At 55.1% G+C, this 57,671-nt stretch carries 49 protein-coding genes, 2 tRNA genes and 2 pseudogenes (2 of these 53 only partly in view); 34 read left to right on the top strand and 19 right to left on the bottom strand.

The genetic code is table 11. The features are described from left to right. From V3C20_RS03545 to V3C20_RS03560, 4 genes and pseudogenes are all read left to right on the top strand, one after another. Positions 1-191 carry the 3' portion of a FeoA family protein gene (locus V3C20_RS03545; protein WP_130083631.1) on the top strand. Its footprint begins 40 nt before the window's first position, so 191 of the gene's 231 nt are visible here — the last part of the coding sequence; the start codon falls outside the window, past its left edge; it ends in the stop codon at positions 189-191. Between the two features lie 79 nt (positions 192-270). Continuing rightward, positions 271-1,035 (top strand): annotated as a pseudogene (locus V3C20_RS13425) (FeoB small GTPase domain-containing protein); the annotation flags it as partial. 954 nt (positions 1,036-1,989) lie between these two features. After that, a pseudogene (locus V3C20_RS13430) lies at positions 1,990-3,367 on the top strand (ferrous iron transporter B); the annotation flags it as partial. A gap of 12 nt (positions 3,368-3,379) precedes the next feature. Next, positions 3,380-3,571, top strand: a complete 192-nt coding sequence (locus V3C20_RS03560) for a FeoB-associated Cys-rich membrane protein (protein WP_130083632.1) — start codon at positions 3,380-3,382, stop codon at positions 3,569-3,571. A 177-nt stretch (positions 3,572-3,748) separates the two neighbouring features. Here V3C20_RS03560 and V3C20_RS03565 read toward each other — a convergent pair whose 3' ends face one another. The 4 genes from V3C20_RS03565 to V3C20_RS03580 form a co-directional block, all read right to left on the bottom strand. After that, positions 3,749-4,153, bottom strand: a complete 405-nt coding sequence (locus tag V3C20_RS03565) for a hypothetical protein (protein WP_149873344.1) — start codon at positions 4,151-4,153, stop codon at positions 3,749-3,751. A gap of 249 nt (positions 4,154-4,402) precedes the next feature. Then, positions 4,403-4,558: a hypothetical protein gene (locus V3C20_RS03570; RefSeq protein ID WP_153813915.1), complete on the bottom strand. Its 156-nt coding sequence runs from the start codon at positions 4,556-4,558 to the stop codon at positions 4,403-4,405. Positions 4,559-4,762: 204 nt separating this feature from the next. Beyond that, on the bottom strand, positions 4,763-6,082 hold the full coding sequence (locus V3C20_RS03575) for a carbohydrate porin (protein WP_130083634.1): 1,320 nt from the start codon (positions 6,080-6,082) through the stop codon (positions 4,763-4,765). A gap of 42 nt (positions 6,083-6,124) precedes the next feature. After that, entirely contained in the window at positions 6,125-6,331 is a 207-nt protein-coding gene (locus tag V3C20_RS03580; RefSeq protein WP_130083635.1) for a hypothetical protein, read from the bottom strand. 952 nt (positions 6,332-7,283) lie between these two features. Here V3C20_RS03580 and V3C20_RS03585 point away from each other — a divergent pair. Together V3C20_RS03585 and V3C20_RS03590 are read left to right on the top strand one after the other, a co-directional pair. After that, positions 7,284-8,009, top strand: a complete 726-nt coding sequence (locus tag V3C20_RS03585; RefSeq protein ID WP_192907203.1) for a hypothetical protein — start codon at positions 7,284-7,286, stop codon at positions 8,007-8,009. Between the two features lie 379 nt (positions 8,010-8,388). Next, positions 8,389-8,634: a hypothetical protein gene (locus V3C20_RS03590; RefSeq protein WP_130083636.1), complete on the top strand. Its 246-nt coding sequence runs from the start codon at positions 8,389-8,391 to the stop codon at positions 8,632-8,634. Between the two features lie 873 nt (positions 8,635-9,507). On the opposite strand, the gene V3C20_RS03595 is transcribed toward V3C20_RS03590, so the two are convergent. The 3 genes from V3C20_RS03595 to rlmB form a co-directional block, all read right to left on the bottom strand. Continuing rightward, complete coding sequence (locus tag V3C20_RS03595) at positions 9,508-9,909, bottom strand: metal-dependent transcriptional regulator (RefSeq protein WP_130083637.1); 402 nt, start codon at positions 9,907-9,909, stop codon at positions 9,508-9,510. Positions 9,910-10,339: 430 nt separating this feature from the next. Then, on the bottom strand, positions 10,340-11,161 hold the full coding sequence (locus V3C20_RS03600) for a metallophosphoesterase (protein WP_130083638.1): 822 nt from the start codon (positions 11,159-11,161) through the stop codon (positions 10,340-10,342). Positions 11,162-11,188: 27 nt separating this feature from the next. After that, a complete protein-coding gene (gene rlmB / locus V3C20_RS03605; RefSeq protein WP_130083639.1) occupies positions 11,189-11,776 on the bottom strand; it encodes a 23S rRNA (guanosine(2251)-2'-O)-methyltransferase RlmB in 588 nt (195 codons plus the stop codon). 107 nt (positions 11,777-11,883) lie between these two features. Here rlmB and nadB point away from each other — a divergent pair, with 107 nt between their 5' ends. From nadB to V3C20_RS03625, 4 genes are read left to right on the top strand one after another with little or no spacing between them, the layout of a single operon-like run. Further along, positions 11,884-13,488: an L-aspartate oxidase gene (gene nadB / locus V3C20_RS03610; RefSeq protein WP_130083640.1), complete on the top strand. Its 1,605-nt coding sequence runs from the start codon at positions 11,884-11,886 to the stop codon at positions 13,486-13,488. Further along, complete coding sequence (locus tag V3C20_RS03615; RefSeq protein WP_130083641.1) at positions 13,482-14,510, top strand: hypothetical protein; 1,029 nt, start codon at positions 13,482-13,484, stop codon at positions 14,508-14,510. Before nadB ends, V3C20_RS03615 begins: the two co-directional genes overlap by 7 nt. Positions 14,511-14,528: 18 nt before the next feature. Further along, a complete protein-coding gene (locus V3C20_RS03620; RefSeq protein ID WP_130083642.1) occupies positions 14,529-15,737 on the top strand; it encodes a glycosyltransferase family 4 protein in 1,209 nt (402 codons plus the stop codon). Further along, a complete protein-coding gene (locus V3C20_RS03625) occupies positions 15,734-16,927 on the top strand; it encodes a glycosyltransferase (RefSeq protein ID WP_130083643.1) in 1,194 nt (397 codons plus the stop codon). Before V3C20_RS03620 ends, V3C20_RS03625 begins: the two co-directional genes overlap by 4 nt. A gap of 3 nt (positions 16,928-16,930) precedes the next feature. Here V3C20_RS03625 and V3C20_RS03630 read toward each other — a convergent pair whose 3' ends face one another. Continuing rightward, entirely contained in the window at positions 16,931-18,829 is a 1,899-nt protein-coding gene (locus V3C20_RS03630; RefSeq protein ID WP_130083644.1) for a RecQ family ATP-dependent DNA helicase, read from the bottom strand. 87 nt (positions 18,830-18,916) lie between these two features. Between V3C20_RS03630 and V3C20_RS03635 the strand changes: the two genes are divergently transcribed. Together V3C20_RS03635 and V3C20_RS03640 are read left to right on the top strand one after the other, a co-directional pair. Beyond that, on the top strand, positions 18,917-20,578 hold the full coding sequence (locus V3C20_RS03635) for a sulfatase (RefSeq protein WP_130083645.1): 1,662 nt from the start codon (positions 18,917-18,919) through the stop codon (positions 20,576-20,578). 112 nt (positions 20,579-20,690) lie between these two features. After that, positions 20,691-23,885: a hypothetical protein gene (locus V3C20_RS03640; RefSeq protein WP_130083646.1), complete on the top strand. Its 3,195-nt coding sequence runs from the start codon at positions 20,691-20,693 to the stop codon at positions 23,883-23,885. 253 nt (positions 23,886-24,138) lie between these two features. Here the strand turns inward: V3C20_RS03640 and ahcY are convergent, their stop codons facing one another. Both ahcY and metK read right to left on the bottom strand, forming a co-directional pair. Next, positions 24,139-25,554, bottom strand: coding sequence for an adenosylhomocysteinase (ahcY, locus tag V3C20_RS03645; protein ID WP_130083647.1), 1,416 nt, complete (start codon positions 25,552-25,554; stop codon positions 24,139-24,141). A gap of 20 nt (positions 25,555-25,574) precedes the next feature. Then, positions 25,575-26,759 carry a methionine adenosyltransferase gene (gene metK / locus V3C20_RS03650; RefSeq protein ID WP_130083648.1) on the bottom strand — a complete coding sequence of 395 codons (1,185 nt, stop codon included), beginning with the start codon at positions 26,757-26,759 and terminating at the stop codon, positions 25,575-25,577. Between the two features lie 37 nt (positions 26,760-26,796). On the opposite strand from metK, the gene V3C20_RS03655 reads away from it, so the two are divergent. From V3C20_RS03655 to V3C20_RS03665, 3 genes are all read left to right on the top strand, one after another. After that, complete coding sequence (locus tag V3C20_RS03655; RefSeq protein WP_130083649.1) at positions 26,797-27,714, top strand: metalloregulator ArsR/SmtB family transcription factor; 918 nt, start codon at positions 26,797-26,799, stop codon at positions 27,712-27,714. Positions 27,715-27,779: 65 nt separating this feature from the next. Further along, on the top strand, positions 27,780-28,610 hold the full coding sequence (locus tag V3C20_RS03660; RefSeq protein WP_130083650.1) for an SEL1-like repeat protein: 831 nt from the start codon (positions 27,780-27,782) through the stop codon (positions 28,608-28,610). 47 nt (positions 28,611-28,657) lie between these two features. Continuing rightward, positions 28,658-29,437 (top strand): sel1 repeat family protein, encoded by a 780-nt coding sequence (locus tag V3C20_RS03665; protein ID WP_130083651.1) that lies wholly within the window; start codon positions 28,658-28,660, stop codon positions 29,435-29,437. Positions 29,438-29,467: 30 nt separating this feature from the next. Here the strand turns inward: V3C20_RS03665 and V3C20_RS03670 are convergent, their stop codons facing one another. Continuing rightward, positions 29,468-30,100, bottom strand: coding sequence for a hypothetical protein (locus V3C20_RS03670; RefSeq protein ID WP_149873745.1), 633 nt, complete (start codon positions 30,098-30,100; stop codon positions 29,468-29,470). A gap of 120 nt (positions 30,101-30,220) precedes the next feature. On the opposite strand from V3C20_RS03670, the gene V3C20_RS03675 reads away from it, so the two are divergent. From V3C20_RS03675 to V3C20_RS03685, 3 genes are all read left to right on the top strand, one after another. Further along, positions 30,221-30,865, top strand: a complete 645-nt coding sequence (locus V3C20_RS03675; RefSeq protein WP_130083653.1) for a hypothetical protein — start codon at positions 30,221-30,223, stop codon at positions 30,863-30,865. 132 nt (positions 30,866-30,997) lie between these two features. Continuing rightward, entirely contained in the window at positions 30,998-32,479 is a 1,482-nt protein-coding gene (locus V3C20_RS03680; protein ID WP_130083654.1) for an MFS transporter, read from the top strand. A gap of 12 nt (positions 32,480-32,491) precedes the next feature. Beyond that, entirely contained in the window at positions 32,492-33,517 is a 1,026-nt protein-coding gene (locus V3C20_RS03685; RefSeq protein ID WP_130083655.1) for an ankyrin repeat domain-containing protein, read from the top strand. A 296-nt stretch (positions 33,518-33,813) separates the two neighbouring features. On the opposite strand, the gene V3C20_RS03690 is transcribed toward V3C20_RS03685, so the two are convergent. The 3 genes from V3C20_RS03690 to V3C20_RS03700 form a co-directional block, all read right to left on the bottom strand. Further along, complete coding sequence (locus V3C20_RS03690; protein WP_130083656.1) at positions 33,814-35,007, bottom strand: hypothetical protein; 1,194 nt, start codon at positions 35,005-35,007, stop codon at positions 33,814-33,816. A gap of 63 nt (positions 35,008-35,070) precedes the next feature. After that, the gene (locus V3C20_RS03695) at positions 35,071-35,688 is read right to left on the bottom strand and encodes a hypothetical protein (protein ID WP_149873345.1); all 618 of its coding nucleotides are present in this window, start codon (positions 35,686-35,688) and stop codon (positions 35,071-35,073) included. A gap of 31 nt (positions 35,689-35,719) precedes the next feature. Continuing rightward, on the bottom strand, positions 35,720-36,256 hold the full coding sequence (locus V3C20_RS03700) for a hypothetical protein (RefSeq protein ID WP_149873346.1): 537 nt from the start codon (positions 36,254-36,256) through the stop codon (positions 35,720-35,722). Positions 36,257-36,696: 440 nt separating this feature from the next. Between V3C20_RS03700 and V3C20_RS03705 the strand changes: the two genes are divergently transcribed. The 5 genes from V3C20_RS03705 to V3C20_RS03725 all read left to right on the top strand — a co-directional run bounded on the left by V3C20_RS03705 (position 36,697) and on the right by V3C20_RS03725 (position 44,048). Beyond that, positions 36,697-37,122, top strand: a complete 426-nt coding sequence (locus V3C20_RS03705; protein ID WP_130083658.1) for a hypothetical protein — start codon at positions 36,697-36,699, stop codon at positions 37,120-37,122. 149 nt (positions 37,123-37,271) lie between these two features. After that, positions 37,272-38,564, top strand: coding sequence for a TolC family protein (locus V3C20_RS03710; protein ID WP_130083659.1), 1,293 nt, complete (start codon positions 37,272-37,274; stop codon positions 38,562-38,564). Between the two features lie 32 nt (positions 38,565-38,596). Continuing rightward, complete coding sequence (locus V3C20_RS03715) at positions 38,597-40,015, top strand: hypothetical protein (protein ID WP_130083660.1); 1,419 nt, start codon at positions 38,597-38,599, stop codon at positions 40,013-40,015. A gap of 106 nt (positions 40,016-40,121) precedes the next feature. Continuing rightward, positions 40,122-43,280 carry an efflux RND transporter permease subunit gene (locus V3C20_RS03720; RefSeq protein WP_130083661.1) on the top strand — a complete coding sequence of 1,053 codons (3,159 nt, stop codon included), beginning with the start codon at positions 40,122-40,124 and terminating at the stop codon, positions 43,278-43,280. Between the two features lie 132 nt (positions 43,281-43,412). Next, positions 43,413-44,048, top strand: a complete 636-nt coding sequence (locus tag V3C20_RS03725) for a TetR/AcrR family transcriptional regulator (protein WP_130083662.1) — start codon at positions 43,413-43,415, stop codon at positions 44,046-44,048. A gap of 188 nt (positions 44,049-44,236) precedes the next feature. On the opposite strand, the gene V3C20_RS03730 is transcribed toward V3C20_RS03725, so the two are convergent. The 5 genes from V3C20_RS03730 to bamA form a co-directional block, all read right to left on the bottom strand. Next, positions 44,237-44,509, bottom strand: coding sequence for a hypothetical protein (locus tag V3C20_RS03730; RefSeq protein WP_149873347.1), 273 nt, complete (start codon positions 44,507-44,509; stop codon positions 44,237-44,239). Between the two features lie 196 nt (positions 44,510-44,705). Then, a complete protein-coding gene (locus tag V3C20_RS03735; RefSeq protein WP_130083664.1) occupies positions 44,706-45,449 on the bottom strand; it encodes a tetratricopeptide repeat protein in 744 nt (247 codons plus the stop codon). Positions 45,450-45,501: 52 nt separating this feature from the next. Further along, the gene (gene metF, locus V3C20_RS03740; RefSeq protein ID WP_130083665.1) at positions 45,502-46,437 is read right to left on the bottom strand and encodes a methylenetetrahydrofolate reductase [NAD(P)H]; all 936 of its coding nucleotides are present in this window, start codon (positions 46,435-46,437) and stop codon (positions 45,502-45,504) included. Positions 46,438-46,476: 39 nt separating this feature from the next. Further along, entirely contained in the window at positions 46,477-47,247 is a 771-nt protein-coding gene (locus V3C20_RS03745) for a hypothetical protein (RefSeq protein ID WP_130083666.1), read from the bottom strand. Between the two features lie 22 nt (positions 47,248-47,269). Further along, positions 47,270-49,693: an outer membrane protein assembly factor BamA gene (gene bamA / locus V3C20_RS03750; RefSeq protein WP_161981421.1), complete on the bottom strand. Its 2,424-nt coding sequence runs from the start codon at positions 49,691-49,693 to the stop codon at positions 47,270-47,272. A gap of 259 nt (positions 49,694-49,952) precedes the next feature. Between bamA and tig the strand changes: the two genes are divergently transcribed. The 11 genes from tig to rplA all read left to right on the top strand — a co-directional run. Continuing rightward, a complete protein-coding gene (gene tig, locus V3C20_RS03755) occupies positions 49,953-51,263 on the top strand; it encodes a trigger factor (RefSeq protein WP_130083668.1) in 1,311 nt (436 codons plus the stop codon). 120 nt (positions 51,264-51,383) lie between these two features. Then, positions 51,384-52,040: an ATP-dependent Clp protease proteolytic subunit gene (locus V3C20_RS03760; RefSeq protein ID WP_067570709.1), complete on the top strand. Its 657-nt coding sequence runs from the start codon at positions 51,384-51,386 to the stop codon at positions 52,038-52,040. A gap of 38 nt (positions 52,041-52,078) precedes the next feature. Further along, on the top strand, positions 52,079-53,449 hold the full coding sequence (gene clpX, locus V3C20_RS03765) for an ATP-dependent Clp protease ATP-binding subunit ClpX (protein ID WP_130083669.1): 1,371 nt from the start codon (positions 52,079-52,081) through the stop codon (positions 53,447-53,449). A gap of 22 nt (positions 53,450-53,471) precedes the next feature. Continuing rightward, the gene (tsaD, locus tag V3C20_RS03770; protein ID WP_130083670.1) at positions 53,472-54,554 is read left to right on the top strand and encodes a tRNA (adenosine(37)-N6)-threonylcarbamoyltransferase complex transferase subunit TsaD; all 1,083 of its coding nucleotides are present in this window, start codon (positions 53,472-53,474) and stop codon (positions 54,552-54,554) included. 205 nt (positions 54,555-54,759) lie between these two features. Next, positions 54,760-54,834 (top strand) — tRNA-Thr (locus tag V3C20_RS03775). A 44-nt stretch (positions 54,835-54,878) separates the two neighbouring features. After that, positions 54,879-56,063 (top strand): elongation factor Tu, encoded by a 1,185-nt coding sequence (gene tuf, locus V3C20_RS03780; RefSeq protein WP_067570716.1) that lies wholly within the window; start codon positions 54,879-54,881, stop codon positions 56,061-56,063. Positions 56,064-56,161: 98 nt separating this feature from the next. Further along, positions 56,162-56,237, top strand: a tRNA-Trp gene (locus V3C20_RS03785). A gap of 33 nt (positions 56,238-56,270) precedes the next feature. Beyond that, the gene (locus tag V3C20_RS03790) at positions 56,271-56,498 is read left to right on the top strand and encodes a preprotein translocase subunit SecE (protein WP_067570718.1); all 228 of its coding nucleotides are present in this window, start codon (positions 56,271-56,273) and stop codon (positions 56,496-56,498) included. Between the two features lie 28 nt (positions 56,499-56,526). Further along, positions 56,527-57,096, top strand: a complete 570-nt coding sequence (gene nusG / locus V3C20_RS03795; protein ID WP_067570720.1) for a transcription termination/antitermination protein NusG — start codon at positions 56,527-56,529, stop codon at positions 57,094-57,096. A 54-nt stretch (positions 57,097-57,150) separates the two neighbouring features. After that, on the top strand, positions 57,151-57,579 hold the full coding sequence (gene rplK / locus V3C20_RS03800; protein ID WP_067570722.1) for a 50S ribosomal protein L11: 429 nt from the start codon (positions 57,151-57,153) through the stop codon (positions 57,577-57,579). Positions 57,580-57,629: 50 nt separating this feature from the next. After that, positions 57,630-57,671, top strand: the 5' portion of a protein-coding gene (gene rplA / locus V3C20_RS03805; protein WP_067570723.1) for a 50S ribosomal protein L1. The gene runs 660 nt beyond the window's last position; 42 of the gene's 702 nt are visible here — the first part of the coding sequence; its start codon is at positions 57,630-57,632; its stop codon lies off the right edge, out of view.

The following is a 57,671-nucleotide window of genomic DNA, read 5'->3' on the forward strand; positions in this document are numbered from 1 at the left end:
ATACGGTCACCGTCAGCAAGCTGTCAGGGGCAGGCCCCATCAAAAGACGCATCATGGATATGGGAGTAACCAAAGGCACGCAACTCTTTATCCGCAAAGTGGCGCCTCTGGGAGACCCCATTGAAGTCACCGTCCGAGGCTACGAACTTTCCATCCGCAAATCGGAAGCCGAAAACATCCACATCAGCTAATACCCTTCTTCCGCCGCACGTTTCCTGACCTGACAGCAAGACGTCGGATATTCCCATCTCAAGATACAAGGAAACATCCATGACCAACATAACTATCGCTCTTGCCGGCAACCCCAATTGCGGCAAAACCACGCTTTTCAACGCGCTGACAGGCGCCAGCCAATACGTGGGCAATTGGCCCGGCGTGACGGTCGAACGCAAAGCCGGAAAACTCAATGAATACCCGGAAATTGAAGTTCAGGACCTTCCAGGCATTTATTCCCTTTCCCCATACACTCTGGAAGAAGTCATCAGCCGCGACTACCTGGTTCGGGACGAACCGTCCGTCATCATCGACCTGGTGGACGCAACAAACCTGGAACGCAACCTTTACCTGACTACCCAGCTACAGGAACTGGGACGCCCCATCATCGTCGCCCTCAACATGGCGGATCTGATGGCCAAGCGGGGCATCACCATTGACAAAACCAAGCTGGCCAAAGCGCTTCACTGCCCGGTGGTGGAGATCAGCGCCCTCAAGGGGACTGGACTTAAGGAACTGGTGGAGCTGGCCGTCAAAACAGCCGGGAATCCGGAGGCAAAACCAGCGTCCCGCGTTCATTTTGACGACACTGTGGAAAAAGCCCTTTCCCGGATTGCGGAGTACCTTTCCTGCGATCCGGACTTGAAACGCTGGTACGCCATCAAGCTTTTTGAGCGGGACCCGAAGGTCGTGGAACATCTCCATCTGGACGGGCAGACTTCCCAGGCCATTGAACAAATCATCCTTTCCGTGGAAGAAGAAATGGATGACGACAGCGAAAGCATCATCACCAGCGAGCGGTATGCCGCCATCGCCGGCATTGTCAAGGAAAGCCAGACCAAGAAGCACATGGGGCTTTCCATCAGCGACAAGATAGACAGAATCGTCACCCACCGCATTCTGGCCCTTCCCATTTTCTTCCTGGTTATGTGGGCCGTGTATTACCTTTCCATCAACACGGTGGGCGACTGGGGCACGGGCTGGGCCAACGACACTTTCTTCGGGGAAATCGTCGGTCCCTGGATGGACGGCTTCATCGGTACAGCTCCGGCGGGAATTGGCCTGGTGGCCTTCATCGCCGTCATTCTCTCCATGATCGTGCTGTTCCCGCTTCTCCTGCGCCGCCTGCACGACCTGAATCTCAAGGGGGCATGGATGTATCTGACCATCGTTCCCTTCATTCTGGCGTTTATCGTCATGCCCAACTTTGAGGAGGAAGAGGCTTCCGAAGGAAACACCGTACCCATGGAGGCTCCGGCTGCCATTTCCGCCAATGTCCAGGGCACGACGGCGGAAGAAGGGAAAGCCGCCAGCGCTGCCACTGTCGTTGCCGCAGCCGGCACTCCCGCCGAAGAAGCGGCGGAACCGGAGGAAGCAGAAGAAAAAAGTGATGAAGGAGCCGTCATCGGAACTCTTTCATCCGTCATGGAATTTTACGACTCCTGCGTGGAAGGCCTGACCTCCGCTTTGGGCGGCGTTCTCCTGTTCCTCTACAAGCCCCTGATGTGGGTGCTGGCGTCGGCCAATGCCGCCCTCCTGGCTCTCTGCCTGTTCAAGCCCGGCACCAGGAACAAAAATGAATTCGGCCCCGTTCCGGACAAATCCCCCTTCTCCCGCAAAAATCTGACCCATATTTTCTCTCTCAAAGGGCGCACGAGCGTCGCAACCTTCTGGGTGCAGTACATCGTCCTTTCCCTAGTCTGCTTCGGCATAGCGATGCTCGGAACGCTCGCGCTGAACTGTGACCACAAGCTGGTGGACTTCGTCCAGAACGCCATTGTCAACGGCGTGGGCGCCGTGCTTGGCTTCCTGCCTCAAATGGCGGTGCTTTTCCTCTGCATGGCCATTCTTGAAGACTGCGGGTACATGGCGCGCGTGGCGTTCGTCATGGACCGGATTTTCCGCAAATTCGGCCTTTCCGGGAAGTCATTTATCCCCATGCTCGTTTCCATGGGCTGCGGCGTGCCCGGCATCATGGCAACCCGCACGATTGAAAACGAGAAGGACCGCCGCATGACGATCATCCTGACAACCAACATGCCCTGCGGAGCCAAAATCCCGATCATTGCCGTTCTGGCCTTCGCCTTCTTCCCGGAAGACACGGGCCTTGTCACTACCAGCGCTTACTTCATCGGCCTGGCTTCCATCATCGTCTCCGGCATTATCCTGAAAAAGAGTTCCCTCTTTGCCGGAGATCCCGCTCCCTTCGTGATGGAACTCCCCGCCTATCACACGCCGACGGTTTCCAATGTCAGCCTCCGGGCAATCGAACGATGCAAGGCGTTCGTTCAAAAGGCCGGTACGGTCATCTTTTTTGCCTGCGCCCTCATCTGGTTCCTTCAGAGCCATGACTGGAGCATGAACTATCTGGATGAAAACCATGCCGAAGCCGTTGCCCCCACAGAGGAAGACTCTGCCTCCCTACCCATTGAAAAGAGCATGCTGGCGGACATCGGCAGTGCGGTCTCCCCCGTGTTTGCCCCCCCTCGGGTGGGCGCAAGTGGGAAATGAGGCGCGCGACTGGAAGCCCACGGTAGCCACGATTACGGGGCTGATCGCCAAGGAAAACGTGGTAGCCACCATGAGCATGCTTTACAGCACGGGCTCTGAAGAAGAGGAGGAGGAAGCCCCCGCAGAGCCGGAATTCAGCCTCTTTACACAGGGCAATGCCCTTAGCGCCCTGACAATAACCGCCCTGGACGCATGGAACTCCCACCGTCCCCGGGAGGAAGCTCCGGCATCTGCCGCCGATGAACCGTCCGGCAGCGAACAAATTTCCGCTGCTGCTGAAGAAGAAGCGCTTGACGAAGAAGCACAGGAAGAAAAAGCCACCGCCGGCGTGCTCCGTGCCGCCAATGCACTGGGCGGCGACTCCGTCGTGGCATTCTCTTTCCTGCTCTTCAATCTGCTGTGCGCCCCATGCTTTGCGGCCATGGGCGCTATGCGCCGGGAAATGAACAGCGCCAAATGGACATGGTTCGCCATTCTCTGGCTCTGCGGCTGGGCCTATTACGTGGCCTTCCTGGTGTACCAGCTGGGCATCCTTGTCCGGGACGGCACGTTCGGCGCGGGACAGGTCGTCGCGCTGATCGGCCTGGCGGGAGGCATCTACCTGATCTTCCGCAAGGCCGCTCCCAAGAAATCAACCCATTAATTCCTATTCATCATGGCTACATATATCATTGGAACCCTGATTTTCCTGGCATTCTGCTACGCCATTTACCGCACTTTTTTCTCCAAGGGGAAATCCTGTTGCGGCAACTGCTCCGGCTGCTGCCAGCCAGGCCCCCCCTCCTCTGAAGGGGAAACCGGCAACAAGCATTCCTGCCATTGCGGCGGTCATCACAACCACCATTAACAGTCTATGAAATCAGGCGCATCCATAGGGATGTGCTTCTCCCGAAAGCCTCCGGAATACCTTCCGGGGGCTTTTGGATTTAAGGCAGGCCCCCGGTGCCAATTCTCCCGGAAGGATGAACAACATTCCCCTGCGGAACAATCCGCAGACAAGCGCCGCAGCCCGTTTCCGGCACTCTCACATCCAGCCGTGCTCGTAGGCCATCACAGCCACAACCACCATCGCAATGAACAGAAACACGAACCACATGATATTGTGGCGATGACGGTATTCCACTGCAACCAAGGGTTCCCATTCCTTTTCCACAAAGGAGAAATCGTCCCCGTTCGCGAAACGGTCGTACAGCGCTTCCAGCTCTTTTCCCGTAACCCCCTCCGGAGCGGCGAATACGGGCGGACAGCAGCTGTCCGTCTTGAACACGATTTCACAGTGGTAAATACCTTCCATTTCCTTGTAAGACTGGAGGCAGGCTCCATCACGGGCGCACACCACATGGCCTGTCGTCCCTTCCTGAAGGCGGCGCAGAGCGGTATCACGGTCGGTCACTTCGTTATTTGAAATTTCCCATTGCACCTTACTCATTCTGTCAGTTTAGAACGCTTTCCGTGCAAGTCAACATGGTTTTGAACGGACCGGGATGCCGGAAACGTCATTAATTGTCATAAATCCGGTCTTACGCAACGTGCTGATCAGAATGTTCTTCCTCGTGTTTAATTCATCTAACTTGTTGTTAGTCAAGTCAAAGAACTTTCAACATCCCGGTTCTGGTGCTAATCTAACCATCAGCGGTCATAACCAGCCGCGAATAATACGATGATGAACAAGTACACATTAATCATAACGGGAGCCGGCTGCCTGCTGGCAGCCGCCTGCCAGGCTGCTGCCGTCCGTACGGAACCCGTACGGAGCATATCGGCCACAGCCTCCGCACAAGCCAGGCCCTCCGCTGCCCCGGCCGACCAGCAGGGCAAGAAGATTCAGGAGCACAGACGTTTCAAGCGTCTTTCGCTTCCTTTGAGATAATATGACAAATAAGCAACGCCGCACCCCCTACCTGATTGAGAATGCGACGTTGCCAGGTCATGCAGACCTCTTCAGTGCCGATGCATGCAGGAATCCGCATTCCACATGCAGGACGGCAAGGAAGATGGAAACGTTATCGTGGTTTCACAGGCGTGCGGACATGGCAGCCTAGAAGGTAATTACACACTGAACGGAAAATATATTGGCGGAATTGACGTCATCCCGCCCGGAGGGATTCTTCACGTACTGGTAGGAGGGCTGGATCAGGCAGTACGGTGTGATGGAAAAGCTGTAAGTGCATTCCAGAATCATTTCCCGGTCGTGCCCCGGACGCGTTTCCGCAAGCGTATCGGAATCCGGCTTGCTTACGGAAAAACCGATTCCGAAGAAGTTGCCGTCCGCCTCTTTCATGCCGGTCATGACTTCAAGAGGCTTCTTGAACACTACCCCGGCGGAAGCCTGGGCTTCCGCCCCGCAGATGTTGCCTGATTCCGCACTGCTCCACCCGGCTCGGGCAAACAGGGCGAACGGGCTGCTGCCCAGGTCCTGTTCCAGGTTGAACGCCACGCCACCGTGATTCTTGCCATTCGCGTGGAACATGAAGGGCTGCAAACGATAAGTGCCGGTGCCGATGCCGAAGGCCTTTTCATGCGTCCAGCCGATTTCACCAAGCAGGTTGAAGGATTTCCCCGTCGTGTTGTGGAAGGGGTTACGCCGCGGCTCATTGTCCATCATGTTGCCGCCTATCTGGACAAACCAGTTGTCATTGAACTGGTACTGGCCCACAAAACCGAAGTTGGAGTCGCCCAGCGGAAGCACCTGGTTGTTGACGAAGGGAGCCCCGCCGAACTGGCCAAACGTGGTATTGGCATATGTATTGGCGTCAAAGTAGTTGGTCTGGTTGATCATGCCGCCCATGATGACGAGCTGGCCGTCCAGAAAACCCTGGGAAATGAGCAATTCCGGAAGATAGAAATACCCGTCTTCAAAAACGTCGCAATTGGCGGGGCCGCTCGCTCCCCAGGAATCGTCCAGGGTGGTGCGGTGGGTATGCCTGTTGAGAGCCACGGAACCGGAAAGCTCGCTCTTGATCCAGGTGCCCTGGTGGCGGCCGGACTTGAACAATTGCAGCCCGGCCTGGGCGTGCAGCTTGTACCAGCTCTGGCTGGAACCGGAAGTCTCGTCATTCGGCGCAGCGTGATGGCCTCTGGTATACAGAAACGCCTGTTCCAGCAGAAACTGGAACCTGGCTTTCTCATAAGCTCCCTTGTGCAGATCCGTGAGGGCGCGGGTAAGCGCATCGTTCGGAATGGGCGTGCTTTCGTCGCCGTACTCATCCCCGAACAGATCGATGTCGTCCAGAATGGCCCCTTTGCCTTCAGCCTCCTCCACAGCCGGAGCAGCGGCGGGAGTGGCTACGGATGCCGTACCGGCCATGCACAAGCCGGAGCAGGCAAACAGGGCGGGTATCATGTAGCTTTTCTTCATAGTAATGCTGTATTTTGAGTCTTCCTCGTCATTGGCGGATGTTCAACCCTGCGCGGAACCGGATGAACCTTCCTGTTCCCGGCCTGCGGAGGACTGTGTTTCCACGACTTTGCCGCATGCGCCCATGCAGGATACACAATCCCCGCAGAGCAGGCGGTACCTGGGACGCCGGACCAGAAGGCCGGCAAGCTTCCAGTACCGGCAGGCCCGGTGAAAGAAACGGTGATATCCTGTATGGGTCAAGTTCATGCAACGGACGGAAGTTAGTTTGATCTAACTTTTAAGTCAACTCTTTTTCTCAAAATACTCTTTCCCGGAACGGATAAAATTCTGCGCAAGTAACTACAAAATATGTTAACTATAAATTGATTGAAGATTTCCTGGAGGGAAATTTCTCTTCTTCAAAAAAATTAGCCTCAACTAATAAAATTGAATTCACGGCAAGCTTATACGGCGGAATTCCCGCTTCCTCTCCCTCTCCGGCAATCAAATAGCATCAATTGCAAATCATGATGGACAATGCTATCAGCAAAAAAACTGGTTCTTTACTGGCAAGTTCCGCCCTATTCCCCCTTGGAGTGCACATCGATATGTATAGCACGGAAGCTGCCTCTCTGCCAGGCAAGACGTTTGTCGACCGGAGGAAAGATGAACGTCACATGCAAAGCAAATTTTTTGCATATGGACCACTACAGAGCAAAAAACCATATCGTCAATCTTTCAGTTCACACAACGGCTTAACGATACAGAGAACCCCGACAGAATAGAATTTTATGTCTTGAATGACTTACCATGTTTTAATTGTTTTTGTAAATCCGGTGAAGACAAACTCCTGAGTCAGCAACTATTCTTTCTCCATGGCATAAACTTTTCCGGGAATATGACAGGAGGCAGGAAAAAATGACCTTCTATCAGAAATCTTTTCTAACAAATAGCTCATAGTTTTGTCCAGAGGAGAAATATCTTGATCATAAAAACTATATACTTCTTTTTATATGAAAAATTCACCATGATTTTATAAGCAAACAAAAATTTTCAAATAAACTTTATTGACACTGGATCTGAATAATACTACCGGGGAAATGATCATGGAGGACAGCCCTCCTCTCATTTCATCATCAATTCCAACACCTTAATACCTTATGAACACTCCAGCTGCTACTCCTGGCAGCAAGTCTTCTTTCGTTCCTGTTTACCGCAGATGGTACTTTGGCTCTACGGCACCTGCTCGCTCTTCCTGGGGGTGGACGACTGGGGAAGCCTGGAGGTGAAGGACTCCGGCGGCAAGGTGGTGGCGCAGGTGGACTTGAAGGAAAACTCGCAGGAAGCGGGAGACCAGGGCGGCCATAAATACCACACGGGTACCGGCGGGGCGCAGCTGCCCTCCGGCTCCTGCAGCAGGGAAGTCAACCAGACTAACATCGACTACAAGCCCTCAAGCGCCAATGTCTCCATCTGCAACTACAGCATCGACGTGGTTCCGACGGAGCCGGGAGGCAAGAAAGAGCCCGAACCGTGTTCCTGTGAAGGAGACACGTGTGATAACAGCGGTGGAACGCCGCCTTCCCCGTCGCTGGCCCGCTCGGGCTCTGCGGCGGCGGGTGTGAAAAGCGGCACGGTGGTGGAATGCGGCTACGACGATCAGGGACGCCTCTACATGAAGAAAGTAACCGTCAACGGAACGGTCGCCAGCCATGAACGCTACCTGTACCGCGGCTACCTGCAACTAGCGGCTCTGGACATGCTGGACAGCCGGAACGTGATTCGCACGTTGCTGTGGGATCCCCTGGAACCGGTGGCCACCCGCCCGTTGGCCCTGGTGCAGAATAATGCCCTCTACTGCTATGGAACGGACTTTAACAAGAACGTGACGGAGGTGTTCAACGCGCAGGGAACGGTCGTGGCAGCTTACGACTACTCTCCCTAGGGGATAGTTGACAGCACAGGCAACCTCCTCCAGCCGGTGCAGTGGAGCAGTGAGATGAACGATAAGGAGTTGGAGCTGGCTATTATAACTATCGCTATTACAATCCCGCAGACGGCAGGTGGATTAATAGAGATCCATCGCTGAAGAAGGGGGGGATGGAATCTTTATGGGGCCGTCAATAATGGAATGGTATTATATATTGGTTATCTAGGAAAAGAAACTAACGAATTTGGCTAAGCAATGACTATCCCTGCAGGTTTCATGTCCATTCTTATTATTATTGAGGGAAGTATATTAATAGAAAAATTGTGTGCATTGAAGCAAAATTCCGAACGGATGTTGATACAGGTGCAGGTGCGGGATTTAAAATTAAACAAAAATGGCTGCCTGTCTGCCTGATATTGAATATTTTTTACGAGCTATGGTTGCCGGATTAAGTAGTGAAAAAACACTTAAAATCGACAATTGTAATGGCAGTACTTCACCATTCTATCGGGAAGAATTTTTAGGGTTGTCTCATAGAATTGATGCTGGCATTACATTATCATCTTATATAAAATCATCTTATTCTATTGATCTTAAGAAAAGTTCAAAGTTAACTTTGAATGCAGAACCAATTCTTTAACTTTAGATGCATACGGTTATGTTAAGATTATAGCTACTTTGAAAATTCCGTTTGTTATAGATCAAACTGAAGAAATTACTAACAAATTTTTAAATTAAAATATAAAATTATGCTCCAAATAATGAATTCAATATTAAAATTAATCGAAATTATCTACTTTAATCTTGTCCCGCTTCAGTTGTTTGATTTGTCTTCATCTGGTCATTGAATAAGGGAGCATTATAAGCGTTTCACATTCCAATCTCATCATCTGATGAAGGATCATTGACATAACCAGACTATTCTATATAGTTCCGGAATTAATTAATAATATTTTCTTGTATTTTTAGAAATTAATCATCTGTATTATGAATTATCCCGAATCTCCTTTAACTGTATATGAATATCTCGAATCAGGGTGTGGATGTATTTTTGTAATCTTATTCTTAAGAATCCTTGTTTGGATCAAAAAAAATACTCTTAATTTTTCATTTAATAAATTCCTTTTTCCAATTATCAAAATTACAATTTATTTATTTCTGATCTCAGGAATAATTGGAGTTTTATCAACAATTTATCATGGCATAAATATATTATGGAAAAATTTTTCGAATGGACTTTTAATATCATATATAGCATTGATTTTTGCTTATCTTATTATAGCTGTTGAGTGTTTTAGAATAATAAATGTATTGAAGAAAATAGAAAAAAGAAGAATTTGATTTCATATTGAAATAATAATGAGATGAAAATATAAACGGAATTATGCAGAATAATCTTGTGGGAATACTGCATGATTGCTGAATATTGAAATTCAGTCATCAATCCGCAGGAAAGGCAGATAGGGTGAGAGAAGACCAACGTAAATAGTTCCTATTTGGATAAACACTCCTCTCAGTACTTCCGGACATGGTCCGTGAGCAACTGGAATCTGGAAATTTCCTCCAGAGACATGATGTGTTCAATGCCGCAGGCCACTTCATCCGCACGCGGTTCTTTCATATGCAACACCGTCATCAGAAATTCCTTGACTATGGTATGGCAGGAGATTACGCGGTCGGCTTCATGGCGGCCGGATTTGGTCAAAACAATGGGAGAATACTGTGTATATTCCACCAGTCCACGTTCCTTCAACTGCTTCATGGCCAGAGAGACGGACGGCTTTTTCACGTTCAGGGCCTCCGCAATCTCCCCAACGGTGGCGCATCCTTTTTCCAGTTCAATGTTGCGCACGGCTTCAATATAGTCTTCCAAGCTGTTGCTCAATTCGGGAAATCCATTTTTTTTATTCATCATCACAGAACTATTAGATTCAACTAACACAACAATATATTAAGTGTCAATGAAGTCAATTACTTCCTGAATAAATATTAGTAATGGCAAACTTTTTTCTTGCGAGCTCTGTTAGCTTGAACTAACTTTTGTCCATGGTCAGCCCAATTCCGGAAAAGAACCAGAGGCGGAAAGATTCCGACGGATTTCTCAACAGGACCGGCGGTTTCTTCTCCCGGCTTTTTTCCTCTTCCCACCCCCGCTGCTGCCGGGAATGCACGTTGAAGTGCAGCGGAAAGGCCTGCACGTCCCGGAAGGAAACATGGGAACGGCCAGCTCCTTTGGGGAACGCGTCCAAAAACTGTATGGACTAGTCATCCGGTGCTCTAACACATTATCGCCAAACCCGGACGCGTTCCCCGCCCCCTTTTTCCCTTCCACAAGAAGCAAATTCTCAGCGGACAGCCCTTGCCGGGCCTTCATACCCCGCAGGCGTATAGCTGCGGACAGTCACCGCTCCTTCCGCTGTCAGATCAGCCGCGTAGCACGCGGCGTGATGGAAACAGGCCCCCAGGTTGACATACCGGCGCCCTCCCCGTCCGCCGCTCACCAGGCGGCGGTGCAAATGGCCAAAGAAGACTGTCTCCGCCTCAGGGAAGAAACGATCCGCAAACCGACGCATGCGGGGCATCATCGTCAACCATGCCAGAAGAATCTGCACAGGGCGCTCCGGCGGCCATGCAGAATGTGCCAGAAAGCGCACCAGCCTGTTCCTGTAAACCCGGGAACGCGTGTAAATGGGCGGAACCAGAACGCTCATGGCGCGGGCCAGCTCCAGACGGCGGCACAGATCCGCATCCGCGTCCGGAAAAGCGGCAATCAACTCGCGGGAAATATGCTTGTTTTTCAGGTATTCCCACCCCCATGGCGCCACTTCCTTGAACAGGGCATGGCCGTGGAGTGCATAAAAACGGCCGCCCTGCAATTTCAGCAGGCTGAATTCCTCATCTGGGTCATGATTGCCCGCCAGCAGGATGGGCTGCACTCCGGCTTGGGTGCACATGCACAGAAAACGGGCGCGTTTTTCCAGTCCTTCCGCCTGATAGGGGCTCTCGCGTGTTTCGCTCAAGTCCCCGCATACGACCAGATGGGTACACCCTTCCAGCAGGAATTTCAATTCTTCAGGTTCCCTGACCAGGGCCTTGGCATGGCCGAAGTGAATGTCGGAAACAAGCCGTACGCGTTCTCCCGGAGAAAGGGAAAGTTCCTTGATCATGAGCGCAGAATGGCGGAGTAAAAAGAATCAGGAAAGGGACCGCTGGCGCAGGATTTCATACAGGCACACGCCCGTAGCCACGGATACGTTCAGGCAGGGCACGGAACCTTTCATGGGAATCCGCAGGAGGAAGTCGCAATTCTCTTCCGTCAGCCGTCTCATGCCTTCCCCTTCCGCTCCCATCACCAGGGCGGCGGGGCCGGTGAAATCCGTTCCGTACAAATCCCGGTCCCCCTTGTCCGACGTGCCGAATATCCAGATGCCGCGGCTCTGGAGCTGCTTCATGGTCCGCGCCAGGTTGGTGACCTGGATGAAGGGGACCTTTTCCGCCGCCCCCACGGAGATGCGCAGAACGGTTTCCGTGATGCCCACGGACTTGTCCCTGGGGGCAATCACCGCATCCACTCCCGCGCCGTCGGCAGTTCGCAGGATGGCGCCCAGGTTGTGCGGATCCTGCACGCAGTCAAGGATCAGCAAAAGGGGATTGGACGCGCCGTCAAGGATTTCATCCAATGCATCCTCGCCCAGCGCCCTGACGGCGATTTTTGCCGGAGCGCTGCGGACATGCTTGTTCCGGCGCGCTTCCTGTTCATTCCCTTGGGGTCTCATGCGCATGAATTAGCGTGTTTCCTGCCTTTTTTCCAGACAAATATGCCCCCTGCCCCCATCATTGGGCGTGACTTGCCGCCCCCCCCGTATGTTACAGTTTCGTACCATTCAAGATGAAGACGAGCGACTTTTTAGTCATTGGGGCAGGTGTTGCCGGATTAAGTTTCGCCTTGAGAGCTGCGGAACACGGCAGGGTTGCGGTCATAACCAAGGGAAAATTTCTGGATTGCAGTTCCGCGAAGGCGCAGGGCGGGATAGCCGCCGTGTGGGACCATGACGACTCTTTCGAGGACCATGTCGCGGACACGCTGGACGCCGGAGCCGGACTGTGCAATGAACAAGTCGTCCGCACGATCGTGGAGGAAGGCCCCGGAGCCATCCGGGAACTGCTGGAACGGGGAGTCAACTTCGACCAGGCGACGCAGGGGGAGGATTACGAGCTGGCCCGCGAGGGAGGCCACACGAAACGGCGCATCCTGCATGCCAAGGACGCCACCGGCCTGGAAATAACCTCCAAGCTGCTGGAAGCGGCCAAGCTGCACCCCAACATCGAACTGATGGAAGACCGGTTCGCCATCGACCTGATCACGACGACCAAGCTGGGACTGGTCACGGAAGACAGGGTCCTGGGCGCCTATGTGCTGGACCGCAATTCCGGGGAAGTGGAGATTTTCCGTTCGGACCGCGTTCTGCTGGCCACGGGCGGCTGCGGCCGCGTGTACCTGTACACCACCAACAACGATTCCGCCACGGGCGACGGCGTAGCCATGGCGTGGCGCGCGGGGGCCACGATTGCCAACATGGAGTTCGTCCAGTTCCATCCCACCTGCTTTTTCAACACGCGGGCGGAAGGCGCGGAAGCCCGGTCCTTCCTCATTTCCGAGGCTGTCCGCGGCGAAGGCGGCGTACTGACCGGTGCGGACGGCAGGGAATTCATGCACAAGTATGATCCCCGCAAATCCCTGGCCCCGCGGGACATCACCGCCCGGGCCGTGGACTCCGAGATGAAAAGGACGGGCAGCATGTGCGTTTACCTGGACATTTCCCACAAGCCGGACGGTTTTGTCCAGGAACGCTTCCCCCTGATTTACGAAACCTGCAACCGTTACGGAATCAACCCCGCCAAAGAACCCATTCCGGTGGTTCCCGCCGCCCATTTCCAATGCGGCGGAGTGCTGACGGACGTCAACGGCCAAACCACGCTGGACGGCCTTTACGCCGCTGGGGAAACCGGATGCACCGGGCTGCACGGAGCCAACAGGCTGGCCTCCAATTCCCTGCTGGAATGCGTGGTGGTGGCCAAGCGCGCCCTGAACGCCATGCTGGCCCAGCAGCCCCTGCGGAAAGACGCCCCCACCGACTACAGCATTCCCGCGTGGCACCACGGAGATACGGCCCTGCCGGATGAACTTTCCGTCATTTACCACAATTGGGATGAAATCCGCCGCCTGATGTGGGATTATGTCTCCATCGTACGGACCAACAAGAGGCTGGACCGCGCCGCAACGCGCCTGCGCATGCTGCACCGGGAGGTGAAGGATTTCTACTGGGGGTACCGCATTACGCCGGATATTCTGGAACTGCGCAACCTGGTAGCCGTGGCCTCCCTGATCGTGGATTGCGCCATGCGCCGCAACGAAAGCCGCGGCCTGAATTTCAATACGGATTATCCCGGCAAGCTGGATCACCGTTTCGTCACTCAACTGCACCGATGGTAAATCACAGGCAGCGTCAACAGGCATCATGGAAGGGTTCCTGCTGGAAACCCTCTCTTGCCGCATGCCTGCTGCCGCTGCTCGTCGCCGTACTGGCGGGGAATGCCCGCGCCGACATCCAGTCCGGACGGACTGCCGCCCGCGCCCTGTCCAGCACGAAACGGCCCAAAGGCCCCGTCGTCATCACCCCAACGCGCCGGGACCCGCTGCCCGGCGTCGTCGTCAAATCTCCTACGGCGTCCGGAGCGGGCAAGCGCCCGGCGCCCCAGCCGCGCATTCTCCCCCGGACGGCTCCGCAAAGCCCCGGAACCTATCCGTGGCGGCTCAACATCACCGCCACCGTGTTCTGGGTGGGAGAAGACGCCACGGAGCGCAATCCGGTAGCCAACCACAAAAGTTCCTGGGATTCCGCGTGGAAGGAAAGCTTCGGCGGGTTCGACAATCCGGACCCCCTGCACCGCACGATGGATTTCCGGCCCAAGACGTTCATCCCCAGGCAGAATCCCTTTTATGTGGCTCTTCCCTACAACGACGTCTGCAAGGGGGAGCACAAGCCGGAAGCCTCCCGCGTCATTCCCTGGTTCCACCGGGAATTCTCCGGAAAAGGACAATCCGTTTGCAAGGGAAGGTGGGTGCAAATCATTTACAACAAGCGGAGCTGCTTTGCCCAATGGGAGGACTGCGGCCCGTTCACCACGGAGGACTGGCCCTATGTTTTTGGCGACAAGCCCCCCGTCAACACCCACAACAAGGGGGCCGGCATCGACATTTCCCCTGCCGTTCGCGATTATCTGGGCATTCCCGGTGGAACGGCCATCGTCCACTGGCGCTTTGTGGAATTCTACCGCATTCCCCGCGGCCCCTGGTCCAAGTGGGGAGACAACAACCCCTTTGTCAATCCCAGTCTGGGGCCAGGCAAGAGAGCACTCCAGACCCGGGAAGACCGCCTGCGCCAGCAGCAGGAAGCCATTCAGCGGGAACTGTTGAAGGATCCACAGAAACTCAGGAGGGAACTTCAGGGATAACCCCATTCCGCCGCGGTCATGCAACATCCACGCATTCTACACATTTTTAGCCGCTACGGCGGGGTGGGGGGAGAAGAAGTCTGCTTCCACGCCATTACGGAAGCGCTGGGCGCCGTGGCGGACGTTACCCCCTTTGTCTATTCCACCGCGGAACTGTTCCAAAGCTCCCACGGCGCGCTGACGAAAATGCGCTACATGCTCCACAATAGAGACGTGGAGGAAAAGCTGCGCGAATGCCTGCGCCGCGGCCGCTATGACGCGTGGATCATCCACAACACGTTTCCGGCCATGTCTCCCTGCGTCTATGAGCTGGCCCTGCAACAATCCGTTCCGGTCATCCACTATGTGCACAACTACCGCTCCGGCTGCCTCAATGGCGTATTCTACCGGGACGGCGCGCCCTGCTTCTCCTGTAAAAACGGCAATTACCTTCCCGGCGTCATGCACGCCTGCTGGCGCGGCAACGCGGCCTATTCCGCCCTGGCGGCGGCCGTGCTCTCTAAAACACGCCGCATGGGCGCCTGGACCCGCCTTTCCTCCTACATCGCCGTCAGCCGCCGCCAGAGGGAACTTCTCATCCAGTCCGGAATACCTGAAGAAAAAATCAGGGTTATTCCCCATTTCATCCGGCAAAAACCCGTCCCCATACCGGACGCCCCGCGCCGGGACGTTCTGTACGCCGGACGCCTCGCCCCGGAAAAGGGCGTCTTCCAGCTTATCCGTGCATGGGAGCTTCTTTCCCCGCCCGGACGCACTCTTTACCTGATGGGAGACGGCCCCCTGCGCGGGGAACTGGAGCACTACGTGTCTTCCCGCCGCCTTGAATCCATCCGCCTGACGGGATTCATTCCCCATGAGGAACAGGGGACCGTACGCGCCTCCTGCGGCGTAGCCGTCGCACCCTCCCTCTGGGAGGAAACCTTCGGCATGGTCGTTCTGGAATCATGGCTGCACGGCACGCCTGTCATCGTCACGCCGTGCGGCGGCCTGCCGGAACTCATCACCCACGACCAGAACGGATGGATTGCCCGGGAACCCTCCACGGACGCGCTGGCGGAAATGCTGCACACTGCCCTGAAGGAAGAAGAACGTTGGCCATCAATGGGCGCACACGGGCAAGAGCTTCTGTCCTCCACGCACTCCCCCGCCGCATGGCTCCAGGCCATGGGTTGCCTTCTTGAAGAACTCCACATCTTACGTCAACCCTCAACCACCTCGGCATCATGAAATGGTACACCTGCACGCCCGTTCCCTTCAAGGGAGACCACACTTTCTTTTCCCGTGATTCCGGCGCTTTCTGCAAGGCCTTCCAGCGAATCGGCGTGGAAAGCAGGGCTATCATGCCCACGCCCGCCCAGGAAGGGGACGACCCCGACCTCATCCGCACGGAATACTCCAACCTGGAAGATTCCGGCTGGTGGAAATCCCTGGGTATTGACGGACTGGTTCTGTATGCTTGGGGAATGGGAAAGTACACTCCCGTAGCCCGCGCTGTGCATGAGGCAGGCATTTACCTGGTGGTATATATGGACACTTCCGGGCTGTTTTATCCCTGGCGCTATTGGAAAACGCTCACCCGCCATATTTGGAACATGGAGAAAAATAAAAGAGGAAGTTTAAAGGGCCCCCTTTTTGCCTGTCTCCGTATCATCAAATACCATACTGCCGGAGCTTTGGACTGGGGGAGGAGAAAACACTTGAAGATGGCGGATCTCATTTCCTTTCCGTCTCCGCCGGCCCTGCTCTCCATCCTAGACCTCCAATGGCTTTACGGAAAACAGATCTGTGAAAAACTTGCACTCATTCCCAACCCAATCCCTTCTCAGCATATTTATGAACCCGAATCACCCAAGCGCAATCTGATCATTGCCGTGGGCCGCTGGGATGATTTTTTTCAAAAAAACACGAAACTTCTGATGCGTGCACTGGAAATATTCGTGAGCAGGCATACCCCATGGGTCGTTGAGATTTACGGGAACATTCCCCTCTCCCTGCACGACTGGCACCAATCATTATCTCCGGAACATCAAAGTCATATCCATTTGAACGGTGTGGTGCCCAATCAGGAACTCATCAAGATTTATGTAAAATCTAAAATTTGCCTTTGCTCTTCCCGCTATGAAGGTTCTCACATCGCCTCCGCGGAAGCGCTCTGCGCCGGAGCCTCCGTCGTAGGGCCGCGTCTCACCCCCCTGCTGAACTGCCTGCAATGGTATGTTTCCCATGATTCCGGCACGCTCAGCCCAAAGGATTCTCCGGAAAGCCTTGCCGAAGCGCTGCTGGAAGAAATCCGCGCCTGGGACGAAGGGAAACGCAACCCGGAGGAAATCTCCCGCTACTGGTGCTCCCTGCTGCATGCGGAAAACTCCTGCAGGCGCATCATTGCCGCCTATGAAGCCGCCAAAAGCGGGAACTGACCCCTAATTTCCCAAGAGGGCGCGGGCTTCAATCCAGACGTCCGCCCAGTTCCTGTCCGCCAGCGCTCCGTAAAGAGGATGGCCCCACAACCGCGCGCGCATGGCCGCCGGAGAGGCCAGCCCAAGCAGAAAACGCGTCAACTGGGAAGGGCGAGACAGCGCGGGCTTTCTCTGCGCCGCCAGTTCCATGACGGCGGAACGCAGTTCTTCCGGAACCGGGCCGGGCTCCTCCTCTTCCATCTCCGCGGGAACCGCACCGCAGCATGCTGGACAGTGGCCGCAGGGACCGGACGGTTCCCGGAAGCCGAAGTAGGCGTCCAGGCTCCTGTTAAGACAGGCGGCGGCCGTCAGCGTGGAAACGCACGTTTTCCAGCGTTCCAGCCCGTTCAGCCGCGACCGGGAAAAATACCGCGCGAATTCCTCCGCGGTTTCCGCCGCATCAAAACCTTCGGAATGCAGATGAAGCGTTATCTGGCGCAGCTCCACCTTCCATTCCCCGGAAAGGGCCAGTTCGTCAAGCCAGGCGGCGGCCTCTTCCCATGAAATCCCCCACTCCACGGCCAGGGCCTCCACTTCCCCCTCCCGGCAGCCGTCTATCCATTGCAGGCGGGTGCTTTCTTCGCCATCACGGCCGCACAGGATTTCCTCCATCCGGAACAGGGGGCGCACCTTGTAATATTTGCATCCCCTGCCCTGCTCCCGCACAGAGCCGGAACGCTTCAGGTCAAACAGCATCCGGTCCACCGCCACATCCGGCAAATCATGAATGGCGGAGGCTTCATACAGGGAAACAACGTGCTCCCCCCTCTGGGACAGCAGGGACGCCAGCCCCTTCACGCCGTGGCGGTCCGGTTCCACCGCATGCAGGCGGTTGACCACGGCCACGCCGTCGCGGGCGGACAGCATCACCAGGCTGAAGGAGGGCAGCCCGTCGCGCCCCCCACGGCCGGATTCCTGCACATACGCCTCCAGACTGGCAGGCGGGTGGTAATGCACCACGGAGCGCACGTCCGGCTTGTCTATTCCCATGCCGAAGGCAATCGTCGCCACCAGTACGTCCGCCGTCCCCTTCAAAAAATCGTCCTGAACCCCGGCGCGCGTTTCCGGAGGCATGCCCGCATGGTAGGATTTGGCGGCAAACCCGGCACGGCCCAGCTCATAGGACAGGCTTTCCGCATCCTTCCGGGTGCGCGCGTACACCACGGCGGGACGGTGGCCGTCCTCCTTCAAAAACTCAACCAGCCGAGCGGTTTTATCCTCCTCCTTCAGCGTTTCCACCTGGCGGACGATATTCGCGCGGTACGGCGGGGTGCGGAAAATGCACTCCTCCTTCACGCTGAAAAGGGAGGCCAGGTCGCGACAGACCCGTTCTGTAGCCGTAGCCGTAAGAGCCATGACGCTCCGGAAGCCGTATTTTCTGAAAAAATCCGGCAATCCCAGATAATCGGGTCGGAAGCTATGTCCCCATTCCGAGAGGCAATGAGCCTCATCCACCACAAACAGACCTGGGGAAACGAACTCCATGGCCTGCTGCATCCATGGGGATTCCAGGGATTCCGGAGCGGCGAACAACAGACGGACAACGCCGGATTTCAGGGAGCCCATCAAGGCCTCCTTTTCTTCATCACTCAGGGAAGAATCATACCTGGCCGCAGCCACGCCCAGTTTTTCCAGTCCGGCCACCTGGTCACGCATCAGCGCAATGAGAGGAGAAACCACTACAGTCACTCCGTCCATCAGAACTGCCGGAATCTGGTAGCAAAGGCTTTTGCCGGCCCCCGTCGGGAGAATGCCAATGCAGGAAAGGCCGCGCAGGGAGCATTCCATCAGTTCCCGCTGCATGGGGCGGAATTCCCGTTTGCCGAACTGGCGCAACGCATCTTCCAGAGAGGAGGAATACATGAGAGTTACTGTACCATAACGCAAAATTACGGCAAAAGGAATCCTATGACATTGACATGGTGTGTGCGTTCTATATTCTGCACCACTATGAGCTCTCTAAAAACCATCCTCGCCGGAACACTGGCGCTGCTGGCGGCTTCTCCCCTGATGGCGCAGACTGCGTCCGGAAAGGATAAAAAACCGAACATCCTGTTCATCATTACGGATGACCATGCCTACCAGACGCTGGGCACCAGCAAGCATGATTCTCCCGTTGCCCTACCCAATTTCAACAAGCTGGCCAAACAGGGCATGGTCTTTGACCGCAGCTATTGCGCCAATTCCCTGTGCGGCCCGTCACGCGCCTGCATCCTGACCGGGCGGCATTCCCATATGAACGGCTTCGTCTTTAACGGCCAAAGGCCGCTTGACGGCTCCCAGCCCACCTACCCGAAGATGCTGCAAAAAGCCGGCTACCAGACGGCTCTATTCGGGAAATGGCATTTGGAATCCAACCCCACCGGATTTGATACCTGGGAAATTTTCCCCGGCCAGGGCAGTTATTACAATCCGGACTTCATCATCCCCAAGCCGAACGGCAAGGGACGCCAGACGAAGCGCTTCCCCGGCTATGCCACGGACGTGGTCACGGACAAATCCATCCAGTGGCTGGAAAACCGGGACAAGGACAAGCCCTTCCTGCTCGTGGTGGGCCACAAGGCACCCCACCGCGCCTGGTGTCCCGCCCTGCGCCACCTGGGCAAGGTGAATACCTCCAGGCTGTCGCCGCCCGCCAACTTCCACGACGATTACGCCAACCGTCCGGAGTTCCTGAAGAAAAACCAGCAGACCGTCGCCAGACACATGGCGATCTATTCCGACCTCAAGGTTCTCAAGGATCAGGTACCGGAAGAGATGCGCAAGAGCATCGTCTCCCCGGGCTACGGCTGGGATCTGGGGGAACTGAACCGCATGACTCCGGAAGAAAAGAAAACCTGGACGGATTATTACGCCAAGCGTACCAAATCCCTGGTGGACGGCATGAAATCCGGAAAGCTGAAAGATCCGAAAGCCTTTGCGGAATGGAAATGGCACGCGTATATGGAAGACTACCTGGGCTGCCTGCTCTCCGTGGACGACAGCATCGGGCGCCTCATGAAATATCTGGACAAGGAAGGCATTTCCAAAGACACGCTGGTCATCTATTGCGGGGACCAGGGCTTTTACATGGGTGAACACGGCATGTACGACAAGCGCTGGATTTTTGAAGAATCACTCCGCATGCCGCTCATCATGAAATGGCCCGGAAAGATTCCCGCAGGCACGCGCAACAACACGATGGTGCAGAACATCGACTATGCCCCCACCATCGTCTCCGCGGCCGGGGCCGACACGCCGGAAAACATGAACACGTTCCAGGGCGTCTCCCTGCTCCCGACGGCTTTCACCAACAAGAAGCCGGACCAATGGAGGGATGCCATCTACTACTGCTTCTACGAGAATCCCGGCGAACACAACGCTCCGCGCCACGACGGCATCCGGACAGACCGCTATACACTTTCCTACATTTGGACAAGCGACGAATGGATGCTTTTCGACATGCAGAAGGACCCCATGCAGATGAAGAACGTCATTAACGATCCGGCCTACAAAACCACGGCGGAACAGCTCAAGAAGCGCTACCAGGAACTCCGGAAGACCTACAAAGTCCCGGAAAACTGTCCCGGAGGAAAGGGTACGCCCATTCCCAAATTTGACGCCACCTGGTAACAGGGCGGTCTGTCAATCCTCTCTTTCCAAGCGCCGGAAAATTCCGGCGCTTTTTTATTTCAAATACGTTATATTCTTGATTCATTATCGGCATTTTTCCTAACATGGAAGAATGCCATTCACTCTCCTGAATCCGGTTTTACGGTCCTGCCTGTTCCTTCTGCTTTTTTCCGCCGTGGGGAATGCCGCTCTTTCCGCCATGCCAGGGGAAAATCTCTCCCCTTCCTCTCCGGAAATCTGCCGGCACACTGCCAGCCAAATGTCCAACATGGTGCTCCAATGCATTCGCCAAAAGAACCTGAATCAAGCCGTAAAGCAGTTACGTCAAAACATGGAAGAGCTTCCTCCTGACATCAGGAAAGAGGAGGAAGGAGCTCAATTACTGGGTCATTTGCAAAACCTGCTGGATTCTATCACTCAGCCCAGAGGAGGATTTTTATATTCCTTTCTTTATACGCCCGTTTCAGAAGGCGTCGAATTCCCGTTTTTTTCCCGGAATGCCGACCAGGCAACTCTGCGGCTGGAACAGTTGAATTTGGTTCAGGCTATCCGTCAAAAAATACAGGAATGGAAGGAAACGCCTCCCACACAGGAGGAACTTCAGGCATTTTTTGACGTATTCGATAACTCGGAAAAATTTTTGCGCGCCATCGGCCTTCGTCCCTCCCTTGCGGAAAACAGACAGCCAGCCATTTCCTTTCTGCCCTTTTTGGAAACCCAGGGAGAGCCGTTGATGCGGAAACTCAATAAACCAGAGGATCACAGCGACCTTGCCACCACACTTTTCATACCTGTAGCCCAGCCAGGTTCCTACATCCTCAGGGCTTCCGTCCATCCTTCCAGCGAATCCCGCCTTCTGATCCATCTCAACCGCATACGCATTCAAAGCATTACCCTGAAAACAGGAATCCTGTGGTATATTTCCGACAGCCGGACAGGTAATCCCATTCCCTCAGCCAACATCCATCTGGCCATTTGCAAACAGGGAGCTTCCCCTCTTCTCCTGACAAAGACAACCAATGCAAAAGGCTATTGCTTCCAGCAGCCCCTTCTGCCCGATACATGCATGATCATGGGATGGGTTGACACTAATCGGGAAGGGACATTCCCGATTCTTCCATTTCATACGCAGTCTCCCAGCTCCGACAACGATCCGTTCCATTTCCTCTCCGAAGAGACTCCTCCCGAAGAAACGCTTCCCAAAAACCATGGGGCAAAAACATTTTGCATCACCAGCCAGCCGGCCTATTTCCCTGAACAGACTGTACATGTCAAAGGAATCCATTGGAGAGCCGGCAATCACGAATCCAGCGCATCCACGACAGCCGGCCTTTCCCTGCGCGTCCGCATTGCAACCGGCACACAGGAACAACATACTCTTCTGGAAAAAAACGTCACAACGGATGAAGCCGGCGAGTTCGATCTGGACTTTCGCCTCCCTCTCACTGTTCCGGCCGGAGCCTGCCATATCCTGGTCTCCCTGGAGCCCCCTCCCAGAAAAACTCCCCCGGAATGGTTTGAGAATGAGGACGACAGGTTTTCATGGGAAACCGCCGCGGAATTTCAGATAGTGGAACCGAAGTCTGTACCGCCACCCATGGTGACTGTGCAGGCGGACCCGGCAGAAATGATGTCTCCCCTTCATGTTCAGGTGAACGTTCCTTCCTCGAATTCCCGGATAAAAGTCGCCGTCCGGGAGTTCACCATCCCCAGGGAACGGGAGTGGAAACCGCTTCCCGCCGCTTTGGAAAATCTGTTCAGCAACCCTTATGAATACGTCCCAGCTCCATTGAACAATGATCCTGTCTTTCAGGATACGCTGCTACCGGATGCAGAGGGACGTGCGGAGTTCACTTTCCATCCGAACCCGGATGCAGAGGGAAGGCCGGACGGAGATCTTTGCTATCAAATAACCGCATCCATGGAAACGGAGGGAAACGCCCTCCCGTCTTCTACAACCAAATTCATTGTCAAGTCCTCCCGGCCTTTCCGCATTTTCTTCACGGGAGAACGGCTGTTTGCCGAATCCGGGCGTGTTTTCAAAGGAACCGTCGTTGCTGCCGATGCTTACGGAAACAGAGTACCCGGAGCGCAGGGGCATTTGAAAATCATTCATCAGCAGATGGGCATGAAGGAGAACCGCCCTGTTCCCACAGCAAAGAAAACCATTGAGGATTTTCCCGTTGCGACGGATGAACGGGGACAGGCGGTTTTTTCGTTCATTCCGCCCAGCCCGGGCCAGTATATCCTGCAGGCCGTACTGAAAGACAAAGAGGAGCGCACAATGGAGAAAAATACTTATTTGTCATGCTCCGGGCCTGGAAAACATGAGCTTTTGGATTATGAAGACATCAGGCTGATTCCCGACAAGGCATTCTACCGTCCGGGAGACACGGCGCGCCTGCTGATTACAACACGGAAACCGGATACCCGGGTGTGCCTTGTACTGAGAGGCGGATGGGAAACAGAAAGCTATGAGATATTGCATGTGAAAGGACAGCAAAAAGTCGTCAAGGTCCCCGTCACAACGGGGGACATGCCCAATCTGGGAATTCAGGCTTTCACTCTGGAAGGGAAATTTTCCGCCGAACACGCGGTTGAGCTATCGGTGCCCCACACCGGAAAAGAATTGAATGTGGCACTTTCCATGGAGTTCCCAGACAAGGCAAACAGTCGAAACGCTGCAGCCCTTGTGACCGTACGCGACAAATGCGGAAATCCCGTCAAAAACAGCCGGGTGACCCTGAGTGCCTATGACAATTCCCTGCATCTCCATTCCCCTCTTCACAATTCCATGTTCACACAGTTCATCTGGCGAAAACCGAATACCATTCTGAAAGCATGCAGCAATGATTTTTTACTGCCATCCATGAACGACCATAAACATGTTGACCACAGCCTGTCAGATCCGGATCAACATCCTTACCTGATCAAACACGAATATCATTTTCTCACTCCGGATACGCCCGCCATCCCCGGTCCCTACTTCGAGCATTCATGGGGCTCAGCCCATAACCTGGAGCAGTTTGACGCATATGCGGCATCGTTTTCAAAAATCTCCGAGGCATGGCGGCATGCCGTTTCCAACAAAGCTTTTCTTCAAACCGGGCTGCCGTTCCACGGCACGCTCCGGTCTCCCGGGTGTGTCAAATGGTGCAGCACACTTTATACGGATGAGAAGGGAACAGTACGGGTTCCCATCAACTTCGATCCTCATTCAAATGCCTGGCGCATTTGTGCATGGGCACGCACGCAGGACTTGAAAACCGGACAGGCTTCCATCAAGGTCCGTCTGGACAGGCACTAAATGAGGCGCATCATTGTTACGGTAACAAATTTTATCAGAATCATGCCGAAAACGGTGCACCCCTTCCCATAATACCCGGGATATGGAGACGCGGCGGGAGATTTTTTATCCCCCACCACACGGGAAGGCAAAAGCAGTGGCGGAAAAGGATTCCCCTCTTGCGGCATTACTGAAAATAAAACTGCCGCAGCCGCCAACAAGGGGCTGCGGCCATGAAAGGAGAAATACGGACGGCCGTTTTCCCCGTCCTGTTCTAATATCGGTAGAAGTCCGGCTTGTAGGGGCCTTCCACCGGAACGCCGATGTAGTCCGCCTGTTCCGGACTAAGGACGGTGAGCTTGCAACCGATCTTGCCCAGGTGCAGGCGGGCGACTTCCTCGTCCAGTACCTTGGGCAGCACTTCGACGCCCACCGAACGATTTTCACGGGTGTTCCACAGTTCAAGCTGGGCCAGCACCTGGTTGGCGAAGCTGTTGGACATCACGAAGCTGGGATGGCCCGTAGCGCAGCCCAGGTTGACCAGGCGCCCTTCCGCCAGCAGGTACAGGCTGTTGCCGGACGGGAACGTGTAACGGTCCACCTGCGGCTTGATGTTGAGGTGCCTGATGCCGGGGTAGGTCTGGAGCTTGTGCACCTGGATTTCATTGTCGAAGTGGCCTATGTTGCACACAATGGCCTGGTCCTTCATTTTTTCCATGTGTTCAATGCGGATGATGTTGCAGTTGCCCGTGGTGGTCACGTAAATGTCCGCCCAGCCCAGCGTGTCCTCCACCGTCAGCACGCGGTAGCCCTCCATGGCGGCCTGAAGGGCGCAGATGGGATCGACTTCCGTCACTACCACCTGGGCGCCCATGCCGCGCAGGGATTGCGCGCAGCCCTTCCCCACGTCTCCGTAGCCGCAGACCACGGCCACCTTGCCCGCAATCATTACGTCCGTGGCGCGCTTGATACCGTCCACCAGGGATTCGCGGCAGCCGTACAGGTTGTCGAATTTGGATTTGGTGACGGAGTCGTTCACGTTGATGGCGGGAATCAGAAGCCTGCCGGCAGCCTGCATCTGGTACAGGCGGTGCACGCCTGTGGTCGTTTCCTCGGAAACGCCCTTGAGTTCCGGCAGCCAGCGGTGGAAGATGCCCGGCGTTTCCGCGGAGATTTTTTTCAGCAGGTCCTTGATGACCTGTTCTTCCTCGGATTCGGACGGGGTGTTTACCCAGTCACTGCCGTTTTCCATTTCATAACCGCGGTGAATGAGCAGCGTGGCGTCCCCACCGTCGTCCACAATCAACTGCGGTCCCAGGGCGCCGGGAAAGTTCATGGCCTTCCAGGTACAGTCCCAGTATTCCTTGAGGGTCTCCCCTTTCCAGGCAAAAACGGGCGTGCCGGATTCGGCGATGGCGGCGGCGGCATGGTCCTGGGTGGAGAAGATGTTGCAGCTTGCCCACCGGACGGAAGCGCCCAGGGCCGTCAGCGTTTCAATGAGTACGGCGGTCTGCACGGTCATGTGCAGGGAGCCCATGATGCGCACTCCGTCCAGAGGCCGGGAAGCGGCGTATTTTTCACGCACGGCCATCAGGCCGGGCATTTCATGTTCGGCAATGTCCAGTTCCTTGCGTCCGAAGTCGGCAAGGCTGATGTCGCGCACCTTGTAGTGTTCCGTTTCTGAAAACATGTGGTCAGTGTGGTGATGGTTTAATGGAGGAGGTTTTTCAGGGACGCAAGACGCGCTTCGTCCAGCGTCTCCCAGGGGAGGTCCGGCTTGGTGAAGTGCCCGTAATGGGTCGTCTGGCGGTAGATGGGCCGCAGCAGGTCCAGCTGGGTGACCATGTCCGCGGGTTTGAAGGAGAAGATGCCTTCCAGCGCGTCTTCAATAACGTTTTCCTCCACTTTTCCGGTGCCGAAGGTGTCCACGCGGATGGATACCGGTGTGGGGTAGCCGATGGCGTAAGCCACCTGAAGCTCGCATTTGTCCGCCAGTCCGGCGGCCACGATGTGCTTGGCCACCCAGCGGCACATGTACGCGGCGGAGCGGTCCACCTTGGACGGGTCCTTGCCGGAGAAGGCGCCGCCGCCGTGACGCCCCATTCCCCCGTACGTGTCCACAATGATCTTGCGCCCTGTCAGGCCGGAATCCCCATGGGGGCCGCCTACCACGAATTTGCCGGTGGGGTTGATGAAGTATTCCGTCTTTTCATCCAGCAGTTCTTCAGGCAGGACGCTTTTGACCAGCTTTTTGCAGTAGTCGGAGATCGTTTCATGGCTTACGTCCTCCGTATGCTGGGTGGAAATGACCACGTTTTCAATATGGGCCGGGCGCCCGTCCTCGCCGTAGGCCACGGCCACCTGGGACTTGCAGTCCGGACGCAGCCAGTCCACATGGCCCCGCTTGCGGCGTTTGGCCAGTTCAATAAGAATTCTGTGGGCGAACACGATCGGGGCCGGAAGAAGTTCCGGAGTTTCGTTCGTGGCAAAGCCAAACATGATGCCCTGGTCCCCCGCGCCCTGTTCCGCATGGCCCTTGCCCTCCGCCTCGCGGGCGTCCACGCCCTGTGCAATGTCCGGGGACTGTTCCGTAAGAAGGTTCGTGAAAAAGACGGTGTCCGCATGGAACACGTCGTCATCCTGCCCGTTGCAGTAGCCGATCTCCCGGATGGCTTGGCGGGCGATTTTTTCCGGATTGATGACCGCCTTGGTCGTCAGTTCCCCGGCAATGATGACCATGTTGCTTTTCACCAGGGTTTCGCACGCAACGCGGCTAGTTTTGTCTTGAGCCAGGCAGGCGTCTAAAATAGAGTCGGAAATGTAGTCGGCCACTTTGTCCGGGTGGCCTTCTCCTACGGATTCCGAGGTGAAGATGTGAGGGTTGTTTTTACTCATATCGATAAATCGTGATGCGTTGATATATTATTCTGCCATGAAGTCAATCCTAAAAACGCTAAAACTCCTGACGGACCCCACCCGTCTGCGCATCATCAACGTTCTGGATGAAGAATCCCTGAGCGTTGCGGAACTTCAGGAAATTCTCGGCATGGGGCAGAGCCGCATTTCCACCCAGCTCGCCCAGTTGCGGCAGGAAGAGCTGGTGGAAGACACGCGCTCCGGCAAGAACGTTTTTTACACGCTCTCCCTGGCCGACGACCTGCACAACGTAGCAATGAAGGCCTGTGAGGAACTGCCGGAGGCGGAGGCGGACAAAAAGGCTCTCCAGGTTATTCTGGACAAGCGCAGAAACCGTACGCAGGCCTATTTTGACGAAGTGGTGTGCCGCCTGGGAAAGAATTACGCCCCAGGCCGTTCATGGAAGGCGCTGGCCGGAGCGCTGCTCCGCATCCTGAATTACGACGTAGTAGCCGATCTGGGGGCTGGAGAAGGCTTCGTCTCCCAGCTCATTTCCCCCAGCGCCAAAAGGGTCATTGCGGTGGACAATTCCCCGAGCATGGTGGAACTGGGGCAGGAACTGGCCCGCAAACACGGCCTGGACAATCTGGAATACCGCCTGGGAGACATTGAATCTCCCCCCATTGAACCCGGAACGGTGGATCTGGCCCTGCTCAGCCAGGCCCTGCACCATGCGCAAAAACCCGCCAAAGCGCTGGAAGCCGCCTGGAACATCCTGAAACCGGGCGGGTGCCTGGTCGTTCTTGACCTGCTCCAGCACGGCCAGGAGGAGGCACGGGAACTGTATGCGGACCGCTGGCTGGGCTTCACCCCCGCCGCCCTGGAGAGCATGCTGAAGGAAGCGGGATTCGGGAACATCCACACGGACATCGTGGACAGGGAGCCGGAACCGCCCCATTTCCAAACCCTGATGGCCGCTGCCTGGAAACGATAAAATAAATTGACCTTCCATTATTTTTAGTTAATCTCTAACATATAGAGACATCCAACTTCATCCTCATGAGCTTTATTAAATACGTTTGTGCCTTCACTGCCGCATTTATTCTTTCCTTCATTCTTGCAGCTGTTGCCGTCTTTTGCTTTATTCATCCGTCGTGCAGTTTCTCCCGTGATAAAGCGGACAAGCAGCCTGTAGAGCATTCCACTGAAGAACTGTATGCCCAGTACATGGAGCTCTCCCCTGCGGAAAGAACCGGAAAGCGGCAAACGCTACTGGCCAAGGCAGCCCACGGAGGCTATCTTCCCGCAGTTCGCCAAATAGCCGCAGAAGCGCGTGAAGGAGGAACTCCCAAAGGCACGATAGGAAATGAATATGATTTCTGGATAAGGAAGGCAGCGAACATGGGAGACCCGGAAGCGCAATATGAAGCCTTCCGCGAATGCGACATGAGCGACTTAGAAGGCCTTGCCTACCTGTCCAGGGCAGCTGAACAAAATCATGGCCCGGCTCTCCTGGCCCTCGGTCTCCTCTACGCCGAGGGAAGTCCAAGACATTATATTGCCAGAAATGAGAGAAAAGCGATCGAATGTTATCGGCGCGCCGCCGAAGCCAAAGAACCGGATGCCCGTTGCCTGATGTATCTCCTGGCCCGGCTCCAGATTCTTCCGGAAGCGGAAATTGCTCAAATAACCCAACGCTATCAGAAAGACGTAAAACAGGCGGAGCATCAAATTTCCCCATCGCTTGACTATCCGGAAGACGTGACAGAAAGCTCTCAGGCGTATGATCTCCTAAGGACCTACCTCCCGGCTAACGAAAAAGTCAAAGCTCTCCCGGAACCGGATTTCCTGCTGCCTGAGGAGGACCCATTTGGAGAAAATAACAGCTGATTCGTCTGACTGAAGACAAAATCCCGGAGGATAAACGCTCATCAACCATGAAAGTCAAATCCGCGCTAATCATTTCCGGCTGTGTTCTCGCAGCCTCGCTGGGTGTTTACTGGATAGCCTCCCCGAGGGAACCCTCCCCTGAGGAACTGTACCGGCAATACATGGAGTTATCTCCATCCCTGCGGTTTGGTCAGAGAGAGAATCTTCTGCAGAAAGCGGCGCAGGGAGGGCATGTGCCGGCCATGGTCCAGATGGCGAAGGATATCTTCATGGACAAAGAGAGCCTCCTCTCTGAAGATTATGAGTTCTGGCTGAAAAAAGCGGCCGACACGGGAGGGAACCCGGCAGTTCAAATGGACGTGTATTATAATGTTGATCTTTCGGAGGAGGAGCTTTTCAGCTATTTGACTAAAGCCGCCGGGCAGTCTTACGGACCCGCTCTTTGGGAATTGGGCTGCATTTATTCATCATTCAACAATTACAACATTGTACCAGACGAGCAAAGAGCCCTCGCCCTCTTCCGGCAGGCGGCGGATGCCAATAATTCCGATGCCCTTTATCTCCTCTACGCTGTGGACCGGTTGAATATCTTTCCTTTAACAGAAGCAGAAAAGAAAACTGACTTTTACCGACGCTACCGGACGGCGCTCGGCAGCCATGATACACCGCTGCCCTCTCTTACAAACATTCATGAGCTGGATTCATTTGAATATGAATTTGTTCTCAAGTTTCTTCTGAAATCCATGGGCGCCAATGAAAAAGTAAAATCAACCTTGAAAAATATTAATGAAGAGGCGTTTGACAATGCTTGCAAAGATGTTTTCTGAAGCCTAGAAGGCTGACTGAACCAGAGACACTTAATTCTCCGGCACCAGCTCATCGGCGGAGCGTTCTTCCGGAAACGGGCGCTTTCCGGCCTGCAGGGATTCCCTCAATTCCTGAACGATGGCCGTCATCCGCTCCACGGACAGGTCTTCCTTCCCTTCAATTTCCTCATCTACCAGGGCTTTCATTTCCTCCAGAAGGAGGTTCGGTTCCAGACGGTAGTTGAGCAATACGCGGAACAGTTCTCTGCCGGCCTCCTGCACGGTAACGGCCGGAAAGTCCTTGACACTCTTCAGGCTCTTTTCCTCAAAGGAGTTCAGAAGACCTGCATAACGGCGGAAAGCGCGCTGGAATTCCTCCGGGCACGTAGCTACATCCACGGAGGAAAGATAACGCCGGAAGGCTATTTCCGCAGCCAGGTGGGCGGAGGGATCTTCCGCGGATTCCGCCAGCCATGCTTCCTTCTGCTTCAGGTACACGAGCAAAAGAACCTTCCGGATGGCTTCCCTCTGCCTGCCCTTGGGCCCCTTTTTCAATTTGACCAGATCCAGGTCCAGTTCTGCGGCATCCGGACTGGCCACATCCTGGGCCGGGCACACCTCCAGCGCCGCCGCCATCACAACGAAGGGCAGCCATTTCCCCATACATTCCCGGAGGTATGCCATTGCGGTCAGCAATTACACGAAAAGTTCCGCAAAAGCAATCCAAATCCAGCCTGTACCGGGCATGACCGATGCCGTGAGCGGAGATTGACGGGAAAAGCGGGATATGAGAAAGATCACCCTATGCTTTTCGCAGTAGTGATTTTCCTTTCCCTGGTGGTGCTTGGCGTCATTGCAGCGCTGCGCTTCACCAAGGGCGTCATTCCGCTGCGTACCTATGAATCCCGAGAACTGCCGGGATTTCCCGGTCCCGCGGGACTGATCCGCCGTTTGGACGGCGCCGAAAAACGCCGGAGGAAACTGGCGGAAGCCCGCACACCCGGCGTGGATGAAAACGGTCTGATCAGCCTGCCCCCCGCCTGGGAGGGCAAGGTGACCGCGGGCCGGATGGCCTGTGTAGCCCACACCTGGGCTCTAAGCCGCCTGGTCAAGGAAAACGCGGAAGCGGCAAAAGCCCGCAAAACGGCAATCGCACGCGCCACGATGATTCCCTTTTTCACCGGCCTGGTCCTGCTGGGCATGATAGCGGCAGGCCTGCTGAAATTCCAGATTGCCCTGGCCATAGGCCTGGCGTGCTGGGCTTTCTTCACCTTTTCCGCCATTCCCACCCAGTTCCGTGAATGGAAAGCTGCGGAAATAGCCAAATCCGGGCTCAAGGAAGCCGGACTCTGGCCCCAGCTCCCTTCGGACGCCATGGCCATTGAACAGTGCCTGAAGGCGCTCACCTGGTGCCATGTGGCCGGGTTCCGGCGCATCCTGCCCAGGTAGGCGGCAGGGGGCGGCGTTATTCTGCATTTTACCGGATAATCCGGCTTTTGGGAGAAAAAAATCTTGAATCGGCAGGGCGTGTAACCCACTCTTTCACCGTCGTTAAATTTCACTTTTCCTCCCTATTTCCGCATGAATGAATCCGCCAACCCCATCGTTAAATATTTTTCCGAGTTCAAGATACTAAAAACCGTTTCCAAAGATTTCTGGCTCACGAACGTCGTCCAGTTTTTTGACGGCATGGCCTATTTCTCCATGATCACGGTGTTCGTCCTTTACTTGACGGATTATTGCAGCTTCAACGATGCGGATGCGGCCCTGTGGGTGGGACTGTACACCCTGTTCATTTCCGCATTCGTGTTTGCAGTGGGTTCCATCTGTGACATCATCGGCATCCGGCGCGCCTACCTGATCGGCTTCATCATCCTCATCACCGGACGCCTCATCATGGGGCTGGGCCCGGATATCTGCCCCACGGTGGAGAGCGGACGCCTGGCCGTCATGACGGGCATCCTGATCATGTCGTTCGGCACGGCGTTCATGTCTCCCGTCATTCAGACTTCCATCCGGCGCTTTTCCCCGCTGAATGCGCGTTCCACGGGGTTCAATATCTATTATCTGCTGATGAACATTTCCGCCGTCGTCGCGAATGTCTTCCTGATCGAATTTTTCCGGAAACACTTCGGGGCCGTGGACAGCGGCTTCTGGATCATTAACTTCGGCACGCTGATGGTGCTGCTGGGCTGCATCACCACCCGTTTCATTGATGAAAACAATTTCGCGGAGCCAAGCGAAAAGGAGGCAAACCTCAACGCCCCGCAGCGCCGCCCCCTTCAGCTTTTCAGGGAGGTCTGGAAGGAATCCGCCTTCCGCAAGCTGATCCTGTTCCTCGTCCTCACCATGGGCGTGCGCATCGTCTTCACGCTGCAATTCCTGGTCATGCCCAAGTATTATGTGCGCACGCTTTACGATGATTTCGCCATCGGCACTATCAATGCCATCAACCCGGCCATCATCGTTTCAGGCCTCATTCTTCTCATTCCCCTGCTGGGACGCTTCTCCACCGTCAGCCTGATGATCGTGGGCATGTCCATCTCCGCGTTTTCCCTTGTTTTCATGGCTATTCCCATTGAATGGTACTATGTGGTTCCCGGAATTGAAACACGCTCCCAGGCGTATCTGGTGGCCATCGTGGCCCAGATCCTGGTCTTTGCATTCGGCGAATTGCTGTTCTCCCCCCGTTTTTCCGAATATGTGGCACGCGTAGCTCCCAAGGACAAGGTAGCCTCCTATATGTCCCTGGCCGCCCTGCCCATGTTCATCGCCAAGCCCATCAACGGGATCATCGGCGGCCTGCTCGTAGCCTACCTCTGCTATGACGGCATCTGCGCCAAGATGGACACCGGGCACATCGGCTTCTGGTCCTCCCCCGAATTCATGTGGACCATTTACCTCGCCCTGGCCGTCATTAGTCCCATTGCCATCATTATGACCCGCAAGACCATCACTTCCGACCACCCGGAAGAAGACGCGGACTCTCCACCCATTGAAGCCATTACGGCAGAAACGGACCCGGCCGTGACAGCGGAAGAACTTACGGAAGCCAACTCCTGACAGAACGAGACGATGACCCAACACACGCGCAACATCATTTTGGACACCCTCGTCCTGGTGGCCTTCAGTTCCGTCCTCGGCGGCCTCAGCCTGCTGATTTCCAAATCCTTTTCAGGGGAAGACAATCCGGCCCTGGACCTCATCACCGTCATGAAAAAGGCAGAGGCCAAGGAAGTGAATGCCTCCACGGAAAAGGAGGAGCGGGAAGCCCGGGAAAAGGGCATGCAGGAATTTGAACAGAATCTGGAAAAAGGGGAAAAGCTGGCTGAAAAACAGGGGAAAGCCTTTGTCAACATGACGGACCCGCATGGCAGAACACCCGTCATGTGGGTGTGCTACGCCAATTACAATAATATTGAAACAACGCTCAAGCTGGAAGCCAAGCGGGCCCCTTATCTGGGAAGGCTTTTGCAGGATCCCCGCCTGAAGATCGACCAGAAGGACAAGGATGGATGGACCGCACTGCACTGGGCCTCCTGGAGCGGGCTGGACCGACTGTCCGAAATGCTGATTGAGAAAAAGGCGGACATCAACAACAAGGAGGACAACGGCTTCACGCCCCTGATGCTGGCGGCCATGCGGGGCAATATCCAGGTAGCGGCCCTTCTGCTGGAAAAAGGAGCGGACATGAACGCCGTCAACAAATTCGGAAAAACCGCTCTTCAACTTGCAGAAGAAGGGGCAGCAGCCTACCAGGGCAGCTTTAAACTGACCAAAACGAAAGTTTCCAAAGCTCCACTTGATACTTTTACGGAAGCCTATGAAAAGGTGGTCTCCACCACCTCCCCCGAACACGCTTCCGAATTCATGGAGGCCATGAAAACCGCAGTCGGCCGTCAGGCTTTTGTGGAAACAGACTATGTCCTCCAAGTCATTACGCGCAACCTGATTTCCAAAGAATTGCTCACGGAGAAGAGCGCCGGAAAGTTCAAGGAAGAAATTATGGGAGCCGTAGCGAAGCATTCTCAGATCATCGACGTCCGCGGCATGGCTTTTGAGCGCACCGTGGACCTGCTCCGCAAGGCGGCGGTGAAATAACCAGTGTAGAAAGGAATTTCCTACCCGCACACCCGGCCGGCGGCAGCCATGCCTTCCCGACTGTACGGTTTCTACGCCATTTCAGGCTCAGGCAATAAATCCAAGACTGGACAGGATGTGTGAAAATGGGGCGGATTGGGAAAGAAAACTGTTCCCAGAGCTTGTTTTAATGACAAAACTCACTTCCTGCTCCCCCCTAAAAAGATGGCATAACTACGATCAACAGGACGGGGAAAAATAAAAAGATCACTGCTGAGAATTCCGGCCAAATGATAGCCCCTTCTTAAAACAGATATTCATGGCTCTTTTGAATGCTCCATGAGGGATTCAATCATCGCATATACTTTTTCTGCCTGCGGAATGTTTAGCAATCCGTTCATTTTCCCCGTTTCATCCGTCTCATAGGCATTGACCTTTCCTTTGCCAAACAATTTATCCAGACAGGCATTAATACGGGTTCTGCGTGAAATATAGACGCTTCCCAGCAATTCATGGTGCATCTGCAAGGAAACATACGGTTCATCTTTCCAGAAAAACTGGCGTAAATCATTTCCCTCCGCCAGAAAAACACGTCTGGAAGTGATAAAATAATCAGTCCGGGAAAGCCTCTTTTTCCACCGGGCCGGAGAAAAGACCAACAAACACCCTACCGAGAAAAAGACAAGAAGCATCACGAAGAGCGCCCAGAAAATGAGCGAGACACCAGACTGGGAAACGACCTTGAAAAGCATGGATGCCACCCATGCAGATGCAAAAATAAACGGCACGCCTATTATGAATTCCATACGGGTCTGCCTGTTAAAAGCGTAGGGAACAGGTGCGGCCATGGCCAGAAGTTCCTCACCGGCCTCCATCTCCTTCATTATCTTTCCGTAATGGACGTCAAAGAGGATGGAACGACCTCCGTGTTCTTCAGCCCGTACATTCAGCGGCACAGTGTACGAAGAAGTTCTTGAATCATCCTTTTCCTCAGCCACTTTCTCCTTACCCAGATTCGGTTCAAACCATTCCATCATGAAATGGCTGATGGAATACGGCTGAATGGGAAAGATAAAAACCAGAATGAAAAAGACAATGCATGAGAGGTAGGACGGAAGGAAAAGAGACGCATCCAGGTTCACCCCTCCCCATCGTTGCAAGGCATGCTGCGACAGGAGATTGACCAGCCACAACGTGCCATAAATAACATGCGGCACCAAGAGAATAATGATGCTTGTCATTCTGACGAGCCTGTTCAACCCTCTCACATATTTTTCCCGGTTTTGCTCCGGAACCCTTTTATTTTTTATCTGCTGAAAAAGGGACAGAAAGATGCCCGGCCACGTGCACAGCCAATACCAAACTTCATTAATAATGAAAAATACAAGAAGCTGAAAAAACAGAACCGCTCTCCAGTTTTCCAAAAGGGTGTTGGCTTGCCCAAACGCACAGGCAAACACAGCTAAAGACACGATATAAATAATGGCTGTACGAACCACTTTTTTAATCATAAATGATCTGCATTAAAATAGCTGAGGAATATTTCATTAAGCAACGGAGTCTCTCCCGTTTATTCATTGCATTTCTTCATAATCAGTTAAATTTTTTATCCATTCCAGAAAATCATCCATCCCATCCGAAAGCACCTTCAGCGCCACCACTTCCTTTGGTCCCGTATATGAATTATTGCGTCCTGTAAACGGAATGGAATCTCCCTGGTCTTCACTGAGAAATATTTCTGTCAGATCATTCAACCTGATTCTCATATCCGCACAAAAACCTACCTTTTTAAAAAATATAAGATTTATATCAAAAATAACGGATAGCTCCTCTCGAGACAATTTGTGGTAATAAAGACAGAAACTCTTCACCCGTTTTTCATAGAAATTCCTGAGCTGCTCCAACGATATTTTCTTTTCTTCGTAAGCGGAAACGAATCTTTTGAGCTCCTGCTGAAGTTGCGAAACCTCACTCCTTAATCTTACAGCCTTTTTAAAAGGTCCTTCCTGCATGCTCCTTATTTCAGGCTGTTTTCCCATATCTTCTACCTCAGCCGCTGCGCAAATGCTCCATGCCAGCAAAGGACACAGGCTGATGATGATTACTTTTGTTTTCATACCGTTTATTTTCTCAAGAGGCAGGCCCAAGCCCGAAGACCTTATCCATAAATCCGAAGATCTTGCAACTTTCATTTAATCCAAGAGGTAAGTGGAACTGTCCCAATTATGCGCCATCCATGCTGTCTTTGAATATTTCCATCCATTCCAGGAAATTATCCATCCCGTCGGAAAACACTTTTAACGCCACCACCTCTTTCGGCCCCGTGTAGGATTTATTGCCCCAAACATATCCGTCGCCCTGGTCTTCATCTATGAATATTTGTGTCAAATCATTCAACCCGACTCTCATATCCCATAAGAAACCTGTATTCATAGAAAATCTAGAAGGTATATCGAGAAGAACGGCCAGTTCCTCCCTGGATAACTTATGGTAATAAAGACAGAAACTCTTCACCCGTTTTTCATAGAAATTCCTGAGCTGCTCCAACGATATTTTCTTTTCTTCGTAAGCGGAAACGAATCTTTTGAGCTCCTGCTGCAGTTGCGAAACCTCATTCCTTACTTTTACAGCCTTTTTAACAGGTCCTTCCTGCATGCTCCTTCTTTCAGGCTGTTTACTTATATCTTTTACATCCTCCGCCGCGCAAATGCTCCATGCCAGAAGAGAACACAGGCTGATGATGATTACTTTTGTTTTCATATCATTTATTTTCTTAATTGGTAAACTTTCTGAATTTTCATATACTTTTCCTGTTCCCGCTTTTTCTTTTTTACGGTCTCAGACAATTCCTTATTGATTGCACTCTTACCATTTTCAAATGTATTAAATGCACAGATGTTTGATCATCAATATATTTATATGAGCAAAATCAATTCAGAAAGGAATTCAGATTATTCCATAGAAGAGAATCCGGCCAAGGATAACGGATACTTGGCCTTTGTGGCCTCTCCATACAGAAAATCAACATTCCTTTTTACTGTTATTTTAATACAATGTATAATTTTTCATTACAAGTTCAATCAGAGAACGATTGCTCTTTTTCTACAGAATCACTGCTATCTCTTGCCGCCCGTGATTCCGCCATCCGTCACTTTGCTCTTGACGCTTCCACGGCACCTTTCTACGATTCGCCACGTACAATGGTTAGAGCATTGCGCAACGGCATCATGCTGATTTCCCTTCTGCTGGTTATTATCGGCGGAGCGGGCATCGTTTCCGTGTGCTCGTGCCATGCGGAGATTTTCCTGTTCTCCTGTTCCTGCCATGAAAAGGCAGTTGATTGCGGCTGTGGCCGCCATGATTCCAGCTCCACGGATTCCATTCCCGCGGCAGACCATCGGTGCGAACACGGTCAACTGGAGATTGACGATCCAGTCGTTCCGGCCGTTTCTTCCCCGGTTTCCCTTCCCTGCATCGTCTGGCAAGTATTGCCGGATTTCCATCAGCTGGCCCACGTTCTTCTTTTGACAAGTCAGACGGCAAAGCCCCCTGCGCCAGTCCCTCCCGACCCGCTGGCGGACGACGGTATGGGACATGCGGGTTTTCAACGCCCCCTTCTGATTTAGAGAGGATTTTTTCCAGGAACACCTTTTTTGACGGTGTTTCCGTTTTGCGTCTGTTTTTTGAATCCGGACGTTCCCTTTTTTCCGCGGAATCGTCTCCCGCATTGTCCAACTCAAATTGGACTCCCTTGTTTACCCATCTCTTTCACAACATGAAATCCATACCATTTTATTCCGGGCTGGGCCTGCTGGCTCTCCTGGCCTCATGCAGCGTCTATAAGAACGCCCCCATTGACCTGAACGCGGAGGAAGCCGCGTGGAGGCAGGAGTCCGGGGCCATTGACCGCAATACTACCGTCACCCAGATCCAGGCGCGCCAGATAGGCCTAGTCCTGAATCCGGACCTGAACAAGGCCCGCCTGAAGCTTGCTTCCAGCAAGGAAGCAGCCAGGCAATCGGGCTGGTGGAATGATCCATCCTTTTCCTGGGACATTGAACAAGTCCTGCAGGAGAATACGCTCAACATGTCAGGCAGTCTGGGTTTCACGATTCCGGTCACCGGCCTTCCCGCCCTGGAGAAGAAGGTGGCGGAACAGTACAAGGAAGCGGATTTCTGGCTGCTGCGCCAGGCGGAACTGGATTTCCTCAGTTCCCTGGACCAGGCATGGAACAGGCTGGCTGTTACGCAACGCCGCAAGTCCGTGATTCAGGACCGCCTGGCCGTGCTGAAAAAGGAGAACGGCATGATCGAAAAGCTGATTGGGGCGGGAGAAGTTGAGTTTTCTTCACGCCAGGTGGCCTCCCAGCGCATGAACGACGCCATCCGGGAATTCCAGAATGTCACGGAGACGGAACTGGAGCAGCAGATGGAGCTGGTCAAATTGATGGGCATGCACCCTTCCAGCGTTCCAAGGCTCCGTTTCCTCACCGGACAAGGGTTCAGCCTCCCCGCCGCCGTAACCGCGCCGTCTCCCGCCGCGCTGATGGAGTCCCCCAAGATAAAAGCTCAAATGGCTACTTATGCCACCACGGAAACCCTGCTCAAGACGGAAATCCGCAGGCAGTATCCGGAACTGGAACTGGGGCCCTCCTTCACTCGCGACGACGGGGAGAAGGAAGTAGGGGGGGAAATAGGGTTCAACATTCCTCTGTGGAACCGCAACCGCAAGGCCATTGCGGAGGCGCACGGCGCACGGAATACGGCCCGGATGGAAACCGTCCAGCTTTGGAAGACGGAGTTGTTTAATACCCGCCAGCTTGAGGCTTCCCAGCAGATGATGATCCGCCACTGCCGGACGGAGCTTCAGCGCATGGAGTCCTTTTCCTCCTCCGTTCAGACCATGGAGAAATTGCACGACATCGGTGAAGCCTCCCTGCTGGAACTGGCGGAAAACCGCCACCAGCTGTACGAAAGCCGCCTGGCATTTCTGGATAATCTGGACAAGCTGCTGGGCATTCAGGCACAGCTGCGCTACCTCACCCACGCCAATCTCCAATCAAAATAATTCATTCACTTCCATCAACCATTTTCACAAATATGAAACGTCTCTATTTTTCCATCATTCTGGGAATTGCCCCCGTCTTCGGACTCAGCCCCGTTCTCGGCGCCCAGGAGACTTCCGCGGAACACAACCACGCCGACGGCACTCCCTGCACGGCAGACCACGGCCATGACGAACACCAGCACAAGGAGGGGGAAACCTGCACGGAAGGGCACGACCACAAGGAGCATACTCATCCGGACGGCACGGTCTGCACCGGCGACCACGACCATGAAGGCCACCAGCATGCGGAAGGGAAGGCCTGCACGGACGACCATGACCACGACAAGCCCTCAGCAGGAGGGGCCGGCGCCCTGGAGGACATGATTCCCCTGCACGTGGATGAAAAAGCCCGCCATTCTCTGGACATGCGCTTCGAGAAGGTGACCGCCGTGCCCCACGGGGCGGAAAGGACCCTGCACGGCCAGATGGTCATTCCCCCGCACGCCGTGAATACGTATGCTCTTCCCGCAGCGGGCCGGGTCACATTCCATGTAAAATCCGCCCAGCAGGTGCGCAAAGGCCAGCTCCTGTACACGCTGGCCTCTCCGGACATTGTGGAGATGGAGGGAGCAGCCGCCCAGGCCAAAGCGGAACTGAACCGCTGCATCGCAGACCTAGCCGCCCTCAAGGAACGGCGGCAGACGCTGGAAAAGATAGGAACCAAGAACAGCGAGCTGAATACCACCATTCGGTTCAAGGAGACGGAGGAAGAGAGCCTGAAAGCCGCCCTGAACGCCAGTGAAAATAAATTGAAACTGGCAACCGCCTCCGGAGAGCTGAAAGACAACCTGCTTTACGTGTACGCCGCCGCGGACGGCTCCGTGCAGTCCGTGGATATGACCCAGGGGGCCTGGGGGGAACAGGGCGCACCCGCGCTCGTGATGACCAACAAGGGGGATCTGGAATTTGCCACCACCATTTACGGGACGGACCCCGTCCATTACGCCAAGGCCCAGCTTGCGCTGACCCGGGGCAAGAATACGGAGCTGCTGGACGGCTCTCTGAGAGTGGCGGACCAGGTGGACCCAGCTACACAGTCACGCGCCCTGTATTTTACGCCGGACCGCCTGCCGGAAGGCACGCATGCCGGACAACTTGCACGGCTGGACCTGTATTCCCGCGATTCCGCTACGGATGGCTTCATTCCCGTACCTAACAGTGCCGTAGTGAAAGTGGGCGTGAATGACGTGGTGTTTATCAAGACGGGAGAGGACGCGTTTGTCATGAAAAAGGTGCAGACGCTGCCCGCACGCCAGGGAAAGACGCCCGTGAAGGGCCTGATTCCCGGCCAGACCATCGTTACGAAGGGAGGATATGAGCTAAAGTATATCCTGCCCGCAGAAGGTTCAGGCAGCAAGAAAGCAGCCGGGCATTTCCATGCGGACGGACAGTTCCACGAAGGAGAGCACTAATCCGCAATGACCAAAAGCAAAAGATTAAGAAGAGAATGAATCAGTGCACGGTTTCTGAAATATTCCCACCGATCTTTAATTATCAGCATTCAATAACTAAAAGTTTATGAATTTTCTCATTTCATTCTGCCTGAATAACAGAATCACCGTGATTCTGCTGACGCTCGCCCTGGCGGTGATCAGCATTTTCGTGGTGAAGAATATTCCGGTGGACGTGTTCCCGGAGTTGAAGGTGCCGCGCGTCACCATCCAGACGGAAGCCCCCGGCCTGACGGCGGAGGAAGTGGAGCAGTACATCACCATTCCCATTGAGTCTGCCATGAACGGCACGGCCGGGGTGAAGGGGGTGCGCTCTTCATCCGGCAGCGGCCTTTCCTTCGTGTGGGTGGATTTCGACTGGGACAAGGATATTTACCAGGCGCGCCAGATCGTGGCGGAACGTCTGGCTGCCGTCCGGGATACCCTGCCGGAGAATACATCCCCGGAACTGGCCCCCATCGTTTCCGTGACGGGGGAGATTATGCTGATTGCCCTGACGGGGGACAAGGATACTTCCACGCTGGATATGCGGCAGCTTGCGGAATACAAGTTGCGCACGCGCCTGCTGGCCATTCCCGGTGTGGGCCAGGTGACGGTGCTGGGCGGCCGCCTGCCGGAATACCAGGTGGTTTACGACCCCAACAGGCTGAAGCTGGCCGGGGTTGATCTTTCCAGCCTGAAAACGGCCATTGAAGAGTCCCAGTCTTCCGTGCCCGCCGGGTATCTGGAAGACGTGGCCGGGCAGGAGCTTCCCATTCAGCAGGATACCCGCACAGCCAATATCGAACAGCTTAACCGCGCCCTGGTTCCTGGGCATCCTTCCGGCATTCTGCGACTTCAGGACGTGGCAGAGGTCAAGATCGACGGAGCTCCGCGACGCGGCGACGCCGGATTCATGGGAGAGGACGCCGTTGTGCTTTCCGTACAGAAGGTTCCCGGAGCCAATACACTGGCGCTGACGCAAGCCGTGGATGCGGCCATGAAGGAGTTCAGCCAGAGCCAGCTTCCTAAGGGAATGAAGCTGCACACCAGCGCGTACCGCCAGGCGGATTTCATTGAGATGTCCCTGAAGAATGGCACGGAGACCCTGCTGATTGCGGGAGCGGTGGTCATGATCGTGATTTTCCTTACCCTGCTGAACCTGCGGACAGCTATTATTACGCTGATTTCCATGCCCCTGTCCGTCCTGTTCGGGATGATGATGTTTCCGGTCTTCGGCCTGGCGATCAATATCATGACGCTGGGCGGCCTGGCCGTGGCCGTGGGGGATGTGGTGGACAACGCCATCATTTTCGTGGAGATAGCTTGGCGGCATTTAAACCGGAATGCCGCCCTGCCGGAAGAGCAGCGAAAGAGCAAGTATGAAGTGCTGATGGAGGCCAAGGGAGAGATCGTAGGGTCCATTTCCTTCTCCTCCGTAATCATCCTGCTGGTGTTTACCCCTGTTCTTTTCCTGTCCGGGCTGGAAGGCCAGTTTTTCCGTCCGCTGGGTATTTCCTACATGCTGGCATTGCTCTCCTCCCTTATCGTAGCCGTTACCATCACGCCGGTGCTGTGCTATATGTGGTTCAAGAAGAGCAAGAACGCCGCCACGCTGGAGAGCGGGGATTCCTTCAGCTCCCGCCTCATCAAGCGCATTTACGCGCCCGTACTGGAATTCTGCCTGCGTTTTTCCAAGACGGTCTGCGCCATCATGGCGGCTGTCACCCTGCTGGCCCTGTGGCTGGGCTCCACTTTCGGCACCAGCTTCCTGCCTCCGTTCAATGAAGATTGCTACACGGTGTTCGTCAGCACGGTACCGGGAACGTCCCTGGACGAAACGGAGCGCATTTCCCGCAAGGTGATGAAAGATATAGAGCACATCCCCGGCGTGCTCAGCGTTACCCAGCGCACGGGGCGGGCGGAGAACGACGAGCACGCGGAGCCCGTCAGCGCTTCCGAATTGCTCGTCCGGGTGGACTTGAACAAGGACCAGAAGGAACTGCGCGCCGCCATCAAGGAGTGCATCGACGACATTCCCGGTACCAGTTCCATGATCGGCTACCCGCTGGCCCACCGCATCAGTTCCGCCTTGTCCGGTTCCAATTCGGAAATTGCGATTAACATTTACGGAACAGAGCTGCCCCAGCTCCGGCTGGCAGCACAGAAGGCCAAGGAGATTCTGGCCTCCCTGCCGGAAGTGGCCGACGCACGCGCCAACCGGGAGATTATGGTGGATACCATTCGCGTACAGTACAACCAGGAGGCCCTGGCCTCCTACGGCCTGACCATGGCCAATGCCGCTGAACAGGTTTCCACGGCCATGAACGGCCAGAAGCTGGGAGAGGTGATCAAGAACCAGGACCACTGGAATATCGTGCTCCGCATCGACCCCAAGCTGAAGACGTCCATTGAAGACGTCAAGAGTCTGGAGCTTATTTCCCCGGACAGGAAGACCGTGCGCCTGGACGACGTGGCCCAGGTGTACCGTGAGGAGGTTTCCAACCTGATCCTGAGAGACAATACCATGCGGAAAGCCATGATTTCCTGCAATCCCTCCCCCAATTCCAACCTGGGGGACCTGGCGAAGGCCTGCCGGGAGAAGCTGGACCCCGTCATGAATGCCATGGGCTGTACTGTTGATTATGACGGCACCATCAAGGCGAGAGAGTCAGCCTCCGAACGGCTTTACGTGCTGGGAGCCATCGTGATGGTGTTGATCGTGCTGCTCCTGTCCTCCGCCCTGGGAAGCGTGCGCCGCGCCATGCTGACGCTGGTGAATATTCCGCTGTGCCTGGTGGGCGGCATTGTGGCCGTTTTCCTGGCGTCTCCGGGCACCCTGTCCTCCCTGTTCGGCGCCACGTACATTCCGCCTATTCTCTCCGTAGCTTCCATCGTCGGGTTTGTAACCGTCATCGGCTTTGCCATCCGCAGCGGCCTGATCCTGCTCAACAGGTACCGGGCCCTGGAACACAGGGGAATGACCCCTGTGAAAGCTATCCGGGAAGGTTCACGTGAGCGCGTGGTTCCCATTATCATGACGTCCCTGACCACGGTTCTGGGACTGCTGCCGCTGATCTGGGCCATTGACAAGCCCGGCGGCGAACTGCTTGGCCCCCTGGCCATCGTTCAGTTCGGCGGACTGGTTTCAGCAACGATCCTGAACCTGCTCATTATTCCGGCTACGGCCAAATTGTTCTCCCGCTGGATTTCGGCCCGAAGGAAAGAGCTGGAATCCAAGTCCTGACCAGACGGGATTCTAGCCGGCGGAACCGGGGAATAGACGAGGCCCCGGTTCCGCCTTTTACAATAACAGACGTAACAAGTCCTTGCCTTTCCAAATCATAAGGGGCACACATGGTTTTATCATTCCCTCCATATGACCAAACGGAGATCCACCAGAGAGCATTTGCTCAATACGGGAGCCATGATCGCCAGCGAATCCGGACTCCGCGGTCTTACCGTACGCGGCCTGTCCCTGCGCGCAGGAACCAATCCGGGGAGTTTCGTCTATCACTTTGGAAACCGCGACGCCTTTTTGAATGAATTGCTGGAACGCTGGTACGAACCCCTGTTTACCGGCGTCAGGACGCATGCCAATATTCATTTGCCCTCTTTAAAGAAGCTGGAGATTATTCTGGAGGACATTATGGATTTCCTCCTCCTTCACGGAGAGTTTATCGCCCAGCTGGTGCTGGATGCCCTGGCAGGGGAAAAGGAGGCGATCCGCTTTATTTCCGGGCTGCATACACGGCATCCTTTCGTGCTGCTGGAGACCATTCAGGCGGCCCAGGAGGAAGGCTCCATCGTGAGCGGGAATCCCATGAACATTCTTATTTATCTGGTTTGCTGCGGCGGCGCTCCTTTTATTCTTTCCGGCCAGCTCCAGGTACACGATCCCCAGGCGGCACGTCCCGTTCTGGAGTTACTGGGGTCCATTCTCAGTGACCCGGCCAGCGCCAAGCAACGCATGCACTGGGCTTTGAACGGCATCCGCCAGGGAGAATGCACTTGAGCATCCGCGTCAAGACCGTTCCTTTACACCCATAAGGCGGCATCAAAGGGAAGGCCGCCTCCCGGAATTCCGCAATGATGGGATGTTCTGCTTTCCGGTTTTCATTTTTTCAATTCCCCTCAAAAATAATGCAGCCCGTAAACAAGTCCGTTTACGGGCTGCTTTCAATCATTCCGCAAAAAAGAGAGTTACCTCGGCCGGTGAGGTCGGTGGTAGGGACGAGGAGGAGGGGGCGGCGGGTTATGATGGTTCCAGTCATTACGGTGCCTGTCCTTATCACGGTCATGCTGGACGGCCGCCCCAATGGCAGCTCCGGCAGCCAGAGCGCCCACGCCAATGGCGGCAGCGCCCCCGGGCGTCACTGCCGTGTTTCCATAGCTGTCCGTCGTGCATGACGGCAGCAGGGAAAGGGACAGTCCAGACAGCGGGAGAAGCCAGAAAGATTTCATGTACTTGTTCATGGTTCGGAAAATGGTTTGATGGATCATGGACCATCAGGTCCACATCCGTAAAGCGCGAACAAAGTTCCCTTTTTGTCTAAATATGTCACGCACCTGTCAGCAATGGACCGTCAGCCATGCATCCGGACACAAAAAACCGCATGCCCTGCATTACTGCGGCATGCGGTCATAAAACTGTATTCTTAAAAGAGAGGGGTTATTTTTTATCCTCAACGGGCTCAATCCTTACGGGACTCTGGATATCAAAGAGAGCCTTGCGGCGTATATAGCCATTCCGCTGCAAATCAAGAACAAACGCGCTGGAAGGGAATTTTTCCGCCAGTTCACGATAGAAGGTTCCAGTCGCAGCACTGTCCTTTCCGGCCCTGGCGATATCTCCCAGGCACATGGTGGCAAAAGCGGAAAACGTGGGATCACCGGAATCAACCACGGAACGGAACAGGCTTGCCGCCTGGTCCGCCTTGCCGCCGTTCATCAGGCGACAGGCCAGCGTAACGGATGCCTGGGCCTTCCATTCTTCCGTGGGAGCAGAATCAATAAACGCCTTCATTTTGGAGATGCCTTCCTCTTCCTTCCCGGCATTCCACAGGGCTACGGCCTGGAGATAGGAAGCCGTGACGGCGGCACGCGAGTCATCAAAGTCAGACATGACCTGCTGAAGGCCCTGTTCATTCAGGGAAATCTCTCCGGTGGACGGAGATTCAGGCATGGCGGCCACCAGAGCGGCTCCGGCTTTTTTCTCCATGGATTCCTGCATGCCGCTGTAAATGATCCAGCCGGCAGCGCCAAGAATGCACAGCAACACGATCAAGGCAACCTTGCCGTAATGCTCATCCAGAAATTGCTCATGTTTGGCCGGTCCGACGGAAATTTCCGCAAAAGCGCTTCCATCCCCCATGGGCATATTGTCCATGGCCCGCTTAATATCCTTGATATCCATAGTACGTTGAAGAGGGTTCTACAGTGTTGTGCCGTCCAAATCAATCAGCTTTTTACTTATCTTCGCCATGTTCCAGAAGCTGGAGGGAGTCCCTCAGTCCCAAATTCCGGTAAATCTGGCGGGTTGCGCGGCTCTGGTTGAGCGTGTAAAAGTGGATGCCGTCCACTCCGGCGTCCAGCAGTTCCGCACATTGGCTGGAAGCGAACTGGATTCCCACTTCCTGAATGGCATCCGGATTGCCCCCGGTGCGTTTCAGGGCCTTGAGCAGTCGGGCGGGGAAGCAGGTGCCACCAGATAATTCCGCCATGCGGTTCATGCCGGACAGGCTGGTGACGGGCATGATGCCTGCCAGAACAGGTACCTTGATTCCCGCCAGCAGGCAGCGTTCCCGGTAATCCAGGAAACAGTGGTTGTCAAAAAACAGCTGGGTACAGATATAGTCCGCTCCGGCATCCACCTTGGCTTTAAGAAAGTCCATTTCCCGCAGACGGTTGGGAGTGGAGGGATGGCCTTCAGGAAAACCCGCCACGCCAATGGCAAAACCGCCCGGGTCCGGATGGTGACCGGATTCATTGTATTCACGGATGAATGTCACCAGATCCGCCGCATACTTGAAGGCATCCGCCGAACGGTCGTAATGCCCCACGCCGCGGGGAGGATCACCGCGAAGGGCCAATACCGCGCGCACTCCCGCCTGGGCATACCGATCCAGAATGTTCCATATTTCCTCCCGGCTGTGCCCTACGCAGGTGAGGTGGGGTACCGTAGGAATCCGGGATTCATTCTGGATGCGCAAGACGACTTCACGCGTTAGTTCCCTGGTGGAGCCGCCCGCGCCATATGTCACGCTGACAAAGCTGGGCCGGTAGGGTTCCAGTTCACGAATGGTCTGGTACAAGGCGGCTGCCGCCTGTTCGTTTTTGGGCGGAAAGAATTCAAAGGACAGGGTGGGACCGGCGCCCGACTGCAGTCTTTCTTTCAAGTGCACGTCTTTTCTTTTTTGCTTGGATGCATCCGGCAGGCCGGATCAGGGTTCCATGGGAACAACAAAAGGCTCGGGAGCCGAAGAGGCAGGCGCGGCAACGGGAGCGCTGCCGGCGGGGGTCGCGTTGTTTTCGTCCAGTTCAGGCAGGGAGGCATGCCAGCTTGCAGGGGGAATAATTACTTCATCCCCGGGCTTGAGAGGTTCCTTGTCGTTGCTGTCAAAAAGTTTGTTGCGTTTTACATAGGACTGGTACGTCTTGCCGTCCGGATCAACGCCGTCCACAATCAGCGCGGCGAAGATGCCTCCGCGGCGGCGGATGCCCAGTTCCTGGCCGACCGTCAATTCCGGCTTGCCGATCGCCTGGAACAAAACGAGGTTGGCTTCACGGATGTATTCCGTCACCCGGCCCACCTGCTCCGCTTCACTGATGTCGTTGAGCCATTGAAGCTGGGGATCCCCCTTTTCCAAATTCTGCCGTACCAGAAGGGCACGTTCTTCTTCCGCTACGGCCTGGCGGCGGCGCAGTTCTTCATTTTCCTTCTTCGCCCGTTCCAATTCCGCCGTCTTATGGGCCAGTTCCTCAACCATCACGGGGTCCGCCACCACTGCCGGCTGCACTGACGCCGGGGCGGCCTGCGAGGGCATGGGCAGATAAGGAGACGGAGCATTCACAGCAGGAGCCGCAGAAGAGACTGCAAGCTGCTGCTGTTGCTGGAGGACATCCATTCTTCCGGAAAGATTCACGTATATCAGTCCCAGGACAGCCAGGGCCACTACCAGAAGCACCAGAATAACGATACGGAAATTGCTCATAGGTCAGGAGGCAGGAATTAAATTAATAGGAATAGTTAAGATAGAACTGGAATTGGCCGCCGCGGTCAATAGCATTGTTTTTCTGGACCGGAATTGCATAGTCCACGGCCAGCGGACCGATGGGCAGGTTCAGGCGAAGACCGATGCCATAGTCGGAAACGATCTTGGACGTGCCGAAGTCAAAGGCGTCCCCATTTACAAAGCCGATGTCGTAGAAGACGGCGACACGGACTTCTTCAATGACCGGAATGGAGTATTCAAACTGGCAGAAGAAGGAGGAACGGCCGCCCATGGTTTCGTCACCGCTGAAGGCAGGATTGTAAGGAGCCACATCGCGGAAGCGGAAGCCGCGCATGTTGTACGGACCGCCCAGGTAGAGGCGTTCAAAAATGGGTACGTCATGGCCGCTATAGGAGTCCACGGTGGCAACTCCGGCATTGATGCTGAAAATGGTGTCTCCCCGCAGGTTCCAGTAATAAGCGCCATTGATGCCGAAGTTGTAGGTATGTACATCGCCGCCCAGACCGGAATAACCGGCCAGCACCTCAAATTTGCCCCCCTTGCGCGGGAATATCTGGGCGTCGCGGGTGTCAATGGTGTAGGAGAGTTCCACATGGCTGCGCAGGTAGTCCCCGTCCTGGAGCCAGAAGAAGATGGGGGCGTTCCCCTTGGCGTCAATCCGGTACTGTTCCAGGCGGTATTCCAGCTTCACATAGTCCAGCTCGCCGATCGGCTTGCGCAGGGAAACGGCGAATCCGTAGTTTTGCTGGTCGTAGTAGTCGGAGTAGTAGGAGGAGTTGCTGTAGAAGATTTCCGTGCCGAAGGCGAGCTTGCGGTGCAGGAACCAGGGGTCCACCCAGGAAATGCTGGCATCCTGCGTTTCAAAACCGATGCGCGTGTTGATAGCGAAGCGCTGGCCGCCGCCCACGAAGGAGGACCAGTCGTACATGTCGAAGTTGGACTGCGTAATCCCCGCAAACAGGTACACGCTTTCAATGGAGGAGAACGCCACGCCGATGTTCAGGGAACCAGTGCGTTTTTCCGCCACTTCAATATTGACGTCACGGTAGCCGGGGCGGGTGGAACCCACCTGTGCTACGTCCACCAGATCAAAGTAGTTCAAGTTCTGGAGGCGTTTCTGAGCGGTATCCAGGTCCACGGAGTTCATCGGGTCATTGGATTGGAGGGGGAGTTCCTGGCGGATGACGTAGTCCTTCGTACGGTTGTTGCCGACGACACGGATGTTGCCCACGCGGTAAGGGTTGCCTTCCGACACATGGTAAACGATGTTGATCTGCCCGTAGCCGGTCTTGGGATCAATGCCCACTTCCTGAATGTCCGGACGAACCGTGGCATCCGCATAACCGCGGGAACCGTAATAGCGGCGGATCATCGTCACGTCGTCGGCCACTTTCTGGGCGGAATAGGTGTCTCCGTTGTACATGCTCAGGCCAGGCACGAGTTCCTGAGAAGTGAATACTTTGGTGGGTCCGAACGCTACCTGATTGACCTTGTAGCGGCGGCCTTCGGAGATCGTGATCTTCATGGTGAGCTTCTGCTCGTTGCCCTTGCCGGAATCAAAGTATTCCACCTTGTCCAGCTTGACGCGCAGATAGCCCTTGTTGCGGTAATAAGTCACCAATTCCGCCCGGTCGTCCTCCAGCTGTTCGCGGTCAATGCGGCCGGATTTGGTGATCCAGGTCAGCCAGCCCTTTTCCTTGGTCTTCATCACCTGACGCAGGTCCTTGGAGCTGACATGATCGTTGCCCACGAAATCAATGTTGATAATGTTGGCCTTTTTGCCTTCATTGATGTTAAAGACCACATCCACAAAGCCGGGGCGTTCCGTCTTCTGGTAAAAATAGGAGACCTGCACGTCCGGATACCGGGATTCCTGATAATAGGTGCGCAGTTTGGTGATGGCGCTGCTAAGCGCCTTGTCGCTGAGAGCTTCCCCGCCCTTTAATCCGCATTCTTCAGAAAGATCCTGGCTGTCGAAGGCGGTATTGCCCTGAAAGCCGACGCCGCCCAGCAGATTCTGGGCTGCCATTTCAAATACCACGCTGACGCCCTCGCCGGAGGGTTCTACGGCAACCGTCGTATTGCCCCCGACCAGACCGCTTTCCAACAGGCGTTCCAGGTCCTTGTTCACCACGTCCGGGGAATATTTGGTGCCCGGCTGCGTAGCCAGCAGGTTTTTCAGGCGATCTTCCGAGACGGTTTTCCCGCTGCTTCTGTAACGCACGGAAACACTTTTGACGGGCTTGCCTTCATACGCCTGGTCGCCGGGAAGAATACCTGTTTCCGGCCCCAGTTCGCGAGCTACCTGCTCCGGGGTCATCACGGACCCGTAACCGCCCCTGTTGAGAGTGGTTTTGTCCTGGGACAAGGCGGACGAACACGCCAGAAGAAGAGGAGAAACAATCAGGAAAACGGGGCGAATCATGAGAGCGGAACTTAATACTTGGGATATAAAGGACTTTTCCCCGTACATAGTCAAGACGACATTCCGCGTAGAACGCAGTTGCCGCCCATTTTTACTTGTTGCGCGCGCATGCCTCGGAATGGCAATTGTGTCATTCCTGTGCAATAGCTTGCACTTAAGATAGCCTCTCATTACATTTACCGCCGCCCGTGTCCTGACGCCGCCCTTATGCCGGAAGCCGGGATAAACCACTTTCATTCTAACACTGACCGTATTATTTATGGAAATCAACGTTGATATTCAACCGGACTGCACAGCCACGCTGAAAGCTTCCATTCCCGCAGAAACCACGGCCGCGCGCCGCGCCTCCATTGTGGACTCCTACGCCGGCAAGGCCAAGCTGCCCGGCTTCCGCCCAGGCAAGACTCCCAAGTCCATTATTGAAAAGCGCTTCAAGAAGGAGATTGAGGAAGAGTTGCTGGATACCCTCTTTGAAACTGCCTGCTCCACGGCTCTGGAACAGAATCCCAAGCTGAAAGTTCTCAATTTCGGCAAGCCGGAACAGTCCATCGACGAACAGGGCAATTATACTGCCACCAGCACGATGACTGTGGTTCCCGAATTTGAACTGCCGGAGTACAAGGGGATCGAAGTAAAGGTTCCCTCCTCTGAAGTGACGGAAGCGGACATAGAGGAATCCCTCAATTCCCTGGCCGAACAGATTGCGGAATTTGCGCCTGTGGACCGTGCCGCGAAGAAGGATGATGTAGCGATCATTGATTTCAAAACAACGCTGGAAGGCAAGCCCGTAGCGGAAGCCGTCGGCAAGCCGGTGGGCTTTCTGGAGGGCCGCGAAAACCAGTGGATGAAGGTGGAAGACGACCAGTTCCTGCCCGGCTTCGCCTCCGCCCTGGAAGGATTGAAGGCCGGTGACAGCAAGGATATTACCGTAACCATTCCGGATACTTTCCCGATCGCGGAATTGCGCGGCAAGGATCTTGTTTTCCACACCACCGTGAAGGAAGTGCGCGAGAAGGAGCTCCCGGCCATTGACGACGAATTCGCCGCCAAGGTGCTGCCCGGCAAGACTCTGGAGGAACTCAAGGCCGCCGTGAAGGAAAACATCGCCCAGCGCAAGACTCTTCAGATCGACGAAGCCAAGGCCGACCAGATCACGGAAAAGCTGGCCGACATGCTTGATTTCAACCTGCCGGAAGCCGTCGTGGAACGGGAAGTATACGGCATCCTCCAGCAGAAGCTCCAGCAGGCCATGTACAGGGGAAATCCCCCGGCCGATATGGACAAGTTCGTGGAAGACGCCCGTGAGGAAGCCAGAAACGAAGCCCGGCGCAACCTGAAGGTCTTCTTCATGCTTCAGGAAGTGGCACAGGTGGAAAAGATCTCCGTCACGGAAATGGAACTCTACAACGAAGTGGCACGTCAGGCCCGCCAGCAGAAAAAGGCACTCAAGGCTTACATCCGGGAAATCCAGCGTGAAGGCCGCGTACACGGCATTAGAATGAGCCTGCTGACAGCCAAGGTTCTGGACTTCCTGACGAAAGAAGCCAAAGTAAGCGTAGACGAGCAATAACCCTCCTCTGCACAAGAAACTTTACCAGGGGGAGTTGGCGCGAATGCCCGACTCCCCCGTTTTGTATCCGCCAGAAGGGGAACTACATCGAATATAAAACATCGAATCTGTAATAATCATATGTTTCAACCCCACTCTTCCAATCCGGAAACCGTGAAGTCCTATTACGTTCCCATGGTGGTGGAACAGGACGGCCGCGGAGAACGCGCCTTTGACATTTATTCCCGCCTTCTCAAGGACCGTGTCATTTTCATCGGCTCCGCCATCGACGACGACGTGGCAAATTCCGTAATAGCCCAGCTTCTCTTCCTTCAGATGGCCGATCCCAAGAAGGACATCCACGTATATATCAACTCTCCGGGCGGTTCCGTCACCGCGGGCCTGGCCATTTACGATACGATGCAGTTCGTTTCCTGCGACGTGAACACGTACTGCCTGGGCATCGCCGCCTCCATGGGCTCCGTCCTGCTGGCCGCGGGCACGCCCGGCAAGCGGTTCTGCCTGCCGAATTCCCATGTGATGATCCACCAGGTTTCCGGCGGCGCCCAGGGCACCGCCTCCGACGTGGAACGCACCATCGGATTCATGTTCAACCTGAAAAAACGCCTCAACGGCATCTTGGCCAAGCACACCGGCAAGACGGAAAAACAGATTGAAAAAGATGCCGACCGCGACAATTACATGACCGCGGAAGAAGCCGCCGCCTACGGACTGGTGGACAAGGTGCTGACTCATCACGAGGACGGACAGGAAAACAAGAAGAAGGGCAAGGCCTGAATCCTGCCGACCGCCCCTTACTCTCTCAATATCAGATTATGTCCGGTTCCAACCCTAACATTCCAGCCTGTTCCTGCTGCGGCAAGCCGGGGAACAAGGTGGACAAGCTCATTCAAATCGCGGAAGATTTTTACATCTGCAACAATTGCGTTGAAATTTGCGTCAACATGATTGTGAAGGACAACGGCCTTCCGCTCGCCACCCGCTTCATCCGCGGCATCCTGAACATGGAGCCTTCTGCCTATGCCATGTGCCAGGCGGAGGCCCGGAAAGCCGCAGCAACGGAAATGCTGCGGGAGGCAGGAGCCCCGGCGACCTCCTATGAAGGCCCCCTTCCCACTCCGGAAGAAATGTGCGCCACACTCAACCAGTATGTCATCGGCCAGGATCATGCCAAGAAGGTGCTTTCCGTAGCCGTGTACAACCATTACATGCGCCTGCGCCAGAATTCCATAACGCTGGAGGACAAGTCCCTGGACGACGTGGAAATCGAGAAGTCCAACATCCTGCTCGCCGGACCCACCGGTTCAGGCAAGACTCTGCTGGCAAAGACTCTGGCGAAGATGCTGAACGTTCCTTTCTGCATTGTCGACGCCACCACGCTGACGGAAGCCGGCTATGTGGGCGAAGATGTGGAAAATATCATCCTGCGCCTGCTCCAGGCAGCCAATTTTGACGTAGCCAGGGCGGAACAAGGCATCATTTACGTGGACGAAATCGACAAGATCGGCCGCAAGACCCAGAACGTTTCCGTCACGCGGGACGTTTCCGGGGAAGGCGTACAGCAAGCCCTGTTGAAAATCATTGAAGGCACCATTTGCAACGTGCCCCCCACCGGAGGACGCAAGCACCCCCAGCAGGAGTATATCCGCGTCAATACGGAAAAAATCCTCTTCATCGTGGGGGGAGCCTTCGTCGGTCTGGAGGATATCATCCGCAAACGTCTTGGCGCCAGCCAGATGGGATTCGGGGCCATTACAGAACAGCGCGGCAGCAAGGAATACTCGGAAGAGGAGATTCTTGCCCAGGCCATGCCGGAAGACCTTTTTTCCTTCGGCATGATTCCGGAACTGGTAGGCCGTCTCCCCATCTTCTGCCCGCTTTCCAAGCTGGACGAAGCCCAGCTTGTCCGCCTGCTGACGGAACCGAAAAATGCCCTGGTCAAGCAGTATTCCAAGCTGCTCGCCATGTACGGGGCTAAACTGGACGTGCACCCGGACGCCTTGAAAGCCATGGCTGCTGAGGCGATGGAGCGCGGCACCGGAGCACGAGCCCTGCGCGCCATTTTCGAGAACCTTATGCTGGACATCATGTACAAGGTGCCCAGCATGAAAAACACGGATTCCGTAACCATTACCAGGAAAACAGTCACCGACAAGGAACCGGCTCAGATCCGGCAGGCGTCCTGAACCCCGCTTCCCACACCCAGCCATGCCGGATACTTTCACCGTCCTGGGAATAGAATCCTCCTGTGATGAAACGGCGGTTGCCGTACTGCGCTCCTCCGGGGAGAAAGAAGCCCCGGAGATACTCTCATCCGTCATTTCCTCCCAGATCGCTATTCACCGCCAGCATGGCGGAGTGGTTCCGGAACTGGCCTCCCGCAACCATTCCACGGACCTTCCCGGCGTCATCCGCTCTGCGTGCCGGAAAGCCGGCGTCACTCCGGCAGACATTGATGTGTTCGGAGCCACGGCAGGCCCCGGCCTGGTTGCCGCCCTTCTGGTAGGCAACAGTACGGCCAAGGCCCTGGCCCTGGCAACAGGCAAGCCTTTCGTCTCCGTCAATCATTTGGAAGGACATCTTCTCTCCCCCTTTGTCAAGCGTCCGGAAGGCCCCGTACCGCATCTGGGCATGGTCGTTTCCGGCGGCCACACCCTTTTTGTGGACGTCCGGGGCGTGGGGGACTACCGCCTGCTGGGCCGTTCCCTGGACGATGCCGCCGGAGAAGCGTTCGACAAGGTAGGCAAAATGCTCGGACTGCCCTACCCCGGCGGCCCGGAAATAGACCGCATGGCCGCCCGGGGTAATCCGGAGGCATTTTCCTTCCCGCGCGCCCTGATGAAGGGGGCCTCGGCCAATGTTTCCTTTTCCGGCCTGAAAACGGCCGTTCTCTATACCCTGCCCAAGCTGACGGAGAGTGGCAATCCCCACAACCTGGCGGAACAAACCCTCTGCGACCTCTGCGCATCCTTCCAGCGAGCCGTTACGGACGTGCTGATCCGCAAGGCCCTGCATGCCCTGCGCCTTTCGGACCACCACACCCTTTCCGTTTCCGGAGGCGTTTCCTGCAACAGGGAGTTGCGCACGCGCCTGCAGGAAACCTGCGCACGCGAAGGAGTGGAACTTATTCTGCCGGATTTTGATCTGACGACGGACAATGCAGCCATGATTGCCTACGTAGCCTGCCTCAAGGCGCGCCGGGGGCTTTTCCATTCTCTGGAGGAAGATGTTGACCCCAACCTGAAACTGACGGAAGACCTGAACAGGTCCAAGCATTCAACGCACTCCTGATGAGCAGATTGGAAACTCATGCCACATTATTGCGGCATGCAGGCGAAAAAATGTTCACGTTTTCATTGACATCAGGCATTTAAAAGCGTAATCTAGCGTCCGCTTTTCGTCAGGCAACACGGGAGGATGCTATCTATCCGCTAGAACCGCAGGTTTGGGCGGAGTTACAACTCTCTTAGAGCGACGAAAGGCGGAAGAAGTCTATGCTTCTGTAGCTCAGGGGTAGAGCGCATCCTTGGTAAGGATGAGGTCGCGGGTTCAATTCCCGCCAGAAGCTCCATCTTCAAGCTAGACCCATAGCAGCCCAAACCTAAACATATCATTATGGCTAAAGAGCAATTCCAGCGCAACAAGCCCCACGTGAACGTGGGCACCATCGGTCACGTTGACCACGGCAAAACCTCCCTTACCGCCGCCATTACTTCAGTGCTCGCTAAGAAGGGTTTCGCCGAAGCACGCGGCTATGACCAGATCGACGCCGCTCCCGAAGAACGCGAACGCGGCATCACCATCTCCACGGCACACGTTGAATACGAAACGGACAAGCGTCACTACGCTCACGTTGACTGCCCCGGACACGCCGACTATGTGAAGAACATGATCACCGGCGCTGCCCAGATGGACGGTGCCATCCTCGTGGTTGCCGCTTCCGACGGCCCGATGCCGCAGACCCGTGAACACATCCTTCTTGCCCGTCAGGTAGGCGTTCCCGCCATCGTCGTTTACATGAACAAGTGCGACCTGGTGGACGATCCCGAACTGATCGAACTCGTGGAAATGGAAGTCCGCGAACTTCTGAACGAATACGAATTCCCGGGCGACGACACCCCCATCATCAAGGGTTCCGCCGTTAAGGCTCTGGAAGGCGACGCCGCTGCCGAACAGTCCATCATGGACCTCATGGAAGCCGTTGACGCTTACATTCCCCAGCCGGAACGCCCCGTTGACCAGCCCTTCCTGATGCCCGTGGAAGACGTGTTCTCCATCTCCGGCCGCGGTACCGTGGCCACTGGCCGTATCGAACGCGGCATCGTGAAGAAGATGGAAGAAGTGGAAATCATCGGCATCCGCGATACCCAGAAAACCTCCGTTACGGACATCGAAATGTTCCGCAAGCTGCTTGACGAAGGCCAGGCCGGCGACAACGTGGGTCTGCTGCTCCGCGGCGTGAAGAAGGAAGACATCGAACGCGGCCAGGTGATCATCAAGCCCGGCACCGTGAAGCCCCACAAGAACTTCAAGGCTGAAGTTTACGTCCTGACCAAGGAAGAAGGCGGCCGTCACACTCCGTTCTTCAACAACTATCGCCCGCAGTTCTACTTCCGCACGACGGACGTGACCGGTTGCTGCACCCTTCCCGAAGGCGTGGAAATGGTGATGCCTGGTGACAACGTCAACCTGGAAGTTCAGCTCATCACCCCGATCGCCATGGAAAAAGCCATGCGCTTCGCTATCCGCGAAGGCGGCCGCACCGTAGGTGCCGGTCGTATCAGCGAAATCCTTGACTAAGTCCCTTCTGGACTAGTAGAGGAATCTACACATCCGGTTTGAATGAGGGGGCCTCCCCGCGGGGTCCCCTCATTCTCCCACGAAAGAAGAAAACCAACAGGTCAGTAGTTCAATCGGTAGAGCGTCGGTCTCCAAAACCGAAAGTTGGGGGTTCGAGTCCCTCCTGACCTGCCACTTCTTTCCAAATACATCACCCCACCTTGAAGCATGTTTCGCAAGATTTCTCAATTCATCGCCGAAGTTAAGGGCGAGCTTAAGAAGACCACCTGGCCCTGGGAAAGCGATCCCAAGGTGAAAGGGTTCAAAAAATTCCGCGAACTCTGGGGTTCCACTCTTGTCGTTCTGATTGCCATGGTCTTCCTTGGCGCGTTTGTCGCATCGTTCGACATCTTCCTCCACAGCGTGGTCAACTACCTCATCAAGTTGGCAGTCTAGTTTTATCCCCCACTTTCTTTTTCCGATCATGCCCAGTACCCCAGAGCCTCACGAACAATGGTACGTGCTTCATGTCCTCTCCGGACAGGAAAACAGCGTTCGTGACCGCATCATCCGCAAGGCCAAGGACGCCGAACTTTCCGACTTCATCTACCGGGTGGAAGTCCCCACCGAACTTATCTCCGAAGTCCGCAACGGCAAAAAGACGGAACGCCACAGCAAGCTGTTCCCCGGGTACGTTTACGCCAACATGTATCTGCTGGAAGCCGACGGCTCCCTGAACAAGGACCTCTGGTACTTCATCCAGCAGATTGACGGCGTCATCAGCATTGCCGGTTCCCGCAACGCCCCCCTCCCCATGCGCAAGCGCGAAGTGGAGGATCTGCTACCCCTGCTGGACGCAGAAGCCGTCGCGGCCCGTCCCAAGGTGGAATTCGCCGTCGGTGACCCGGTGCGCGTCTGCGAAGGCCCGTTCCAGAGCCAGGAAGGCACCATCGAGGAAATCGATCCGGAAAAAGGCAAACTGCGTGTCAGCGTTTCCATCTTCGGCCGCGCCACTCCGGTGGACCTGGAATACTGGCAGGTTGAAAAGGCCTGAAACTTTTCCCGCAACATTCCCGCCGTTCATTTTCTCCGCTAACAAAGCAAAACCATGGCAAAAGAAATAACCAAAATCATCAAGCTCCAGATCAACGCCGGAGCCGCTAACCCCTCCCCGCCCGTGGGTCCGGCACTTGGTCAGGCCGGTGTAAACATCATGGCATTCTGCAAGGAGTTCAACGCCGCCACGCAAAAGCAGGCCGGCGACCTCCTGCCGACCGTCATCACGGTTTACAAGGACAAGTCATTCTCTTTCATCACCAAGCAGCCCCCGGGCAGCGTGCTTCTCAAGAAAGCCGCCGGCATTGCCTCCGGATCCGGCGAACCGAACAAGAAAAAGGTTGCCACCCTTTCCAAGGCCAAGCTGATGGAAGTTGTCAACACCAAACTCCCTGACCTCAACACGAAAGATCCCGAAAGCGCCGCCCGCATCCTTGCCGGACAGGCACGCCAGATGGGCATCGAAGTTGAAGGTATGTAACACTCACCGCAGGAGGATTAACCAATCCGAACGCACTGCCAAATACACACATGTCTACCAAACGCAGCAAGCGATATCAAGAAGCAGCCAAG

It is taken from the genome of Akkermansia sp. RCC_12PD (genome assembly GCF_036417355.1).
GTDB lineage: Bacteria > Verrucomicrobiota > Verrucomicrobiia > Verrucomicrobiales > Akkermansiaceae > Akkermansia.

Coding starts and splice junctions, on each gene's coding strand:
- V3C20_RS03560 (WP_130083632.1), top strand. CDS start 3,380: ATGGCTACATATATCATTGGAACCCTGATTTTCCTGGCATTCTGCTAC.
- V3C20_RS03565 (WP_149873344.1), bottom strand. CDS start 4,153: ATGAGTAAGGTGCAATGGGAAATTTCAAATAACGAAGTGACCGACCGT.
- V3C20_RS03575 (WP_130083634.1), bottom strand. CDS start 6,082: ATGAAGAAAAGCTACATGATACCCGCCCTGTTTGCCTGCTCCGGCTTG.
- V3C20_RS03580 (WP_130083635.1), bottom strand. CDS start 6,331: ATGAACTTGACCCATACAGGATATCACCGTTTCTTTCACCGGGCCTGC.
- V3C20_RS03585 (WP_192907203.1), top strand. CDS start 7,284: ATGGTACTTTGGCTCTACGGCACCTGCTCGCTCTTCCTGGGGGTGGAC.
- V3C20_RS03590 (WP_130083636.1), top strand. CDS start 8,389: ATGGCTGCCTGTCTGCCTGATATTGAATATTTTTTACGAGCTATGGTT.
- V3C20_RS03595 (WP_130083637.1), bottom strand. CDS start 9,909: ATGATGAATAAAAAAAATGGATTTCCCGAATTGAGCAACAGCTTGGAA.
- V3C20_RS03600 (WP_130083638.1), bottom strand. CDS start 11,161: ATGATCAAGGAACTTTCCCTTTCTCCGGGAGAACGCGTACGGCTTGTT.
- rlmB (WP_130083639.1), bottom strand. CDS start 11,776: ATGCGCATGAGACCCCAAGGGAATGAACAGGAAGCGCGCCGGAACAAG.
- nadB (WP_130083640.1), top strand. CDS start 11,884: ATGAAGACGAGCGACTTTTTAGTCATTGGGGCAGGTGTTGCCGGATTA.
- V3C20_RS03615 (WP_130083641.1), top strand. CDS start 13,482: ATGGTAAATCACAGGCAGCGTCAACAGGCATCATGGAAGGGTTCCTGC.
- V3C20_RS03620 (WP_130083642.1), top strand. CDS start 14,529: ATGCAACATCCACGCATTCTACACATTTTTAGCCGCTACGGCGGGGTG.
- V3C20_RS03625 (WP_130083643.1), top strand. CDS start 15,734: ATGAAATGGTACACCTGCACGCCCGTTCCCTTCAAGGGAGACCACACT.
- V3C20_RS03630 (WP_130083644.1), bottom strand. CDS start 18,829: ATGTATTCCTCCTCTCTGGAAGATGCGTTGCGCCAGTTCGGCAAACGG.
- V3C20_RS03635 (WP_130083645.1), top strand. CDS start 18,917: ATGAGCTCTCTAAAAACCATCCTCGCCGGAACACTGGCGCTGCTGGCG.
- V3C20_RS03640 (WP_130083646.1), top strand. CDS start 20,691: ATGCCATTCACTCTCCTGAATCCGGTTTTACGGTCCTGCCTGTTCCTT.
- ahcY (WP_130083647.1), bottom strand. CDS start 25,554: ATGTTTTCAGAAACGGAACACTACAAGGTGCGCGACATCAGCCTTGCC.
- metK (WP_130083648.1), bottom strand. CDS start 26,759: ATGAGTAAAAACAACCCTCACATCTTCACCTCGGAATCCGTAGGAGAA.
- V3C20_RS03655 (WP_130083649.1), top strand. CDS start 26,797: ATGAAGTCAATCCTAAAAACGCTAAAACTCCTGACGGACCCCACCCGT.
- V3C20_RS03660 (WP_130083650.1), top strand. CDS start 27,780: ATGAGCTTTATTAAATACGTTTGTGCCTTCACTGCCGCATTTATTCTT.
- V3C20_RS03665 (WP_130083651.1), top strand. CDS start 28,658: ATGAAAGTCAAATCCGCGCTAATCATTTCCGGCTGTGTTCTCGCAGCC.
- V3C20_RS03670 (WP_149873745.1), bottom strand. CDS start 30,100: ATGGCATACCTCCGGGAATGTATGGGGAAATGGCTGCCCTTCGTTGTG.
- V3C20_RS03675 (WP_130083653.1), top strand. CDS start 30,221: ATGCTTTTCGCAGTAGTGATTTTCCTTTCCCTGGTGGTGCTTGGCGTC.
- V3C20_RS03680 (WP_130083654.1), top strand. CDS start 30,998: ATGAATGAATCCGCCAACCCCATCGTTAAATATTTTTCCGAGTTCAAG.
- V3C20_RS03685 (WP_130083655.1), top strand. CDS start 32,492: ATGACCCAACACACGCGCAACATCATTTTGGACACCCTCGTCCTGGTG.
- V3C20_RS03690 (WP_130083656.1), bottom strand. CDS start 35,007: ATGATTAAAAAAGTGGTTCGTACAGCCATTATTTATATCGTGTCTTTA.
- V3C20_RS03695 (WP_149873345.1), bottom strand. CDS start 35,688: ATGAAAGTTGCAAGATCTTCGGATTTATGGATAAGGTCTTCGGGCTTG.
- V3C20_RS03700 (WP_149873346.1), bottom strand. CDS start 36,256: ATGAAAACAAAAGTAATCATCATCAGCCTGTGTTCTCTTCTGGCATGG.
- V3C20_RS03705 (WP_130083658.1), top strand. CDS start 36,697: ATGGTTAGAGCATTGCGCAACGGCATCATGCTGATTTCCCTTCTGCTG.
- V3C20_RS03710 (WP_130083659.1), top strand. CDS start 37,272: ATGAAATCCATACCATTTTATTCCGGGCTGGGCCTGCTGGCTCTCCTG.
- V3C20_RS03715 (WP_130083660.1), top strand. CDS start 38,597: ATGAAACGTCTCTATTTTTCCATCATTCTGGGAATTGCCCCCGTCTTC.
- V3C20_RS03720 (WP_130083661.1), top strand. CDS start 40,122: ATGAATTTTCTCATTTCATTCTGCCTGAATAACAGAATCACCGTGATT.
- V3C20_RS03725 (WP_130083662.1), top strand. CDS start 43,413: ATGACCAAACGGAGATCCACCAGAGAGCATTTGCTCAATACGGGAGCC.
- V3C20_RS03730 (WP_149873347.1), bottom strand. CDS start 44,509: ATGAACAAGTACATGAAATCTTTCTGGCTTCTCCCGCTGTCTGGACTG.
- V3C20_RS03735 (WP_130083664.1), bottom strand. CDS start 45,449: ATGGATATCAAGGATATTAAGCGGGCCATGGACAATATGCCCATGGGG.
- V3C20_RS03745 (WP_130083666.1), bottom strand. CDS start 47,247: ATGAGCAATTTCCGTATCGTTATTCTGGTGCTTCTGGTAGTGGCCCTG.
- bamA (WP_161981421.1), bottom strand. CDS start 49,693: ATGATTCGCCCCGTTTTCCTGATTGTTTCTCCTCTTCTTCTGGCGTGT.
- tig (WP_130083668.1), top strand. CDS start 49,953: ATGGAAATCAACGTTGATATTCAACCGGACTGCACAGCCACGCTGAAA.
- V3C20_RS03760 (WP_067570709.1), top strand. CDS start 51,384: ATGTTTCAACCCCACTCTTCCAATCCGGAAACCGTGAAGTCCTATTAC.
- clpX (WP_130083669.1), top strand. CDS start 52,079: ATGTCCGGTTCCAACCCTAACATTCCAGCCTGTTCCTGCTGCGGCAAG.
- tsaD (WP_130083670.1), top strand. CDS start 53,472: ATGCCGGATACTTTCACCGTCCTGGGAATAGAATCCTCCTGTGATGAA.
- tuf (WP_067570716.1), top strand. CDS start 54,879: ATGGCTAAAGAGCAATTCCAGCGCAACAAGCCCCACGTGAACGTGGGC.
- V3C20_RS03790 (WP_067570718.1), top strand. CDS start 56,271: ATGTTTCGCAAGATTTCTCAATTCATCGCCGAAGTTAAGGGCGAGCTT.
- nusG (WP_067570720.1), top strand. CDS start 56,527: ATGCCCAGTACCCCAGAGCCTCACGAACAATGGTACGTGCTTCATGTC.
- rplK (WP_067570722.1), top strand. CDS start 57,151: ATGGCAAAAGAAATAACCAAAATCATCAAGCTCCAGATCAACGCCGGA.